35 protein-coding genes and 3 tRNA genes (1 of these 38 running past the window's edge) are annotated in these 45,173 nt (G+C 62.4%); 23 read left to right on the plus strand and 15 right to left on the minus strand.

The window, feature by feature from the left end; all coding sequences use genetic code 11:
• The 3 genes in view from kbl to ACQ4W4_RS21055 are tightly spaced (at most 48 nt apart) and all read left to right on the plus strand, a layout consistent with a single transcriptional unit that may run on beyond the window.
• A protein-coding gene (gene kbl, locus ACQ4W4_RS21045) for a glycine C-acetyltransferase (protein WP_436543611.1) crosses the window boundary here: on the plus strand, window positions 1-299 show its final stretch. Its footprint begins 928 nt before the window's first position; only the last 299 of its 1,227 coding nucleotides appear in the window; its start codon lies off the left edge, out of view; it ends in the stop codon at window positions 297-299.
• 20 nt (window positions 300-319) lie between these two features.
• Window positions 320-1,285: an NAD-dependent epimerase/dehydratase family protein gene (locus ACQ4W4_RS21050; RefSeq protein ID WP_290601745.1), complete on the plus strand. Its 966-nt coding sequence runs from the start codon at window positions 320-322 to the stop codon at window positions 1,283-1,285.
• A gap of 48 nt (window positions 1,286-1,333) precedes the next feature.
• Window positions 1,334-2,746: an L-serine ammonia-lyase gene (locus ACQ4W4_RS21055; RefSeq protein ID WP_436543612.1), complete on the plus strand. Its 1,413-nt coding sequence runs from the start codon at window positions 1,334-1,336 to the stop codon at window positions 2,744-2,746.
• A 158-nt stretch (window positions 2,747-2,904) separates the two neighbouring features.
• Here ACQ4W4_RS21055 and ACQ4W4_RS21060 read toward each other — a convergent pair whose 3' ends face one another.
• On the minus strand, window positions 2,905-3,645 hold the full coding sequence (locus tag ACQ4W4_RS21060) for an AAA family ATPase (protein WP_436543613.1): 741 nt from the start codon (window positions 3,643-3,645) through the stop codon (window positions 2,905-2,907).
• A 298-nt stretch (window positions 3,646-3,943) separates the two neighbouring features.
• On the opposite strand from ACQ4W4_RS21060, the gene thrC reads away from it, so the two are divergent.
• From thrC to ACQ4W4_RS21075, 3 genes are read left to right on the plus strand one after another with little or no spacing between them, the layout of a single operon-like run.
• Window positions 3,944-5,440 carry a threonine synthase gene (gene thrC / locus ACQ4W4_RS21065; protein WP_436543614.1) on the plus strand — a complete coding sequence of 499 codons (1,497 nt, stop codon included), beginning with the start codon at window positions 3,944-3,946 and terminating at the stop codon, window positions 5,438-5,440.
• Window positions 5,441-5,454: 14 nt separating this feature from the next.
• Complete coding sequence (locus ACQ4W4_RS21070) at window positions 5,455-6,681, plus strand: molybdopterin molybdotransferase MoeA (protein WP_436543646.1); 1,227 nt, start codon at window positions 5,455-5,457, stop codon at window positions 6,679-6,681.
• A gap of 10 nt (window positions 6,682-6,691) precedes the next feature.
• Window positions 6,692-6,946 carry a MoaD/ThiS family protein gene (locus ACQ4W4_RS21075; RefSeq protein WP_436543615.1) on the plus strand — a complete coding sequence of 85 codons (255 nt, stop codon included), beginning with the start codon at window positions 6,692-6,694 and terminating at the stop codon, window positions 6,944-6,946.
• 50 nt (window positions 6,947-6,996) lie between these two features.
• Here ACQ4W4_RS21075 and ACQ4W4_RS21080 read toward each other — a convergent pair whose 3' ends face one another.
• Window positions 6,997-7,236: a hypothetical protein gene (locus tag ACQ4W4_RS21080; RefSeq protein ID WP_436543616.1), complete on the minus strand. Its 240-nt coding sequence runs from the start codon at window positions 7,234-7,236 to the stop codon at window positions 6,997-6,999.
• Window positions 7,237-7,390: 154 nt separating this feature from the next.
• Here ACQ4W4_RS21080 and ACQ4W4_RS21085 point away from each other — a divergent pair, with 154 nt between their 5' ends.
• Window positions 7,391-8,632 carry a TIGR03862 family flavoprotein gene (locus tag ACQ4W4_RS21085; protein ID WP_436543617.1) on the plus strand — a complete coding sequence of 414 codons (1,242 nt, stop codon included), beginning with the start codon at window positions 7,391-7,393 and terminating at the stop codon, window positions 8,630-8,632.
• 13 nt (window positions 8,633-8,645) lie between these two features.
• On the opposite strand, the gene ACQ4W4_RS21090 is transcribed toward ACQ4W4_RS21085, so the two are convergent.
• The 6 genes from ACQ4W4_RS21090 to hpnC all read right to left on the minus strand — a co-directional run bounded on the left by ACQ4W4_RS21090 (window position 8,646) and on the right by hpnC (window position 13,688).
• On the minus strand, window positions 8,646-9,452 hold the full coding sequence (locus tag ACQ4W4_RS21090; protein WP_436543618.1) for a head GIN domain-containing protein: 807 nt from the start codon (window positions 9,450-9,452) through the stop codon (window positions 8,646-8,648).
• A 10-nt stretch (window positions 9,453-9,462) separates the two neighbouring features.
• The gene (locus ACQ4W4_RS21095; protein WP_436543619.1) at window positions 9,463-10,251 is read right to left on the minus strand and encodes a DUF1700 domain-containing protein; all 789 of its coding nucleotides are present in this window, start codon (window positions 10,249-10,251) and stop codon (window positions 9,463-9,465) included.
• 28 nt (window positions 10,252-10,279) lie between these two features.
• Window positions 10,280-10,435: a hypothetical protein gene (locus ACQ4W4_RS21100; protein ID WP_436543620.1), complete on the minus strand. Its 156-nt coding sequence runs from the start codon at window positions 10,433-10,435 to the stop codon at window positions 10,280-10,282.
• Window positions 10,436-10,560: 125 nt separating this feature from the next.
• Window positions 10,561-11,934, minus strand: a complete 1,374-nt coding sequence (gene hpnE / locus ACQ4W4_RS21105; RefSeq protein WP_436543621.1) for a hydroxysqualene dehydroxylase HpnE — start codon at window positions 11,932-11,934, stop codon at window positions 10,561-10,563.
• On the minus strand, window positions 11,927-12,760 hold the full coding sequence (gene hpnD, locus ACQ4W4_RS21110) for a presqualene diphosphate synthase HpnD (protein WP_436543647.1): 834 nt from the start codon (window positions 12,758-12,760) through the stop codon (window positions 11,927-11,929). The genes hpnE and hpnD overlap by 8 nt, the downstream gene beginning before the upstream one ends.
• A gap of 46 nt (window positions 12,761-12,806) precedes the next feature.
• Entirely contained in the window at window positions 12,807-13,688 is an 882-nt protein-coding gene (gene hpnC / locus ACQ4W4_RS21115; RefSeq protein WP_436543622.1) for a squalene synthase HpnC, read from the minus strand.
• A 292-nt stretch (window positions 13,689-13,980) separates the two neighbouring features.
• On the opposite strand from hpnC, the gene ACQ4W4_RS21120 reads away from it, so the two are divergent.
• The 3 genes from ACQ4W4_RS21120 to ACQ4W4_RS21130 all read left to right on the plus strand — a co-directional run bounded on the left by ACQ4W4_RS21120 (window position 13,981) and on the right by ACQ4W4_RS21130 (window position 18,882).
• Window positions 13,981-15,144, plus strand: a complete 1,164-nt coding sequence (locus ACQ4W4_RS21120) for an efflux RND transporter periplasmic adaptor subunit (RefSeq protein WP_436496666.1) — start codon at window positions 13,981-13,983, stop codon at window positions 15,142-15,144.
• Window positions 15,141-18,239, plus strand: coding sequence for an efflux RND transporter permease subunit (locus ACQ4W4_RS21125; protein ID WP_436543623.1), 3,099 nt, complete (start codon window positions 15,141-15,143; stop codon window positions 18,237-18,239). The genes ACQ4W4_RS21120 and ACQ4W4_RS21125 overlap by 4 nt, the downstream gene beginning before the upstream one ends.
• Before the next feature lie 560 nt (window positions 18,240-18,799).
• Window positions 18,800-18,882, plus strand: a tRNA-Leu gene (locus ACQ4W4_RS21130).
• A 59-nt stretch (window positions 18,883-18,941) separates the two neighbouring features.
• Here the strand turns inward: ACQ4W4_RS21130 and ACQ4W4_RS21135 are convergent.
• Window positions 18,942-20,513: a hypothetical protein gene (locus tag ACQ4W4_RS21135; RefSeq protein WP_436543624.1), complete on the minus strand. Its 1,572-nt coding sequence runs from the start codon at window positions 20,511-20,513 to the stop codon at window positions 18,942-18,944.
• Window positions 20,476-20,658 carry a hypothetical protein gene (locus ACQ4W4_RS21140; protein ID WP_326456171.1) on the minus strand — a complete coding sequence of 61 codons (183 nt, stop codon included), beginning with the start codon at window positions 20,656-20,658 and terminating at the stop codon, window positions 20,476-20,478. The genes ACQ4W4_RS21135 and ACQ4W4_RS21140 overlap by 38 nt, the downstream gene beginning before the upstream one ends.
• A 599-nt stretch (window positions 20,659-21,257) precedes the next feature.
• Here ACQ4W4_RS21140 and tig point away from each other — a divergent pair.
• From tig to ACQ4W4_RS21180, 8 genes are all read left to right on the plus strand, one after another.
• On the plus strand, window positions 21,258-22,598 hold the full coding sequence (gene tig, locus ACQ4W4_RS21145; protein ID WP_046685568.1) for a trigger factor: 1,341 nt from the start codon (window positions 21,258-21,260) through the stop codon (window positions 22,596-22,598).
• Between the two features lie 84 nt (window positions 22,599-22,682).
• Complete coding sequence (clpP, locus tag ACQ4W4_RS21150) at window positions 22,683-23,300, plus strand: ATP-dependent Clp endopeptidase proteolytic subunit ClpP (RefSeq protein ID WP_369811567.1); 618 nt, start codon at window positions 22,683-22,685, stop codon at window positions 23,298-23,300.
• 200 nt (window positions 23,301-23,500) lie between these two features.
• On the plus strand, window positions 23,501-24,769 hold the full coding sequence (gene clpX, locus ACQ4W4_RS21155; protein ID WP_076568804.1) for an ATP-dependent Clp protease ATP-binding subunit ClpX: 1,269 nt from the start codon (window positions 23,501-23,503) through the stop codon (window positions 24,767-24,769).
• 276 nt (window positions 24,770-25,045) lie between these two features.
• Window positions 25,046-27,457: an endopeptidase La gene (lon, locus tag ACQ4W4_RS21160; protein ID WP_034787304.1), complete on the plus strand. Its 2,412-nt coding sequence runs from the start codon at window positions 25,046-25,048 to the stop codon at window positions 27,455-27,457.
• Between the two features lie 204 nt (window positions 27,458-27,661).
• Entirely contained in the window at window positions 27,662-27,934 is a 273-nt protein-coding gene (locus ACQ4W4_RS21165; RefSeq protein WP_010398442.1) for an HU family DNA-binding protein, read from the plus strand.
• A 125-nt stretch (window positions 27,935-28,059) separates the two neighbouring features.
• A tRNA-Asp gene (locus ACQ4W4_RS21170) sits at window positions 28,060-28,136 on the plus strand.
• Between the two features lie 17 nt (window positions 28,137-28,153).
• Window positions 28,154-28,230, plus strand: a tRNA-Asp gene (locus ACQ4W4_RS21175).
• Window positions 28,231-28,640: 410 nt separating this feature from the next.
• Window positions 28,641-30,566 carry a SurA N-terminal domain-containing protein gene (locus tag ACQ4W4_RS21180; protein ID WP_436543625.1) on the plus strand — a complete coding sequence of 642 codons (1,926 nt, stop codon included), beginning with the start codon at window positions 28,641-28,643 and terminating at the stop codon, window positions 30,564-30,566.
• A 69-nt stretch (window positions 30,567-30,635) separates the two neighbouring features.
• On the opposite strand, the gene ACQ4W4_RS21185 is transcribed toward ACQ4W4_RS21180, so the two are convergent.
• Window positions 30,636-31,325: an arylesterase gene (locus ACQ4W4_RS21185; protein WP_436543626.1), complete on the minus strand. Its 690-nt coding sequence runs from the start codon at window positions 31,323-31,325 to the stop codon at window positions 30,636-30,638.
• Between ACQ4W4_RS21185 and ACQ4W4_RS21190 the strand changes: the two genes are divergently transcribed.
• On the plus strand, window positions 31,324-32,085 hold the full coding sequence (locus ACQ4W4_RS21190; RefSeq protein ID WP_436543627.1) for an ABC transporter ATP-binding protein: 762 nt from the start codon (window positions 31,324-31,326) through the stop codon (window positions 32,083-32,085). The genes ACQ4W4_RS21185 and ACQ4W4_RS21190 overlap by 2 nt on opposite strands.
• 119 nt (window positions 32,086-32,204) lie before the next feature.
• Here the strand turns inward: ACQ4W4_RS21190 and ACQ4W4_RS21195 are convergent, their stop codons facing one another.
• Complete coding sequence (locus ACQ4W4_RS21195; protein WP_436543628.1) at window positions 32,205-33,758, minus strand: NAD(P)H-hydrate dehydratase; 1,554 nt, start codon at window positions 33,756-33,758, stop codon at window positions 32,205-32,207.
• A 141-nt stretch (window positions 33,759-33,899) separates the two neighbouring features.
• Here ACQ4W4_RS21195 and ACQ4W4_RS21200 point away from each other — a divergent pair, with 141 nt between their 5' ends.
• Window positions 33,900-37,472, plus strand: coding sequence for a hydantoinase B/oxoprolinase family protein (locus ACQ4W4_RS21200; RefSeq protein ID WP_436543629.1), 3,573 nt, complete (start codon window positions 33,900-33,902; stop codon window positions 37,470-37,472).
• On the opposite strand, the gene ACQ4W4_RS21205 is transcribed toward ACQ4W4_RS21200, so the two are convergent.
• The gene (locus tag ACQ4W4_RS21205; RefSeq protein WP_436543630.1) at window positions 37,454-38,407 is read right to left on the minus strand and encodes an AraC family transcriptional regulator; all 954 of its coding nucleotides are present in this window, start codon (window positions 38,405-38,407) and stop codon (window positions 37,454-37,456) included. The two genes, ACQ4W4_RS21200 and ACQ4W4_RS21205, sit on opposite strands and share 19 nt — an antisense overlap.
• 178 nt (window positions 38,408-38,585) lie before the next feature.
• Here ACQ4W4_RS21205 and ACQ4W4_RS21210 point away from each other — a divergent pair, with 178 nt between their 5' ends.
• From ACQ4W4_RS21210 to ACQ4W4_RS21220, 3 genes are all read left to right on the plus strand, one after another.
• On the plus strand, window positions 38,586-39,632 hold the full coding sequence (locus ACQ4W4_RS21210) for an NAD(P)-dependent alcohol dehydrogenase (RefSeq protein ID WP_436543631.1): 1,047 nt from the start codon (window positions 38,586-38,588) through the stop codon (window positions 39,630-39,632).
• Between the two features lie 298 nt (window positions 39,633-39,930).
• Complete coding sequence (locus ACQ4W4_RS21215; protein ID WP_436543632.1) at window positions 39,931-42,357, plus strand: membrane-bound PQQ-dependent dehydrogenase, glucose/quinate/shikimate family; 2,427 nt, start codon at window positions 39,931-39,933, stop codon at window positions 42,355-42,357.
• Window positions 42,358-42,368: 11 nt separating this feature from the next.
• Window positions 42,369-43,004 carry a TetR/AcrR family transcriptional regulator gene (locus tag ACQ4W4_RS21220; protein WP_436543633.1) on the plus strand — a complete coding sequence of 212 codons (636 nt, stop codon included), beginning with the start codon at window positions 42,369-42,371 and terminating at the stop codon, window positions 43,002-43,004.
• Window positions 43,005-43,631: 627 nt separating this feature from the next.
• Here ACQ4W4_RS21220 and ACQ4W4_RS21225 read toward each other — a convergent pair.
• Together ACQ4W4_RS21225 and ACQ4W4_RS21230 are read right to left on the minus strand one after the other, a co-directional pair.
• The gene (locus ACQ4W4_RS21225) at window positions 43,632-44,072 is read right to left on the minus strand and encodes a hypothetical protein (RefSeq protein WP_436543634.1); all 441 of its coding nucleotides are present in this window, start codon (window positions 44,070-44,072) and stop codon (window positions 43,632-43,634) included.
• Window positions 44,073-44,440: 368 nt separating this feature from the next.
• Window positions 44,441-44,872, minus strand: coding sequence for a hypothetical protein (locus ACQ4W4_RS21230; protein ID WP_436543635.1), 432 nt, complete (start codon window positions 44,870-44,872; stop codon window positions 44,441-44,443).
• Window positions 44,873-45,173: the final 301 nt, after the last annotated feature.

Raw genomic sequence — 45,173 nt, forward strand, 5'->3', positions numbered from 1 at the left:
CGGCGTTCTTCCGCAGCGAGATCGAGCGCATCGGCTTCACCATCAAGCCGGGCACCCATCCGGTCGTTCCCGTGATGCTGTTCGACGCCCCGGTGGCACAGAAATTCGCCGCCCGCCTGTATGAACTGGGCGTGCTGGTGACGGGCTTCTTCTACCCGGTCGTGCCGATGGGCCAGGCCAGGGTGCGCGTGCAGCTGTCCGCCGCGCACACCCGCGAACAGCTGGTGCAGGTGCTGGCCGCCTTCGAGCAGGCCGGCAAGGAACTGGGTTTGCTGACCACCACTACCACGACCAACTAACAAGAATTCAGGAAAATAGCATGGAACGCATCTTAGTCATCGGCGCAAACGGCCAAATCGGTAGTGAACTGGTGGGCGCACTGGCGCAGCAGCACGGCGCGGACAACGTCATCGCCAGCGACATCGGCACGAACAATCTGTACCAGGCCAAGCGCTACGCGCAATTGAACGTGCTGGACAAGGACGGCCTGGCAAAGCTCATCGCCGACGAGAACATCACCCAGGTCTACCAGCTGGCGGCCATGCTGTCGGCCACGGGCGAGGCGGCGCCATTGAAGGCGTGGAGCTTGAACATGGATGGCTTGCTCAATATCCTGGAACTGGCGCGCGAGCGGGGCGAGGCGGGCAAGCCGCTGCGCATCTTCTGGCCGTCGTCGATCGCCGCCTTCGGCCCGAACACGCCGCAGGTGAACACGCCGCAAATGACGGTGATGGACCCGACCTCGATGTACGGCATCAGCAAGCTGGCCGGCGAGCGCCTGTGCGAATACTATTTCAACAAGTATGGCGTGGACGTGCGCAGCATCCGCTACCCGGGCATCATCAGCTACAAATCGCCTCCGGGCGGCGGCACCACCGACTACGCCATCGCCATCTTCCATGCGGCCTTGCGCGGCGAGCGCTATGACTGCTTCCTCGATGCGAACACCACCTTGCCGATGATCTACATGCCCGACGCCATCCGCGCCACCATCGAACTGATGGACGCGCCGGCGGCATCGATCAAGATCCGCTCCTCGTACAATGTGGCGGGCGTGTCGTTCAACCCCGAGCAGCTGGCCAAGGCCATCGTGCACATGGTGCCGGACTTCAAGATCAGCTACAAGCCGGACAGCCGCCAGGCCATCGCCGACAGCTGGCCGCAAAGCCTGGACGACAGCAAGGCCAGCGCCGATTGGGGCTGGAAGGCGCAGATCGGCGTCGAGCAGATGGTCACCGACATGCTGGCCAATGTCGACGCGGGGCAGGCTGCCAAGGCAGCCTGAGTCCAGCACCGCAATTCATAAAAACATACCAATATAAAGAGACACTACATGGATATGAGCGTATTCGACTTATTTAAGATCGGCATCGGGCCGTCGAGTTCCCACACCGTGGGACCGATGGTGGCGGCGCGGCGTTTTCTGGTCGAATACGGTCCGCTGGACCAGGTGGTGGGCGTCGAGGCGGCCCTGTATGGCTCGCTGGCGCTGACGGGCGTGGGCCATGCCACGGACAAGGCCGTCATTCTGGGCTTGATGGGCGAAACGCCGCAGGACGTGGCGCCCGATGCCGTCGACAGCAAGCTGGCCGCCATCGAGGCGGCAGGCGAGATCGCGCTGCTGGGCACGCGCGTGGTGCCGTTTACGGCCGCCACGGGCCTGGTCTGGCACAAGAGCGAATCGCTGCCAGAGCACCCGAACGGCATGCGCTTCACCCTGAAACTGGCCGACGGCAGCCGCGTCGACAAGGTGTATTACTCGATCGGCGGCGGCTTTATCCGCGAAGCCGGAGAAGCTCAAACCTCGGCGCAGGCCGAAGCGGCGGTGGAGTCGGCGGCAAGCGCCCGCGTCGTCTTCCCCTTCGACACCATGGAACAGTTGCTGGCGCACGGCGTGGAAAGCGGCTTGTCGATTCCGGAAATGCTGCGCGCGAACGAGTGCGTCAAGCGCAGCGAAGATGAATTGAATGCGGGCCTGGACCGTATCTGGCACGTCATGCGCGACTGCATCGCGCACGGCCTGGAAACGACGGGCAATCTGCCGGGCGGCTTGAACGTCAAGCGCCGCGCCGCCAAATTATGGCGATTGGCGCAGGAAGCGAAAGCATCCGACAACCGCGCCAACGACTTGCCGCACGACGCCGTGCACCTGGTCAGCCTGTACGCGATGGCCGTCAACGAGGAAAACGCGGCCGGCGGGCGCGTGGTGACGGCGCCGACCAACGGCGCCGCCGGCATCATCCCGGCCGTGCTGCGCTACTACGCGCAGGATTGCCGCCCCAGCGATCCGGTCGGCGGCGTGCGCCGCTTCATGCTGACGGCCGCCGCCATCGGCATGCTGTGCAAACGCAATGCCTCGATCTCGGGCGCCGAAGTGGGCTGCCAGGGCGAAGTGGGCGTGGCCTGCGCCATGGCGGCGGCCGGACTGGTGGCGGCTTTGGGCGGCACGAATGAGCAGATCGAAAACGCGGCCGAAATCGGCATCGAACACCACTTGGGCATGACGTGCGACCCGATCGGCGGCCTGGTGCAGATCCCCTGCATCGAGCGCAACGGCATGGGCGCCGTAAAAGCCATCACGGCCGCCTCGCTGGCGCTGAAGGGCGACGGCACGCATTTCGTCAGCCTCGACGAAGTCATCGAAACCATGCGCCAGACGGGCGCGGACATGCAGGACAAGTACAAGGAAACGTCTTTGGGCGGCTTGGCCGTGCACGTCATCACCGTCAACCACGCTGCTTGCTGAGGGCGACGCGATAAACCTACTGCGCAGCCCGCTCTCGCGTCGGCGTTGCTCGCCGTACCCTGGTACGGCTGCGCTACTCAACGCGACATTGGGCTTGCTCGCTACGGTTTCTCGCGCCGCCGTGACGTCCCGGGCGCTGATATAAAGACGGAATCGCCTTAATCTTCCTCAAACAACTGCTCCAGCCTCCGCGGGTAGTGATTCAAAAAATCGCGCGTCACGGCGTAGTGTTCCGTGTCTTCATAAGCCACCTCATGGATGCCGCCGCCCGTAAAGCTGAGGATTTTCGCGTTTGGGTAGGCCAGCAGGATGGGCGAGTGGGTGGCGATGATCAGCTGCGAGTCGTCCTGCACCAGCTGGTGGATCACGGACAATGCGGCCATCTGGCGGCTCGGCGACAGGGCTGCCTCGGGTTCGTCCAGCAGGTACAAGCCTTTTCCGCGCAGCTTGTTGATCAGGGTCGCCATGAACGCTTCGCCGTGCGATTGCGCGTGCAGCGACTTGCCGCCATAGCTGGCCAGGTATTCGGGCATGTCGTCCATGTAGGTGGCGACGTTGAAAAAGCTTTCGGCGCGCAGGAAATAGCTGTCCTCGGGTTTTTTATAGCTCTTGCTCAGGCGCAAGTGCGCATGCAAGCCCGATTCCTCGTCCGACGGCAGGGCGATGCGCACGTTGCGCGTGCCGCCATCCTTGCCGAAGCCCAGCCCCACGGCCAGCGCTTCGAGCATGGTCGACTTGCCGCTGCCGTTCTCGCCCACGAAAAACGTCACGTCGGGATGGAAATCCATGTGCACGAAGTCGCGGATGGCGGGGATGGTGAACGGATAGTGATCGAGGTCGACGACGGCGTCAGGGCGCAGCGCGGCGCTTTGCAGATACGGTTTTTTACTCAGCGACATGGCCGGTTCCATGAATGGCCGCAGTTCGGCCGACAAGCGCCAGTGTGGCGCAAATCAGGCACGCACGCCAGCATGCGGGGCCATCTTTATGCAGGGCGTTGATCTCGTCATAAGAAATTTCCAAAATGCAATGCCTTTGCCATGATTCCGGCCCCGCCGGACGCTGCTGTTTGACAACAGGCACGGGGGCCAGGGCGCTTGCGTACGCACGCGATTCGCCTTGGACGGCGGCTGGCACTATAATATCCGCTGCCATTCATGATCAACCGCACTCAGCTCAACTGGACTCTTCAAATCTATGCATTACGTGTCTACCCGCGCTGATAAAGCGCCATCGCAATCGCAACAATCATCTTTGCAGCAATTCTCCGACATCCTCCTGGGCGGCCTGGCCCCCGATGGCGGACTGTATCTCCCAGAACATTACCCGCAAGTCACTGGTGCCGAGCTCAACGCCTGGCGCACATTGTCGTATGCCGACCTGGCCTACGAAATCCTGAAGAAGTTCGCCACCGATATCCCGGCCGCGGACCTGAAGGCGCTGACGGCGAAAACCTATACCAAGGCAGTCTACAAGAACGCCCGCGCCGGCGAAAACGCGGCCGACATCACGCCGCTGCGCGTGCTCGAGGAAAACGTCGTCAAGGGCGGATCGACCACCCTGATGCTGCAGGCGCTGTCGAACGGCCCGACCCTGGCCTTCAAGGACATGGCCATGCAGCTGCTGGGCAACCTTTTCGAATACACGCTGGCCAAGCACGACGCCGAACTCAATATCTTCGGCGCCACCTCGGGCGACACGGGCAGCGCGGCCGAATACGCGATGCGCGGCAAGAAGGGCATCCGCGTCTTCATGCTGTCGCCGCACAAGAAAATGAGCGCCTTCCAGACGGCGCAGATGTTCAGCCTGCAAGACCCGAACATCTACAACATCGCCGTCGAAGGCGTGTTCGACGACTGCCAGGATATGGTAAAAGCCGTGTCGAACGACCTGCCGTTCAAGGCGAAGCAGAAAATTGGCACCGTCAATTCCATCAACTGGGCGCGTGTCGTGGCGCAGGTCGTGTACTACTTCCGCGGCTACCTGGCGGCCACCACCAGCAACGAGCAAAAAGTGTCGTTCACGGTGCCGTCGGGTAACTTCGGCAATATCTGCGCCGGCCATATCGCCCGCATGATGGGGCTGCCGATCTCGAAACTGGTGGCCGCGACGAATGAAAACGACGTGCTCGATGAATTTTTCCGCACGGGCGTCTACCGCGTGCGCAAGTCCGCCGAGACGTACCACACGAGCAGCCCGTCGATGGATATCTCGAAGGCGTCGAACTTCGAGCGCTTCGTCTACGACCTCGTGGGCCGCGACAGCGACCGGGTGCGCGCCCTGTTCACGAAAGTGGAAACGCATGGCGGCTTTGACCTCTCCGGCAAGCCGGGCAGCGATGGCGACGAGTTCAAGCTGGTGGCCAAGTATGGCTTCAAGTCCGGCAAGTCCACGCACCAGGACCGCCTCGACACCATCCGCGACGTGGCCGACGACTACGGCATCACCATCGACACGCACACGGCCGACGGCATCAAGGTGGCGCGCGAGCACCTGGAGCCGAACGTGCCGATGATCGTGCTGGAAACGGCGCTGGCGGCCAAGTTCAACGAAACCATCCTCGAAGCGCTGGGCGTGGACGCGGAGCGGCCGGCCGGCTTCGAGAACATCGAGGACTTGCCGCAGAAGTTTGTCGTGATGGACGCGGACGTCGAGAAAATGAAGGCGTATATCGCCGCCAATACGGGCTTGTGATGAGCGGGCCTGTGATGAACGATCCGGCCGCGCAACGCAAACCGATGCTGTCGGTGGCCGAGGCGCAGGCCTTCATGCTGGGCGCGGCGCGCCCGGTGGCCGAGGTGGAACTGGTCGACACCATGCACGCCAACGGCCGCGTGCTGGCCACGGCGCAGACGTCGACCCTGAACGTGCCCGAGCGCGACAACACGCAGATGGATGGCTACGCCGTGCGCGCGCAGGATTGCGCCAGCGGCGCGGCCAGCCTGCCCGTGTCGCAGCGCATCGCGGCCGGCCACGTGGGCCAGCCTTTGCAGCCGGGGACGGCGGCGCGCATCTTCACGGGCGCCCTGATCCCGGACGGCGCCGATTGCGTCGTAATGCAGGAGCAGTGCACGGCGGCGGACGGCGTGGTGACGGTCAACCACGTGCCGAAAGCCGGGGAATGGGTGCGCCGTCAGGGCGAGGATATCCGCGCAGGCGGCGAGATCCTCGGCGCCGGCCGGCGCCTGCGCAGCCAGGAAATGGGCCTGGCCGCCTCGGTGGGCCTGGCGCAAGTACCCGTGCTGCGCAAGCTGCGCGTGGCCGTGTTTTTCACGGGCGACGAGCTGGCCATGCCCGGCGAACCGCTGGCGCCGGGCGCCGTCTACAATTCGAACCGCTTTACCTTGCGCGGCCTGCTGGAAAATCTGGGTTGCGAGATCACGGACCTGGGCATCGTGCCCGACAGCCTGGAAGCGACGCGCGCCGTGCTGCGCCAGGCGGCCCAGGGCAACGACTTGATCATCACCTCGGGCGGCGTGTCCGTGGGCGAGGAAGATCATATCAAGCCGGCCGTGGAAGCGGAAGGGCGCTTGAACATGTGGCAGATCGCCGTCAAGCCGGGTAAACCCTTGGCGTTCGGCGAAGTGCGGGACGCCTTCTTTGTCGGCTTGCCCGGCAATCCCGTCTCCAGCTTTGTCACGTTTTTGCTGTTCGTGCGCCCGTTCATCCTGCGCCTGCAGGGCGTGGCGGGGAACCTGGCGCCGCGCAGTTACCAGCTGCCGGCCGCGTTCGAGCGCCTGAAGGCGGACAAGCGCAACGAGTTCCTGCGCGCCAGGGTCAATGACGAGGGCGAGCTGGAATTGTTCGCCAACCAGAGTTCGGGCGTGCTGACCTCCACCGTGTGGGGCGACGGCTTGATCGATTGCCCGCCGGGATTGTCGATTGCGCGCGGCGACATGCTGCGTTTTATCCCGTTTAACGAATTGCTGTACTAAGGAAGCATCGATGAAGATCAATCTGCGATTTTTTGCCAGTGTGCGCGAACTGGTGGGCACGGGCCACGAAGTGCTGGAAGTGGCCGGGCCGCTGACGGTGGGCGAGGTGAGAACCCTGCTGATCGCCCGCGGCGGCAACTGGGAATACGCACTGGCCCAGGGCCGCGCGCTGCGCACGGCGCACAAGCAGGTGATGTGCGATGCCGATACCGTGATAGGCGAAGGCGACGAGGTGGCGTTCTTCCCGCCCGTAACGGGCGGCTGATCCCGTTTCTCAGACAAGACGGCCACTTCATCGAAGCGGCCGTTTTTGCGTCAAGCCCGGGTTTTCGGCTTGCTGGCAGTGGTGTCACTGCACGTGGCGCAAGCGACGGCCTTTCGGTAGCGCCAGTACTTCGAACCGATGAAGATGGCCGACGCCACCAGCGACCAGGCCAGCGCGCTGAGAATGTCGGCCTGGCTGGTGGTGCCCTTGCTGTACTCGACCACCGTCAGGATGATGAATAAGATCGAACTGGCCAGCAAATAGCGGGAAATCCAGAATCCTGCGCCCATGTGTTTCTCCTCTTGTCGTCGCGTTGTCGCGTGAAGTCAAGCCGCCGGTCGCTGCGGCATCTCCGCGCAGTATGCATCATTTTTCGGCATTCTTGCCATCCCCGGACCTTATCTCGACTAAAATGCCGGGGTTTTCACCGTCTTCCAGCGTGCCATGACCCATTCCAGCCTTCCTCCCTTCCACATCGCCGTCATCGGCGGCGGCCCTGCCGGCCTGATGGCGGCCCAGGCGGCCACCGACCAGGGAGCCAGGGTGGAACTGTTCGACGCCATGCCGTCCGTCGGCCGCAAATTCCTGCTGGCCGGGCGGGGCGGCATGAACATCACGCACGCGGAAGGCTACCAGGGCTTCGTCTCGCGCTACGGCAGGCGGGCGCACTGTGTGAAACCGGCGCTGGACCAGTTCGGCCCGCAAAAGGTGCGCGACTGGGTGCACGGCCTGGGCGTGGACACCTTCGTCGGCTCGTCGAACCGCGTCTTCCCCACCGACATGAAGGCCGCGCCCTTGCTGCGCGCCTGGCTGCACCGCCTGCGCGAAGCGGGCGCGCAATTTCACATGCGCCACCGCTGGACGGGCTGGCAGAACGGCCAGCTGGCCTTCGCCACGCCGGACGGCGAACGCCTGCGCGCCTTTGACGCCGTGATCCTGGCCCTGGGCGGCGGCAGCTGGGCGCGGCTGGGATCGGACGGCGCCTGGGTGCCGCTGCTGCAAGGGCAGGGCGTGGCCGTGGAAGCGCTGGCGCCGGCCAATTGCGGCTTCGACGTGGACTGGAGCGACCATTTCAGCAGCCGCCATGCGGGCGAGCCGCTGGCGACGGTGGCCATCACGGCGCGCGATATCGACGGCTTGATCATCAAGCGCCAGGGGCAGTTCGTCATCACGGCGGGCGGCGTCGAAGGCAGCCTGATCTACGCGCTGTCGGCCGCGCTGCGCGAGCAGATCGCACGCGACGGCAGCGCCACCATCTGGCTCGACCTGGCGCCCGATCACAGTCATGCACGCGTGTTCGAGGAAGTGACGCGGCCGCGCGGCGCCCGTTCCATGTCCAGCCATCTGCAAAGCCGGCTGGGCATCAAAGGCGTGAAATCGGGCCTGCTGCGCGAATGCCTGAGCGCGGCCGACTTTGCCGACGAGGCCAGGCTGGCGGCCGCCATCAAGCTGCTGCCCGTCACGCTCAAGCGTCCGCGCCCCATCGATGAAGCCATCAGCAGCGCCGGCGGCGTGGACTTCGACGGCATTGACGGCAGCATGCTGCGCGCCATGCCAGGCGTCTTCGTGGCGGGGGAAATGCTGGACTGGGAAGCGCCGACGGGCGGCTACCTGCTGACGGCCTGCCTGGCGCAAGGCAAGGCGGCCGGCGAGCAGGCCGTGGCATGGCTGGAAAAGAGTCGTTAGAGAACCGTCATCATCAGTGCCAGATGATATCGCCTGAACCGCTTTTTTGGGTCTCGCGCTGGCGCGGGTTGCCGTAGACGTGGATGTCGCCGCTGCCGCGCAGGGTCAGGTTGGCGGCGTCGCGCACGAAGACGGTGCTCTGGCCCGAGCCTTGCAGACTGACGCTGGCCTTGTCGGCCGCCATGTGTTCGGCGTCGATGTCGCCTGAGCCGCTCAGGTCGGCACGCAGGAATTTCGTGTTGCCGCTGGCGGAGATGCGCCCGGAGCCTACCATTTCCAGCACTACGCTGTCGCTGTTGCCGGCATTGATGTCGAGGTCGCCACTGCCGTTGACGGTCGCCTGCACCTGCTTGTAGCGGCCCGTGAAGCTGACGTCGCCTGAACCCATGAGTTCCAGGATGAAACTGTCGCCGGAAAATCCCGTGATCCTGCTGTCGCCATTGCCGTGCACTTCCAGTCGCACGAGGGCTGGCAGCACCAGTTCCACCTGCAGCGGCTGGCGATGGTGGAACAGCATGCCTTTCGGGCCGATATGCAGGGTCGTGCCGTCGGCCGTCGTGTCGACATTCGACAGCAGGCGTTGCTCGCCGCTCACTTTCAGCGATGGCGTGGCGCCGCGGCGCAGCACCAGGTCGATGGGGCCGGCCAGATCGATGCTGTTGATATTGGCGGAAATCGGGCGCGTATCGCTGCGCACGGCGCGGCCGGCAGCGCTGCTGGGATTGCTGATCCCCTTGGCGCGCAGCGCCGCATACGACATGGCGATCAGGACCATGGCCAGCAGGAGCATGGACAGGCCGACTTTGAGCAAGCGTTTCATGGCAGCCTTTCTAGTGACCTTTGAGCAGGGAGACATTCATGGCGATATAGCGCTTGATACCGATCAAGGTATAGCGCGTGACCACCAGACTGAGCAGGAAGATGGCGATGCCGCCGAGCAGCATGCCCACGCCGAAGACCGTTTGTGTGGTGCGCGCATCGCGGTCCATGTCGGTGGAGATGCGGACGCCGCCGCCGGCCAGCGCTTCGGCCCGCTCCATCATGCGCGACGAAGCGCCGGGCGCCTCGGCTTCGGCCGGTTCACGCTGCAAGGGGCCGGGCACATGGTCGATTTCGATGCCCTTGTCGCCGATGGTGATGCGCGTTTCGCGCCGCTTGTCGCCTTCGCCGTCGTCGTCATGAATGAAGATGTGGCGCAGCGGCCCCTCGAGCACCAGTTCGTTGGCGCCGGACAAGCCGCTGGCCGTGATGGCGATGCCGGCCAGGTAAAAGCTCAGGCCGACCGCATACAGGGCGGCCAGCAGCGCAGCGTAGACTGCTGCGGGCACGACCATGAACAGGTTGAAGATGGCCAGGCCCACCAGCGAGACGAGCAGGCGCAGCAGGTTGACGGGGGTTTTCTTTTGCTCGAACGCCTGGCGGTGGGTGCTGCTGCGCAAGGTGAGGGCGATCTTTTTCGGGTCGCCCAGGTCGTCGGCGATTTCGTGCTCGCTGCGGCCGGCCGCCGCGCCTTCGATGAAGGTCTGTTCGTAATAATCGAGGGTCTTGGCCACCAGGTCCGGCGGCAAGCCTGCCAGCGCGCGCCGCAGCGCCTCGAGATAGTCTTGCTTGTTCATCATATTCTTCCTGTCACTCCGCTTCGCCGCCTCAGCCCACCGCCGGCAGCAGCATGCTTGCCTGGCTCAGCAGCAATGGCGTTTGTGGCACTTGCTGTACGTGAATGACGATCAGGGTGGCGAGCAGCACACAAGCGAGCAGCGCCACGGCTTTCAAGCTGTTTTTCAAGTGCAAGGTGGTGTGCATGGTAGTCCTCTGTGGCATGGCCGTTGTCGATGATCAGACTGTACCCAAGCGCACGCGAGCGCACCAGTGCGGTGCGACAGAATGCAATTTCGCGGGGGCGAGCGACACCAGGGCAGGATGCACCGTCAAGTCTGTTTTGCCGCTTGGTCCGTCGTGACGGCCCTGGCCGCCGCCACGCCGCTGCGCACGGCCGCTTCGATGGTCGCCGGATAGTCTTGTGTCCGGTCGTCACTGGCCGTGTAGTCGCCGGCCAGCAGCAGGCCAGGCACGCCGCTGGCGTTGCCGGGCCGGGCCAGGTCCGGCGTGCAGGCAAAGGTGGCGCGTTTTTCCGTGATCAGCTGGGTCCACAGGGGCTGCGCCAGGGCAGGGCGCTGCAATACCTGCGCCAGCTGCGCGGCGATCGCTTGCGCCAGCGGGCCATGACCTTGCTCGGCGGCAGGGCCTGACGCGCTGATGACGACGGCCAGCAAGCCCGCCTGGTTACCGTCGAGCTGGCCCCGGTCGAAGACGAACTGGCCCCAGTGCTGTTTCTGCGGCGCATCGACGAGCGCGTAAAACGGCAAGTCCAGGCGCACCGAGGCGTCGTATTGCAGGTAGCAGGTGCTGATGGCTTCCGGCGTGAAGGCCTGCATTTTGGTAATAACGTCATCGAGGCGCGCGTCGTGCAAGCCTTGCAGCAGACTGGAAGCTTGCACGGACGAGGTGGCCACGATGACGCCGTCAAAGACATCCGCATCATCGAGTCGCCAGCGGCCATCGGGCAGCCCGTGCAAGGCGGCAATCTTGGCGCCCGTGCGCACTGCGCCGCCATGCTGTTCCACGTAGCGGGCGGCCGCGTCGGGCAACAGGGCGCTCAGGTCCGCTTTCGGGATCAGCATGTCGGAGGCGCGGCGGCGCGATGCGCCCAGGCTGTCGCGCAGCACATTGATGAAAACGCGGGCCGAGGCGCGCTCGGGTGGGGTATTCAAGGCCGCCAGGCATAGCGGATGCCACATCAGCCGGTTCAAGCGGTCCGTCTGGTCGAAGCGCTGCAGCAGTTCGCCGACCGTGCAGTCGTTGTACAACTGCCAGCCCATCCACCGCATGGCGGTGGAAAAGCGCATCAGGGCCAGTTTGTCGGCGCCTTGTAAACCTTTGGCACGCAGCAGGGCCCACGCCAGGTGCAGCGGCGCGGGCAGCCGCGGCGCGATGAAATCCATGCCGTCGGAACCGGCCGGATAGCGCATCTGCAGGGGTAGCGTGAGGATCAGCTCGCTAGGGTCTCGCCCCGCCAGCTTGATCAGGCGCAATGTTTCCGTGTACGCGCCCAGCAGGATGTGCTGGCCGTTGTCGAGCACAGTGCTTTCGCGTTCGACCCGGCGCGCGCGTCCGCCCAGGGTGCGCGCCGCCTCGTAGACCGTGACGGCATGGCCGGCGCGCGCCAGTTCCATGGCCGCCGCGCAGCCGGCCCAGCCGGCGCCGATGACGGCGTAGCGCTGCTTCACGCTACTGTCAGCCACGAACCCAGGTCTTCCAGGCCAGCCACAGTTTGCGGATCGGCGTGAGCGAGATGCGCTGGTTCAGCACGTGATAGCCGTCGCGCTCGACTTCGTTGAGCAGGGTGCGGTAGATGGCGGCCATGATCAGGCCCGGGCGCTGGGCGCGGCGGTCTTCCGCCGGCAGCAGGGCGAACGCTTCGTCGTAGGCTTTTTGCGCGCGCGCCACCTGGAAGCGCATGAGGTTTTCAAAGTTTTCGCTGTGGCGCGCGTTCAGCAAATCGGCCGCCGTCACATTGAATTGCTGCAATTCGCTGATCGGCAGGTAGATGCGCCCCTTGCGCGCATCTTCGCCCACGTCGCGGATGATGTTGGTCAGCTGGAAGGCATGGCCCAGCTTTTCCGCGTACAGCAGGGTTTCCGGGCGGGTCGCGCCAAAGATGCTGGCCGACAAGATGCCCACCACGCTGGCCACGTGCCAGCAATAGCGGCTCATGGCCTGGTAATCGAGGTAGCGCGTCTGGTTCAAGTCCATTTCCATGCCGTCGATGATGGCCTGCAAATGCTTTTCTTCCAGCTTATAGATGTCCAGGTGCGGCTGCAGCGCGCGCATCACGGGATGCGTGGGGTTGCCCTCGTACATGGCCTTGACTTCCTTGCGCCACCAGACCAGCTTGGTGCGTGCCACGGCTTCGTCCGTGCATTCGTCGACCGTGTCATCAACTTCGCGACAGAAGGCGTACAGGGCCGTGATGGCCTTGCGGCGTTCGGCCGGCAGGAACAGGAAGCTGTAGTAGAAGCTGGAGCCGCTCTGGGCGGCCTTTTGTTGGCAGTATTCGTCGGGAGACATAGTCAAAAGAGCAAGGGTTGCAGATCGAAGCCGCTATTCTATCGTCTTACAGAGTGGGCGACGGGGGAAAAGCCGTTTTTACTTGTGTCTCTTGACGCAGGCTTTTGCGCGACATGCGCAGGGCGCGCCAGAAAATGATCAGCCAGTCGCGTTTCTCCAGCTTGGGACGGCGCCGGAACACGTCGTAATTGACGGCCTCGATGGCTTCCAGGATGCGCAAGCCCCCTTGCACCACCAGGCGCAGTTCCCAGCCGATGCGGCCGCGCAAGCGCAGGGCCAGCGGCGCGCCGGACAGCATCAGGGCGCGCGCGCGGGCCACTTCGAAGCGCATCAGGGCGCTCCACTTGCCGTGCGCCTCGGGCCGCTCGAAGGCGGCGGCGGAGACGGCAAAGCGGCTCAAGTCTTCCATCGGCAGGTAGATGCGCTCTTTTTGCTGGTCGATGGCGACGTCTTGCAGGAAATTAATTAGTTGCAAAGCTGAACATATGGCATCGGAATCGCGTACATTCTGTTCATCGGCCGCACCGTACAGGTGCAGCATCAGCAGTCCCACGGGGTTGGCGGAGCGGGCGCAGTAATCGAGCACGTCGTCATAGCTGGCGTAGCGCGTCGTTTCCACGTCCTGCTTGAAGGCGGACAACAGATCGTAGAACGGCTTGAGCGGCAACTGGTGTTTGGCGATGACGGCGGCCAGGCGTTCGAACATGGCGGCGTTTTCGCCCGCATGGCCCTCTTCGCGGGCGATGCGGCCCAGCGCCTCTTCGTAGGCGTGTAGAAAGGCCAGGCGTTCGGCCGGCGCGGCGTCGCCTTCGTCGGCCAGGTCGTCGGCGCTGCGGGCGAAGGCATAGATGGCTTCGACGGCGGGCACCAGGCGGCGCGGCAGTAAAAATGATGCAACAGGAAAATTTTCGTAATGGTCTACAGGCATGAACACACTTCTCTAGTCTTGCGTTTGTCCGGCACTCCCGCACACGCTGGAATGTGGTCGGACGTTGTACGTCTCAAGATTAATGACGCAAAAGTCACTAAAAACTTTTACGCACGATTATAATTAATAACCAGAAAGTCATTAGCGGAAAATCGTCCCCCCGCCACGACCAAACTGATATTGTCACAAATTTAAGGATATCGCGTGCGAAAAAGTTTGGCTTGGCCCAAAGGACAGGCAAAAAGTTTCTCCGCATAAAAATATTGCAGCCCGCATAGTAAAGGAAAATACCTTGTTTGCCCTGAAAACCCTGCGCCGCGAGACCGGCGCACCCGCACTTCCCGCCCTGCGGCTGATTGCCGCCGCCGCCCTGGCGCTGACCCTGGCGGCCTGTTCCAAGCCTGCCGTCAAGGTGGAAGACGTGCGCCCCGTGCGTGCTATCGTGTTGTCTAGCAGTAATGTTGACGTGAGTGCCGAGCTGTCGGGCGAGGTCGTGCCCCGCGTCGTGTCGCAGCTGGGTTTCCGCGTGGGCGGCAAGATCGTCGCGCGCAAGGTCGACGTGGGCGCCAGCGTGAAGAAGGGGCAAGTGCTGATGCAGCTCGACCCCGCCGACTTGCAGCTGTCGCAGGCGCAGGCCAAGGCCTCGCTGGTGAGCGCGGAAACGAACCGCGACCTGGCGCGCGCGGAATTGAAGCGCTACCAGGACTTGCGCGAGAAAAATTTCGTCAGCCAGGCTGTGCTCGATGGCAAGGACGCCACCTACAAGGCGGCGCAGGCGAACGTGGAAGCGGCGCAAGCCCTGTACCGGGGCCAGGCGAACCAGTCCGGCTATGCCAGCCTGCTGGCCGATGCGGACGGCGTCGTCACGCGCATCGAGGCCGAAGTGGGGCAGGTGGTAGCGCCCGGCGCGCCCGTGGTGCAGGTGGCCAAGAGCGGCGAGAAGGAAGTCGTGATCGGCATTCCTGAAGACAAGGTGGAGACCTTGCGCAAGGTCAAGGATGTCACCGTGCGCCTGTGGGCCGACCCGCAGCAGGGCTTGCCTGGCAAGATACGCGAAGTGTCGCCCGTGGCCGACGCGGCCACGCGCACCTATCTGGCCAAGGTCAGCATCCCGGACGCGCCGCAAGTGCGCCTGGGCATGACGGCCGTGGTGCAGTTCGCTTCGCAAACGGCCACGCCGCAGATCAAGGTGCCGCTGACGGCGCTGTTCAATGAAAAATCGCAAAGCTCCGTGTGGGTGGTGGAAAACGGCGCCGTGAAGCTGGTCCCGGTGACGGTGGGCGGCGTGGCGGGCAATGAATTGCTGCTGACCTCGGGCGTGAAAGCCGGGCAGACGGTGGTCACGGCCGGCGTCAACCTGCTCAAGCCTGGTCAGAAAGTGACCATCCTCGGCGCCGAACTGGCCAGCAAGCCTGAGGTCGCCGCTGCCGCCGTCAGCGTGGGGGCCGCCAAATGAAGGGCGGCTTCAATCTGTCGCGCTGGGCCCTCGAACATATCCCGCTGACGCGCTACCTGATGGCCGTGCTGCTGATCGGCGGCATGCTCAGCTACGCCAGCCTGGGCCAGGATGAAGATCCCCCGTTTACCTTCCGCGCCATGGTCTTGCAGGCGTACTGGCCCGGCGCCACGGCGCTGCAGATGGCCGAGCAGGTCACGGACAAGCTGGAAAAGAAGCTGCAGGAAACGCCCTACATCAATGAAATCACCAGCTACTCGAAGCCGGGCGAAACCCTGATCCTGCTGGAGCTGCGCGAATCGGCGCCGCCCAAGGAAACGGCCGCCGCCTGGTACCAGGTGCGCAAGAAGATCGGCGACATCAAGGGCACCTTGCCGTCCGGCGTCGTGGGTCCGTTCTTCAACGACGAGTTCGGCGACACGTATGGCTCCATCTTCGCCCTGTCCGGCGATGGTTTTACCTACGCGGAAATGAAGGATTACGCGGACAAGGTGCGCCAGGAACTGCTGGCCGTGGGACAGGTGTCGAAGGTGGAACTGTTCGGCGTGCAGGATGAAAAGATCAATATCATCTTTTCGCACAAGAAATTTGCCCAGTTGGGCATTCCTTTCGATGCCATCGTGCAGCAATTATCCGAGCAAAACAGCATCAACGCCACGGGCGTGCTGGTGACGCCGACGGACAATCTGCAAGTGCGCGTGACGGGCGCCATGGTCACCGTCAAGGACCTGGAAAACCTGGAATTGCGCGCCAACGGCACCACCTTCCGCCTCGGCGACTTTGCCACGGTGAAACGTGAATTCGTCGATCCGCCCAAGGACAAGATGCGCTTCAATGGCAAGGAAGTGATCGGCCTGGGCGTGTCGATGGAAAAGGGCGGCAACATCATCGATATGGGCAAGGCCTTGCAGGCGACGGTCACGCGCATGAAGAGCGAATTGCCGGTGGGCATAGAGTTGCAGCGCGTGTCGAACCAGCCGGAAGCCGTGTCCGCTTCCGTCGGCGAATTCGTGCACACCCTGATCGAAGCCATTTTGATCGTGCTGGCCGTCAGCTTTGTCGCGCTGGGCTTGCACACGAAGCCGCTGCGCATCGACGTGCGCCCGGGCCTGGTGGTGGCGCTGACCATTCCGCTGGTGCTGGCCGTCACCTTCCTGTTCATGCGCCTGCTCGACATCGACTTGCACAAGATCTCGCTGGGCGCCCTGATCATTGCGCTGGGCTTGCTGGTCGATGATGCCATCATTGCCGTCGAGATGATGGTGCGCAAGATGGAAGAGGGCATGTCCCGCTTCGACGCGGCCACGTTCGCCTACACGTCGACGGCCATGCCCATGCTGACGGGCACCCTGATCACGGTGGCGGGCTTTTTGCCCATCGGCCTGGCCAAGTCGGCCGCCGGCGAATACACGTTCTCCTTGTTTTCCGTCAATGCGCTGGCCCTGATCATTTCGTGGGTGGTGGCCGTCGTCTTCACGCCCTACATCGGCTACATCTTGCTGAAGGTGAAACCGCACGCGCGTAACGACCATGAATTGTTCGATACGCCGAACTTCCGCCGTTTCCGCCGTGCCGTCACCTGGTGCGTGGAATGGCGCAAGACGACGATCGCCGCCACCCTCGCCATCTTTGCGCTGGGTATTTACGGCTTCAACTTTATCGAAAAGCAATTCTTCCCCGATTCCAGCCGTCCGGAGCTGATGGTGGAATTGTGGTCGCCCGAAGGCACGACGTTTGCCGCGAATGAAAAGCAGGTGAAGAAATTCGAGGCCTTCGTCGGCAAGCTCGACGGCGTGGAAAGCGTCACCAGCTACGTGGGCACGGGCAGCCCCCGTTTCTACCTGCCGCTCGACCAGATCTTCCCGCAGACCAACGTATCGCAAGTGGTGGTCTTGCCGAAGAGCCTGGCCGACCGCGAACGCTTGCGCCAGCAAATCGTCGATGTCTTCAAGAAAGATTTCCCGGAAGTGCGGGGCCGGGTCAAGCTGTTGCCGAATGGACCGCCGGTGCCGTATCCCGTGCAATTTCGCGTCATGGGGCCGGAGGTGGCTGGCGTGCGGGCCATTGCCGACCAGGTCAAGGACATCATGCGCGCCAATCCGAACACCCTGGGCGTGAACGATAACTGGAACGAATCGGTGAAAGTGCTGCGGCTGGACCTGGACCAGGACAAGATGCGTGCGCTGGGCGTCACCTCGAAAACGGTGATGCAGGCGGCCAATACGATTCTGTCGGGCACGGTCATCGGCCAGTTCCGCGAAGACAATAAGCTGATCGATATCCAGGTGCGCCAGCCCCTGGAAGAGCGGGCGACGATTTCCGTGCTGAATGACACGAATATCCCGACTGCAACGGGTAAGTCCGTGCCCATCTCGCAGCTGGCCCGCGCGCATTTCGTGTGGGAACCGGGCGTCGTCTGGCGCGACAAGCGCGAATGGGCCATCACCGTGCAGTCGGACGTGATCGACGGCATCCAGGGCGCCACCGTGTCGACGCAACTGGCGCCGCAACTCGATGCCTTGCGCGCCAAATTGCCGGCCGGTTACCGCATCATCGTGAAAGGCGTGGCGGCCGACAGCGGCGAGGCGGAAGCGTCGATTTCGGCGAACTTGCCGCTGGCCATTTTCATCATCTTCACCTTGCTGATGCTGCAGCTGCACAGTTTCTCGCGGTCCCTGCTGGTCTTCCTGACGGGGCCGCTGGGCGTGGCGGGCGCCGCCTTTGCCTTGCTGGCGCTGGGCCGGCCACTTGGTTTCGTCGCCAACCTGGGCATCATCGCGCTGTTCGGCATGATCATCCGCAACTCGGTGATCCTCGTCGACCAGATCGAGCAAGACATCAATGACGGGTCGACGCCATGGGACGCCATCATCGACTCGGCCGTGCGCCGCTGCCGCCCCATCGTACTGACGGCCGCCGCCGCGGCGCTGGCCATGATTCCCCTGTCGCGTTCCGTGTTCTGGGGCCCGATGGCGGTCGCCATCATGGGCGGCCTGATCCTGGCAACGGCCTTGACTCTGCTGTTCCTGCCGGCCCTGTATGCGGCCTGGTTCCGGGTCAAGAAGCCGGTGGTGCTGGACAAAGGAGGGAACTAAGGAAGCAATTCCTCCGCGCTGACCATGATTCCCCTGTCGCGTTCCGTGTTCAGGGGGGATCACGCTGGGCGGTCGCCATCATGGGCGGCCTGATCCTGGCAACGGCCTTGACCTTTCTGTTCCTGCCGGCCCTGTATGCGGCCTGGTTCCGGGTCAGGAAGCCGGTGGTGCTGGACAAAGGAGGGAACTAAGGAAGCAATTCCTCCGCGCTGACCATGATTCCCCTGTCGCGTTCCGTGTTCTGGGGGGGATCACGCTGGGCGGTCGCCATCATGGGCGGCCTGATCCTGGCAACGGCCTTGACTCTGCTGTTCCTGCCTGCCCTGTATGCGGCCTGGTTCCGGGTCAGGAAGCCGGAGCCGGTGACCGCGAAAGCGGGATAGAAATCGGCATCAAGGTGTCGGCATAAAAAAGGCGGCATTCCTCTGGGAAATCCAGTAGAATGCCGCCTTTGCTTTGCCGAGGGCTTGCTCTATAAGTCCGCGGTAGCCAGATCGCTCCCGAGTTGTTAAAATCAGGGGTGGCAGCAAAGTGGTATGTACAAGCTGCGTACAAAAGATGCGGATGTGGTGGAATTGGTAGACACGCTGGTCTTAGAAGCCAGTGCTTCGGCTTGGGAGTTCGAGTCTCCCCATCCGCACCAATCCGGGTTGTTCCAGCCCGGAAGTGCAGCACCATCAAGATATTCTCCAAAGCAGACAATTAAGCGAGTGCGCCCAGTGCGGCCAGTTGCTGGCTCGACTGTTGCACCATCTGCGCAATCAGTGCCTGCGCCTGCGGGTAGCCGCTTCTCTCCATTAATTTATCATCTTCAGTCAGCGGCCAAAGTGCCTGCAAGACGCGCTGCCGTGCCTGCGGCCAGTTGTACTCCAGCGCATGTGTAGACTGCGGCGCTTCCTTATCCAGCAGGTACAGCGCCTCGTGCGTCATCGCCATCTCTTGCTGCGCCTGGGCGGCCAGCGTGTCGCTGCGGGGTGGCGGCTGCCGCGCGAGGAAAGTATCAAGCTTGCGGCTCTGGCGGTCGTACAGGTCGAGCAGCAAGTGCAGGGTGGCGCCGCTGGGCCGCCGTTGCGTGTCGAGCGTGTCGAGCACGTCGAGCAGCCAGTGCGTCATCTGTCGCCCGGCCAGCCCCAGTTCCTGCCAGCTTGTGCTTTGCAATTGCTCGCCCAGGTAGCGGGCGCGGTCGATGGCGCGCCGGCTGCCGCTCATGTGCTGGCCGATGGGGCCGTACTGGGGCGAAAGCAGCGTTTCCTGCCGCTCGGCTAGCAGGCACAGCAAGGCCAGCTGGACATACACGTGAAAGGCGGCCAAGGTGCGGTGGGCATCCCAATAGTGATTGCCCTCGCTATCGGGGGCATTCCACAACGAACAGACCTTGGCGCCGTCGTCGCGCGCATAGTCGGGCGCCAGCAGGCTGTGGCCGTGGCGGAAGTCGTATAGTTTCTGGTGCAGCGACTCGTGCAGCAAGTGCTCGGCCAGCCACCAGGGGTTGCCAATCAGTTCCTGGTTCAGAAACACGCTGCCATTGACGCGAAATTGCGAGCTGGACGCCTTGCCGCGCCACGTGCCCAGCTTGGGAAACAGGGCGATTAACTGGACATGGGACAGCGCGCTGGCCGTCAGGCGGGGCAGCAGGGTTTTCAGTAAGCCCAGCCCGCGGCGCAGCAGAGCCCGTTCCTGCGGCGTAGGGGTGGCCAGCGGCGCGCCGTAGTTATCCTCCATCACGGCAAGAAAAGCGCGCGCATACGGCGTGCCTTCCTGCCAGGCGTGCCATATGTAGGTGTCACATTCGGTGTTCGCTTCATCCATGGTGCGCGCTTCGTGCAAGCGTGCCATGGGCTGCAGATGCGCCACCAGCGGGCCGCCGGGCAGGCCCGCGTCCAGGTGCTCGCCGGCCGCCTGGAACAGCGCCGCGCATTGCGGCAGGGGCAGTCCGTACTCGTCGCCCAAGTGCAGCTGGCGCATGGCGTGCTGGACGGCGCAGCGCAGCACCGTGTCGCCCAGCAGCTGGCGCTGGCGCGCGGGTGGCGCTCCAGCGAGCAGGCCAGCCAGCCGCGCGGCTTCGGGTAGGGTGGCGCCCAGCTTGTGCAGGCGCCGCCGGTAGGCGACGGCCAGCTGGTCGCGGATATAGCCGCTGTCGCCAAAGGCGCGGTGCGTCGCCAGCGCCGTTTCCACGGCGGTCAGCACATCCGCATCCGGTGGTGCGGCTCGCAGGGTAGGCGCAGCCACTGCCGGGTCAGGCGACGGTGGGGTGGTCGTGGTCGTGGTGGCCATCTCCCTTCATGCGCAATTCCATTTCATCGACTTCCGTCTGGATTTTTTGCAGGTCGTCGTCCGTGACGCCGTCGAGCAGGCGGCTGAGGACCATTTGCAGCTTGGCTTTGGCGTTGCTGGAACTGCCGGGTGCGCTATCGCTCATGATGTTTTCTCCTTTAAATTCACTTGGAGAGGGCGCGCGCGGCTTAGGTTTGCCTGAAAAATGGCCAAATTGAGGTAAATCAAAGGTTTTTTGGCCGAAATCTTCGCCAGGAGCGCATTTCTTTGTTTCGGACGGGGCGCCAGTTCGCATATACTAATGAACGAAGCAGGCTGGAAAGCCTGTCTCTGGCGAAATAAAGAATGCCGGGGCAAGAGTAAAGACAGGGCCATCCAGGCTGTAGCGATTCGTTCGCCGCCGCCGGTATCCTCTGTGGCCGGGCTGCAAAGCCAGCCACTTTCCCGAAGTCCTTTGTTATAATGCCACGCTTTACCGAATGATGGCCGGCCCTGCATTGACTTAGAAGCAGGGCTGGACGCTCGGAGCCCTGTCGCAGTACTGGAAGCGGCGGATTGTTTGGTGCCTGGTGCGGGTTTTCCCTCTGCCGGGTAGACCAGGTCCATCGTCCTGTTTTCAGTGCTTTTACAGATGAATATGCGAGCGAGTGAAGCTGGGCCCATGTCTTGCCGCCAGTGATGGCGCAAGGGGTCGGGTCTTCTTTTCTCGCACCAACAGTGTTTATTTTTTGGACGATTTTTTACATGGCAACTGCAGTCGAAACCTTGGGCAAACTCGAACGTCGTATCACGATCTCCTTCCCGCTGACGGACGTCCGCACGGAAGTTGAGAAGCGCCTGAAAGTGCAAGCCCGTACGGCTAAGGCACCGGGCTTCCGTCCGGGCAAAGTGCCGTTGAAAATGGTCGCAGCACAATACGGCTACCAAATTGAATCCGAAGTGCTGAATGACAAAGTCGGCCGCGCGTTCAACGACGCCGCCAACGAAAACAATCTGCGCGTGGCCGGTTTCCCGAACATCGTGCCGAAAGAAGAAGCAGCCGAAGGCCAGCTGGCTTTCGACGCCACGTTCGAAGTGTATCCGGAAGTCGCCATCGGCGACCTGACGGCCGTTGAAATCGAAACCGTGCAAGCCGACGTGTCGGAAGCCGAAATCGACAAGACCATCGACATCCTGCGCAAGCAGCGCGTGCACTTCCACACCAAGGGTGAAGCTGGCGAACACGGCGACGGCGGTGAGGCTATCGCTGCCAACGGCGACCGCGTGACCGTCGACTTCGTCGGCTCGATCGACGGCGTTGAATTCCCAGGCGGCAAAGCTGAAGGCTACGCTTTCGTGCTGGGCGAAGGCCGCATGCTGCCGGAATTCGAAGCAGCGACGCTGGGCCTGAAAGTGGGCGAGTCCAAGACTTTCCCATTGTCGTTCCCAGAGGACTACCATGGTAAAGACGTTGCCGGCAAAACCGCTTCGTTCACCATCACGCTGCAAAAGCTGGAATGGGCGCACCTGCCGGAAGTCGATGCCGAATTCGCCAAGTCCCTGGGCGTTGCCGACGGCGACCTGGCCAAAATGCGCGAAGACATCAAAGTCAACCTGCAGCGCGAAGTCGCTGGCCGCGTGAAAGCACGCAACAAGGAAGCCGTCATGGACGCGCTGATCAAAGTTGCTGAGCTGGAAGTGCCAAAAACGCTGATCGCTCAGGATTCCGAGCGCCTGGCCGAAATGACCCGCCAGGACATGGCGCAGCGCGGCATGAACGTCAAGGACGTGCCTTTCCCAGCAGAATTGTTCGCTGAAAAAGCCGAGCGTCGCGTACGCCTGGGCCTGATCCTGTCGCAACTGGTGGGCGACAACAACCTGCAGGCGACGCCTGAGCAAGTCAAGGCGCAAATCGAAGATTTCGCCCAAAGCTACGAAGATCCGCGCGAAGTGCTGAAGTACTACTACAGCGACCGTCGTCGTCTGGGTGAGATCGAAGCCCTTGTATTGGAAGAAAACGTCGTCACTTACGTGTTGGGCCTGTCGAAAGTCACGACGAAAGCAGTTGCTTTCGACGAACTGATGGGAAGCAACGCACAAGCGTAAACCAGTTGGTATCCGGATGCCATGATTGCTGAAAAGTACTGATGGCTTCCTCTAACTGCTTCACAAGGAAATGAAATGACAGGTATGAACCGTAATCCGGCGCTGGACACAGAGATGCTCGGCCTGGTGCCGATGGTGGTGGAACAAAGCGGTCGCGGCGAGCGCTCGTATGATATTTACTCGCGCCTGCTGAAGGAACGCTTGATTTTCATGGTCGGCCCGGTCAATGACCAGATGGCCAACCTGGTTGTCGCCCAGCTGCTGTTCCTGGAAAGCGAAAATCCGGAAAAGGAAATCTCGCTCTACATCAACTCGCCAGGTGGTTCGGTTTCGGCCGGCATGGCCATCTACGACACCATGCAGTTCATCAAGCCGGACGTCTCGACCCTGTGCACGGGCATGGCCGCTTCGATGGGCGCTTTCCTGCTGGCCGCTGGCGCCAAGGGCAAGCGTTTCTCGCTGCCGAACTCGCGCATCATGATTCACCAGCCGTCCGGTGGTTCGCAAGGCATGGCGTCCGACATCGAGATCCAGGCGAAGGAAATCCTTTACCTGCGCACCCGCTTGAACGGCATCATGGCCGAGCGCACGGGCCAGACGATCGAACAGATCGCCAAGGACACCGACCGCGACCGTTTCATGTCCGCCGACGAGGCCGTTGAGTATGGCTTGATCGACAAAGTGTTGACCAGCCGCGCTTGATGAGCCCCTACCGGTATTGCTAAGCATGTAAGTAAACGCCCGGGCGATCAAACGTTCGGGCGTTTCGCTTTTATTTCGGGTAGCATGGAGCTTGTGCACGTTGTTGACTTGCGCCATGGGGAGTTGCCTTTGCGGGCAGCCACCATCATCCGGCTTGCGATTTTGCAATATTGTTAATGCAGTTCCAACCAAAATGCCTTATGTCAGACAAAAAATCCTCTAGCGGCGAAAAATTACTGTATTGCTCGTTCTGCGGCAAAAGCCAGCACGAGGTGAAAAAACTCATCGCCGGCCCGTCCGTGTTCATTTGCGACGAGTGCATCGACCTGTGCAACGACATCATCCGTGATGAAACGTCGAGCATCGAGACGGTGACCGGTACCAAATCCGACCTGCCGACGCCGCAAGAAATTGCCGCCTTGCTCGATCAGTACGTGATCGGCCAGCAGACTGCCAAGCGCATCCTGTCGGTGGCGGTGTACAACCATTACAAGCGCCTCAAGCACCTGGGCAAGAAAGACGACATCGAACTGGCCAAGAGCAACATCTTGCTGGTCGGTCCTACCGGCTCGGGCAAGACCCTGCTGGCACAGACCCTGGCGCGCATGCTCAACGTGCCGTTCGTGATCGCTGACGCCACGACCCTGACCGAAGCCGGTTACGTGGGCGAGGACGTGGAAAACATCATCCAGAAGCTGCTGCAAAGCTGCAACTATGACGTCGAGAAAGCCCAGCGCGGCATCGTCTACATCGATGAAATCGACAAGATTTCGCGCAAGTCCGACAATCCGTCCATCACGCGCGACGTGTCGGGCGAGGGCGTGCAGCAAGCCTTGTTGAAACTCATCGAAGGCACGATGGCTTCCGTGCCGCCACAGGGCGGCCGCAAGCATCCGAATCAGGATTTCGTGCAGATCGACACGACCAACATCATGTTCATCTGCGGCGGCGCCTTTGACGGCCTGTCGAAAGTGATCGCCAACCGTTCCGAAAAGAGCGGCATCGGCTTCTCGGCCACGGTGCGCAGCAAGTCGCAAAGCTCGGCCAGCGAACTGATGTTGCAAGCGGAACCGGAAGATCTGGTCAAGTTCGGCCTGATCCCGGAACTGGTCGGCCGTCTGCCCGTCATCGCCACCCTGGCGGAATTGACGGAAGAGGCGCTGATCCAGATCCTCGTCGAGCCGAAGAATGCGCTGATCAAGCAGTATTCGAAGCTGCTCGAGATGGAAGGCGCGGAACTGGAGATTCGTCCGGCCGCCCTGCATGCGATCGCCAGGAAGGCGCTGGCGCGCAAGACCGGCGCCCGTGGCCTGCGTTCCATCCTGGAACATGCTTTGCTGGACGTCATGTACGAACTGCCGAGCGAACAAAATGTGGTGAAGGTCGTCATCGACGAAAATACCATCACCAGCGGCGCCAAACCTTTGTTGATTTATCAAGAGACTGCCAAGGCCTCCGGAGAAAATTGATTACTGCTGAGACAAATGCATAAAAAGGGTTTTGATTCCTTAATGCATGGCAGTACAATTTAAATCAATGAGTGCAGGCTTCAATCGGAAAGCCACTCGCGGCGCTTAGCTGCGCGTGGCTTTTTTACTGTGAAAAGTGCATTTATTACCGTCATGCGGGTGTGTTTTGCGAAATAGACAGAAAAATGTTTGTTTCACAGAATTATTTATTCTCGCCGGTCTTGTGTTTTGGCAGCGAGCGCCAACATCGTAAACACGCTTTCTATAAGGTACGCCATGACAACTTCCAAATTAACTGAGCAAACTCAACTGCCGTTATTGCCGTTGCGGGATGTCGTCGTTTTCCCGCATATGGTGATACCGCTGTTCGTTGGCCGTCCAAAGTCGATCAAGGCGCTGGAAGCTGCGATGGAGCAGGGCAAGAGCATCATGCTTGCCGCTCAAAAAGCAGCCGCGAAGGACGAGCCGTCTCCTTCGGATATCTATGAAATTGGCTGTGTCGCCAATATTCTGCAAATGCTGAAGCTGCCCGATGGCACCGTCAAGGTGCTGGTCGAAGGCGCGCAGCGTGCCCGTATCAACCACATCAGCGATGCGCCGACGCACTTTATCGCCGACCTGACGCCGCTCGAGTCCGAGCCGGGCGACGAGTCGGAAGTCGAAGCCATGCGCCGCGCGATCGTGCAGCAGTTCGACCAGTACGTCAAACTGAACAAAAAGATTCCGCCGGAAATCCTCGCTTCGCTGTCGGGCATCGACGATGCCGGCCGTCTGGCCGACACGGTGGCCGCGCATCTGCCGCTGAAGCTGGAGCAAAAGCAAGTCATCCTGGAAATTTTCAGCGTGGCCAAGCGCCTCGAGCACCTGCTGGGCCAACTCGAAGGCGAGCTCGACATCCTGCAGGTGGAAAAGCGCATCCGTGGCCGCGTCAAGCGCCAGATGGAAAAGTCGCAGCGCGAGTACTACCTGAACGAGCAAGTCAAGGCGATCCAGAAAGAACTGGGCGAGGGCGAAGATGGCGCCGACCTCGACGAGCTGGAGAAAAAAGTCGCTTCGGCCAAGATGCCGAAGGAAGCGCTCGACAAAGCCACCAACGAGCTGAAAAAACTCAAGCTGATGTCGCCGATGTCGGCCGAAGCCACCGTCGTGCGCAACTACATCGACACCCTCGTCAACTTGCCATGGAAAAAGAAATCCAAGGTCAATAACGACCTGGCGAATGCGGAAAAAGTGCTCGAGGGCGACCACTACGGCCTCGACAAGGTCAAGGAACGTATCCTGGAATACCTCGCGGTGCAACAGCGCGTCGACAAGCTCAAGGCGCCTATCCTGTGCTTCGTCGGTCCTCCGGGCGTGGGCAAGACTTCGCTGGGCCAGTCCATCGCCCGCGCGACGAACCGCAAGTTCGTGCGCATGGCCCTGGGCGGCGTGCGTGACGAAGCCGAGATCCGCGGCCACCGCCGTACCTACATCGGCTCGATGCCGGGCAAGATCCTGCAATCGCTGTCGAAAGTCGGCGTGCGCAATCCCCTGTTCCTGCTCGATGAAGTCGACAAGATGGGCGCCGATTTCCGTGGCGATCCTTCGTCGGCCCTGCTGGAAGTGCTCGATCCGGAACAGAACCACACGTTCTCCGACCATTACATCGAAGTCGATTTCGACCTCTCCGACGTGATGTTCGTGGCCACGTCGAACTCGTACAACATTCCGCCAGCGTTGCTCGACCGCATGGAAGTGATCCGTCTGTCCGGTTACACGGAAGATGAAAAGACCAGCATCGCGCAGCGTTATCTGCTGCCGAAGCAGATCAAGAACAATGGCTTGAAGGAAGAGGAAATCTCGGTGGCCGAGTCGGCCTTGCGCGACATCATCCGCTACTACACGCGGGAAGCCGGTGTGCGTTCGCTCGAGCGTGAAGTGTCGAAGATCTGCCGCAAGGTGGTCAAGATGCTGCTGCTGAAGAAATCCGACAAGAAAGTCATCGTCAACTCGAAGAACCTGGATAAATTCCTTGGCGTGCGCCGCTATGATTTCGGCGTCGCGGAGAAAGAAAACCAGGTGGGCCAGGTGGTCGGTCTGGCATGGACGGAAGTGGGCGGCGATCTGCTGACCATCGAAGCCGTGTCGATGCCGGGCAAGGGCGGCATCATCCGCACGGGCACCCTGGGCGACGTCATGAAGGAGTCGATCGAGGCAGCCCGCACGGTGGTGCGCAGCCGGGCACAGCGCCTGGGCATCAAGGCGGACGTGTTCGAGAAGAGCGACATCCACATCCACGTGCCGGAAGGCGCGACACCGAAGGACGGTCCTTCGGCTGGCGCGGCCATGACGGTGGCGATGGTGTCGGTCTTCACGGGCATCCCCGTGCGCGCCGACGTGGCGATGACGGGCGAGATCACCTTGCGCGGCGAAGTATTGCCGATCGGCGGCCTGAAGGAAAAGCTGCTGGCGGCCCATCGCGGCGGCATCAAGACGGTCTTGATTCCAGAGCAAAACGTGAAAGACCTGGCCGACATTCCGGACAACGTCAAGAACAAGCTGGAGATCGTACCGGTGCGCTGGATCGACAAAGTGCTGGAAATCGCCCTCGAACGCATGCCTGAAGCGTTGGCGGACGTCGCTGCGGTGGAGGCTGTCACGGCCGCCGCGGCCAAGCCTGACGCGGCCGGCGAGGTAGTAAAACACTAACGTTTTACCCCTGTTTTCCCCAAACAAGCGCTTTTAGAGCGCTTGTTTTATATTGAAACGTGAATTGCGCCCCCAAAGCGCTTGACACATATACAGTGTGGCTTGTTTAATACGCCTGCACATTTTTTTCGCCGGACAGCTGTGGTGCCAAAAGTGCCGCAACGATACGGTAAACGTTTTATACCTTTGTAATTGGGGATGCTAGTGAACAAGACTGAATTGATCGACCACATTGCTGAAAAAGCTGACATTTCCAAAGCCGCCGCTGCGCGCGCACTCGACGCTGTTATCGGCGGCGTGACGGAAACTTTGAAAAACAACGACAGCGTAACGCTGGTTGGTTTTGGCACTTTCTCGGTCAGCGAACGCGCTGAACGTACCGGCCGCAATCCGCGTACCAAAGAAGCGATCACGATCGAAGCAGCAAAAGTTCCAAAATTTAAAGCTGGTAAAGCTTTGAAGGATGCTGTAAACTAACGGACTTCGGTGAGGTGACAATCACCGGAAACATTTGGCGGCGCCTCCGGGTGCCGCGATTTCAGGGTTGAAGTTCTGCGAATGACGATCCTGAAAACAAATGCCAGCAGTACTGTGTATTTTTCGGAGTGGTAGTTCAGTTGGTTAGAATGCCGGCCTGTCACGTCGGAGGTCGCGGGTTCGAGTCCCGTCCGCTCCGCCAAAAAAATACGCTCTTAAGGAGTGGTAGTTCAGTTGGTTAGAATACCGGCCTGTCACGTCGGGGGTCGCGGGTTCGAGTCCCGTCCGCTCCGCCAGAATATAGAAGCCCGCGCTGCTGAATAAGTAGCGCGGGTTTTTCTTTTTCAGCGCCAGATTATCTCGGTGCGCCTGTTTTTAAAATCCCATCGTGCCGTTTTGAATAAAAACGCCTGCGTTTAAATCCGCTTTAAGCTGCGTCGGGTTAAATGCCCGAGCCTGGCGCCTTGGCGCGCGCGCGGCGCCAGGGCGGGGGGGGCGCCCTGATTTACCCTTGCTATAGCGCTATGGGCATTGTAGAATCAGGAGATAATGGCTTGGGCGTCAGAATCCTGCTTTAGTTCCAGCGCCAAGTTGTTGAATCTAAAGGGGAAGTGGACATCTGTCCCGTCCATTCCGCCGAAGAAATCAAGGCGAACGCATGTTCGCCTTTTTTTATAGTGATCCACTCATCCCGAATTGGCTGACCATGTTTGAATTTATTCGTACCCATCGACGCTTGATGCAGTTTCTTCTGATGCTGGTCATCGTCCCGTCTTTTGCACTGGTCGGTATCAGCGGCTACCAAAGCTTCGGCGATGGCGCGAACACCATCGCCAAGGTCGGCGACCAGGTCGTTACGCAGCAGCAATATGAAGAAGCGCAACGCCAGCAGATCGACCGCTACCGCCAGATGATGGGCGAGCAGTTCGACCAGAAAATGTTTGACACGCCGGAAGCCCGCAAGAGCATCCTCGACAACCTGATCGCCGAGCGCGCCGTGGCCGCCGAAGTGGGCCGTAGCCACCTGGTCATCAGCGATGCCGTGCTGCAAAAGGAAGTACTGGAAATCCCGGGCTTGACCTTGCCGGACGGCAAATTCGACCTGGAACGCTACAAGTCCATGCTGGCTGCCCAAGGCATGACGCCGCAGATGTATGATGCGCGCCGCCGCAGCGACCTGGCCCTGCAGCAACTGGCCGGCGCCGTGCAAGGCACCGCCTTCGCGCCGAACACCGTCTCCAAGCGCCTGTCCGACATCACCTCGGAAGAGCGTGAAGTGCAGGAACTGCTGTTGCCGATCGCCCAGTACGTGCCGGAAGTCAAGGTAACGGACGCCATGATCAAGGCTTTCTATGACAAGAACAGCAAGTTCTTCGAAATCCCGGAACAAGCCAAGGTCGAATACGTCGTGCTCGACGACAGCGCTGCGGGCGAGCAAGTCGACGTCACCGACGCCGACGTGACCGCCTACTATGCGAAGAACCAGAAAGCCTACACGACGCCAGAAGCGCGTCAGGCCAGCCACATCCTGGTCGCCGTCAAGAAAGACGCATCGGCCGCCGACAAGGCAGCCGCCAAGGCCAAGGCCGAAGCCATCCTGGCCGATGTGCGCAAGGCGCCTGCCAGCTTCGCCGCCGTGGCGAAAGCCAAGTCGGAAGACCCGGCGTCGGCGGAGCAGGGCGGCGACCTGGGCGTGATCGGCAAGGATGGTTTGCCAACACCGCTGCTGAACGCCGTATCGAAACTCAAGCAAGGCGAAATCAGCGATGTCGTCGCTTCCGATTTCGGCTACCACATCCTGACCGTTACCTCGCTCAAGCCACAACACGTGCGTGCGCTCGACGAAGTGCGCGGCGAAATCACGGCCGACCTGCGCAAGCAGTTTGCTGCCAAGAAATACTCGGAAATGGCGGAAACGTTCACCAACACGGTCTACGAGCAATCGGACAGCCTGAAGCCGGTGGCCGACAAGCTGAAGCTGAAAGTGGAAACCGTTGCCAACCTGTCGCGCACGCCGTCGCCGGCACTGGGCAAGGCGCCGTTCAACAACGCCAAGTTCCTCACCGCCATCTTCTCGAACGACTCGCTGAAAGACAAGCGCAACACGGAAGCCGTCACCGTCGCGCCGAACGTGCTGATCGCCGGCCGCGTGGTGGAATTCAAGCCCGCCTCGAAGCGTCCGCTGGCCGATGTCGAAGCGATGATCCGTCAGCGCGTGACCATGGAAGAAGCGGAAAAGCTGGCCAAGAAAGCGGGCGAGACCAAGCTGGCCGCCTTGAAGGCGTCGGGTGATGCGACGGGCTTCGGCGCGGCGCAATGGGTGTCGCGCAGCAAGCTCGACGGCATCAACCGTGCCGCCATCGCGCAAGTCATGAAAGCGGACACGAGCAAGCTGCCAGCCTACGTGGGCGTGGACTTGCCAGCCTTGGGCTACGGCATCTACCGCATCGCCAAGGTGCAGCAGCCGGCGCAAGTGGATGCGGCGCGCCATCAGCAAGAGAAAGACCAGATTGGCGGCATCCTGGCACAACAGGAAATGTTCGATTACGTCGAGTACCTGAAAGCCAAGGCCAAGGTGAAGATCGTCAAGCCGGTTGCCGCCCCAGCCGCCGCAGCACCGGAAGCGCCGTAAGATTTAGTTTCCACGCATAAAAATAGCCGCTCTTGAGCGGCTATTTTTTTGTCTGCGGAATCGACGGACTTACTTGGCTTTCAGCAACGGCGCCAGTTGCGGCCAGATGTTTTTCAAAATCGTCGGATGCGCCTGCGCATTCGGATGCATGCGGTCGGCCTGGAACAGCTGCGGCTGGTCGGCGATGCCTTCGAACATGAAGGGGACCAAAGGCGCCTTCCATTCCTTTGCCAGCTTGCCGTACACGCCATAGAACTGCTCGCCGTAGGCGCGGCCATAGTTGGGCGGCATGCGCATGCCCACCAGCACCACTTGCGCGCCCGATTTTTTGGCCGCGTCTCCCATGGCGCGCAGATTCGCTTCGGCGGCCGCCACGGGCAAGCCACGCAAGCCGTCGTTGGCGCCCAGTTCAATCAGCACGACGTCGGGCTGGTGCTTGGCCAGCAGGGCGGGCAGGCGCGCGCGGCCGCCGCTGGTGGTCTCGCCGCTGATGCTGGCGTTGACGATGCGCGTGTCGTTCTTTTGCGCTTGCAGCCGCTGTTCCAGCAGCGCCACCCAGCCAGTACCGCGCGCCAGCCCGTACTCGGCCGACAGGCTGTCGCCAAGCACCAGCAGCGTTTTTGGTGCAGAATAGGCGTTCGTCATACCTGACACCAGGAGCAGGGCTGCCGCAGGAAGCAAGGACAGGGTGCGCCGCCGCAGGCGGTTGCTGCCCTCGACACTTATTTGTTCACGAAATTTTTTAAGATAGATCAGCATGCCCGAATTCCCTAAAGCGACTTCCACCAGTTTTCTCCCTTCAGAAGCAGCAGCCCGGCGGCCCGCCGCACTTAACAGTCAAAACAGCCAAAATGCCCGGCCGGCCATCGAAGTGGTCCAGCTGGCCAAGCGCGTACCCGATGCCGATGGCGAGCTGACCATCCTGCATCAAGTCGATTTTACCGTGCAAACGGCCGAGACGCTGGCCATCGTCGGCGCCTCCGGTTCCGGCAAGTCCACCTTGCTCGGTTTGCTGGCCGGCCTGGACACGCCCAGCGAGGGCAAGGTCATGCTGGACGGTACCGATATCTTTGCCCTGGACGAAGACGGCCGCGCCGGTTTTCGCAAGGAAAAGCTCGGTTTTGTGTTCCAGTCCTTCCAGCTGCTGGCCCATCTGACGGCGCTGGAAAACGTCATGCTGCCGCTGGAATTGCGCGGCGACCCGGACGCGAAAGAGAAGGCGCAAGCGATGCTGGGCAGGGTGAACCTGGGCAGCCGCCTGAAACACTATCCGAAATACCTGTCCGGCGGCGAGCAGCAGCGCGTGGCGCTGGCCCGTGCCTTCGTCACGGAACCGCCGCTGCTGTTCGCCGACGAACCGACGGGCAGCCTGGACGCGGCCACGGGCGAAGCCGTGATCCAGCTGATGTTCGAGCTGAACCGCGAACGGGGTTCGACCCTGGTGCTCGTCACCCATGACAGTTCCATTGCGGCGCGTTGCGGCCGCACCATCACGATTGCGGCGGGCAGGCTGGTGTGATTGGTGCTGCTGATTGTCGGATTACGCGCTGCGCGCTAATCCGACCTACTTGCTGGTTTAATGGGGTCCGCCGTAGGTTGGATTAGCGCAGCGTAATCCAACACCACCGCACCGCATACCTATGCCGACAAGGCATTGATCAACTTGCGTATCGCCGGGATCAATTCCCCCGCCGTCAAGCCGATCGGGCCGCTGCCTGCCGTTGCCAGCGCATCCGCCGCCGCGCCGTGCAGCCAGACGGCGCCAAGCGCCGCTTCCCATTCAGGCCAGCCCTGGGCCAGCAGGCTGCCGCACAGGCCGGACAATACATCGCCCGTGCCGGCCGTCGCCAGCGCGGGGCCGCCCGTGTTGTTGACGACCACTTGGCCATCGGGCGCGGCGATCACCGTGCCCGACCCTTTCAATACGACGATGACGCCCAGTTGCGCCGCCAGCTGGCGCGCCGCCCCCAGGCGGTCGGCCTGTACTTCGGCCACCGTCATGTCGAGCAGCCGCGCCGCTTCCAGCGGATGCGGCGTCAAGATCGTCGCCCCCGCGCCCGTGCGCACGGCCAGCGCCGATTGCAGTTCCGGCTCGGCCGCCATCAGGTTCAGGGCGTCCGCGTCCAGCAGCAGCGGGCTGTCGCTGTCAATGGCACGCTGCAGCAGTTCCACCGTATCGGCGTCGTCGCCCAGGCCGGGGCCGGCCACCAGCGCGGCAAAGTGCAGGCCCGAAAAATCCACGTCCTGGGCGCGGCGGCACATCAGCTCAGGCTGGCCGCTGTCGAAGGCGGGCGGCGCATCGGGAAACGCGACATACACTCTTCCCGCGCCCGCATGCAGGGCCGTGCGGGCCGCCAGGATGGGCGCGCCGGCCATGCCTTGCGCGCCGCCGATGACGGCCACGCTGCCGTAGCTGCCCTTGTGCGTATTCTGCCGGCGCGGCTGCAACTGGCGCGCGAACAGGTGCAGGCCGCCCAGCTGGGCCCTGGCAGGCGGCAGCAGGGAAGGGTCGATGGCCAGGCTTGCCACTTCCACCTCGCCCGCGTAGTCGCGGCCGTTCGCCGTGTGCAGGCCCGGCTTGTCGCCGATGAAGGTGAGCGTATGCGTGGCGCGGATGGCGACGCCGTCGACGGCGCCCGTGTCCGCATGCAGGCCGCTGGGCACGTCGAGGGCCAGCACGGGGCAATCGAGCTTGTTGACCAGCTGCGCCATGTCGCGGCATTCGCCGTCCAGAGGGCGCGACGCGCCGATGCCGAACAGGCCATCGATGACCAGGTGCCATGGCGCCGCGCCCACGGCGGCCGAGGCCATGGACGTCGCCGCATCCATGCAGCGCGCGGCGCTGTTGCGCGCGCGGCTCAGCGCCTGTTCGCGTTCGGGCGACGTGGCCGATGCTTCGGGCGCCAGCCAGACGAGCACTTCAAGGCCGCTGGCGGCCAGGTGCGCGGCCGCTTCCAGCGCATCGCCGCCATTGTCGCCGGGGCCGGCCAGCACCAGCACGCGCCGGTGGCCCGGGCTGTCGCCATCTTCCTGGGCGTGCAGCAGCTTCAGGGCGGCACTGGCGGCGGCCTGGCCCGCGCGCTGCATCAGCAGCCCTTGCGGCAGGTCGCGCATGGCCGCTTGTTCGATGGCGCGCAGTTCGGCGATGGAGTACAGCGCGAGGGTGTTACCGGCAGAGTCGATCAGGGTCATGGAGTGTTCCGTTAGTCAGCATGTCTTCAACATAAGGCCGAAGCGGGCGAAAGGCAAGGCGCGCACGCCTGAAACGCGTCCCTGTTTGGCGGCTACAATAGCCATCTCAATAGGATCACACTCAGGCACGGGGGCAGGGCGATGGACTGGCAATTCTGGATCGACCGGGGCGGCACCTTTACGGACATCGTGGCGCGCCGTCCTGACGGCAGCCTGGCCACGCATAAACTGCTGTCGGAGAACCCGGGCCAGTACCGCGACGCGGCGCTGGCCGGCATGCGCCAGCTGATGGGCCTTGCGCCCGGCGCGCCCCTGCCCGTGGAGCAGGTGGGCGCCATCAAGATGGGCACGACGGTGGCGACCAACGCGCTGCTCGAACGCAAGGGCGAGCCCACCGTGCTGGCCATCACGCGCGGTTTTCGCGACGCCTTGCGCATCGCCTACCAGAACCGCCCGCAGCTGTTTGCGCGCCGGATCATCCTGCCCGAACTGCTGTACGGCGACGTGATCGAGATCGATGAACGCCTGGGCGCCCATGGCGACGTGGTGACGCCGCTCGACGAGTCGGCCGCGCGTACGGCGCTGGCACACGCGCATGCGCGCGGCGCGCGCGCCATCGCCATCGTGCTGATGCACGGCTACCGCCATCACGCGCACGAGGCGCGGGTGGCGCAGCTGGCGCGCGAGGCCGGTTTTACGCAAGTGTCCGTGTCGCATGAGGTCAGCCCCATGATGAAGCTGGTGGCGCGCGGCGACACCACGGTGGTTGACGCCTACCTGTCGCCGATCCTGCGCCGCTATGTCGACCAGCTGGCGATGGAGCTGCCCGGCGTGCACCTGCAATTCATGCAGTCGAACGGCGGCTTGACGGATGCGCGCGCCTTCCAGGGCAAGGACAGCATCTTGTCCGGTCCCGCCGGCGGCATCGTCGGCATGGTGCGGGCCAGCGCGTTGGCCGGCTTCGACAAGGTCATCGGCTTCGACATGGGCGGCACGTCCACCGACGTGTCGCATTATGCGGGCGAGTTCGAGCGCGTGTTCGAGACGCAGATCGCCGGCGTGCGCATGCGCGCGCCCATGATGAGCATCCACACGGTGGCGGCGGGCGGCGGTTCCATCCTGCATTTCGACGGCGCCCGCTACAAGGTGGGGCCGGACAGCGCGGGCGCCAATCCCGGCCCTGCCAGCTACCGGCGCGGCGGTCCGCTGGCCGTCACCGACTGCAACGTCATGCTGGGCAAGCTGCAGCCCGATTTCTTTCCCCGCGTCTTCGGCCCCGACGCCAATGAGGCGCTGGATGCGGCCACGGTGCGCGCCCAGTTCGAAGCGCTGGCGCGCACGGTCAATTCGACGCCGGAGCAGGTGGCCGAAGGCTATGTCGCCATCGCCGTGGGTAATATGGCCAACGCCATCAAGCAGATTTCCGTGCAGCGCGGCCACGACGTCACGGAATACACCCTGACCAGCTTTGGCGGCGCGGGCGGCCAGCACGCCTGCCTGGTGGCCGACGCGCTGGGCATGCGCACGGTCTTCATCCATACCCTGGCGGGCGTGATGTCGGCCTACGGCATGGGCCTGGCCGACCAGAGCGCCATGCGCGAACAGGCCGTCGAGGCGGCCTTGGGCGCGGACCTGGCCGCCGATTTCGCGGCGCTGGGCGACCTGGCGCGGGGCGACTTGCTGCGCCAGGGCGTGGCAGGGGAGCGCATCGCGCTGGTGTCGCGCGTGCACCTGCGCTACGAAGGCACGGATACGGCCCTCGTCGTGCTGTTCGATGCGGCCGCCGGCATGCAGGCGCAGTTCGAAGCGGCGTACAAGAAACGCTTTTCCTTCCTGATGCCGGCGCGCGCGCTGATCGTCGAAGCCATTTCCGTGGAAGCCATCGGCGCGTCCGATGCGCCGCAGCCAGCCGCGCCGGTCCACGCGGCGCGCGCGGGCGCGCTGGCGCCGCTGCGCACGGTGCAGATCTACTGCGCCGGGGCGTGGCGCGACAGCGCCCTGTATGGAGCGGACAGCCTGCGTCCCGGCGACGCCATCGATGGCCCGGCCATCGTCAGCGACGCCAACGCCACCACCGTCATCGAACCGGGCTGGCGCGCCGACGTCACGGCGCATGGCCATTTGATCTTGCGCAGGACCGTCGCCTTGCCCGGGCGTGTCACGATCGGAACGCAGGCCGATCCCGTGATGCTGGAAATGTTCAACAACCTGTTCATGTCGATTGCCGAGCAGATGGGCTTGCGCCTGCAAAATACGGCCCATTCCGTCAACATCAAGGAGCGGCTGGACTTCAGCTGCGCCATCTTCGATGCGCAAGGCCAGCTGATCGCCAATGCGCCGCACATGCCCGTGCACCTGGGGTCCATGGGCGAGAGCATCCGCACCGTCATGACGCGCAATGCGGGCGCCATGCGGCCCGGCGACGTCTTCATGCTGAACGACCCGTATCACGGCGGCACGCACCTGCCCGACGTGACGGTCATTTCGCCCGTGTTCGACGAGGAGAGCGAGGCCATCCTGTTCTACGTGGGCTCGCGCGGCCACCATGCGGACATCGGCGGCACCACGCCCGGCTCCATGCCGCCCGACTCCACGCGCATCGAGGAAGAGGGCGTGTTGATCGACAATTTCAAGCTGGTCGACGGTGCCACCGGGCTGATGCGCGAAGCGGAAACCCTGGCCCTGCTGGCGGGGGCCGGCTGGCCCGCCCGCAATCCCCGGCAAAACCTGGCCGACCTGCGCGCCCAGGTGGCGGCCAACCGGAAGGGGGCCGAGGAACTGCATAACATGGTCGCGCATTTCGGTTTGCCGGTCGTGCAAGCCTACATGGGCCACGTGCAGGACAACGCCGAGGAAGCCGTGCGCCGGGTCATCACAACCCTGAAGGATGGCGGCTATGCGCTGGAGCTGGACAACGGCGCGCGCATCCAGGTGGCGATCAAGGTCGACGTGGCCGGGCGCAGCGCGACCATCGACTTCACCGGCACGTCCGCCCAGTTGCCAAACAACTTCAACGCGCCGTCTGCCGTCTGCATGGCGGCCGTGCTGTACGTGTTCCGCACCCTGGTCGACGACGAGATTCCGCTCAATGCGGGCTGCCTGAAACCCTTGACCGTGATCATCCCGCCTGGTTCCATGCTCAACCCGCAGTATCCGGCCTCCGTCGTCTCGGGCAACGTGGAAACCTCGACCTGCATCACCAACGCCTTGTATGGCGCGCTGGGGGCGATGGCTGCCTCGCAGGGGACGATGAACAATTTCACGTTCGGCAGCGAGAAATACCAGTATTACGAGACGATATCGGGCGGCTCGGGCGCCGGTCCCGGCTTCGACGGCACGGACGTGGTGCAGACGAACATGACCAATTCGCGCCTGACGGATCCGGAAATCCTCGAGTGGCGCTTCCCCGTGCGTCTCGACAGCTACGGCATCCGCGCCGGTTCCGGCGGCGCGGGGCGCTGGCACGGCGGCAATGGCGGCGTGCGCCGGGTGCGCTTCCTGGAGCCGATGACGGCGGCCATCCTGTCGAACAACCGGATCATTCCGCCGTTCGGCATGAATGGCGGCGCGCCGGGCGCGCTGGGGCGCAACTACGTGGAACGGGCCGATGGCAGCGTCGAACACCTGGCGCATATCGGCAAGACCGCCATGCAGCCAGACGACGTGTTCGTGATCGAGACGCCGGGCGGCGGCGGTTACGGCAAGACGGAATAGGCCATGTCAGTACTGGCGCCGGCGCCGCTCAGCTGCGCGCGCACCTGGCCCACGTCGCGCATGGGCGCGCGGCCGAACTGGCGGCTGTATTCGCGGCTGAACTGCGATTCGCTGGCGTAGCCGACCCGGTAGCCGGCCGTGCCAGCGTCGATTTGCTCGACCAGCATCAGGCGCCGCGCTTCCTGCAGCCGCAGCAGCTTCTGGTACTGCATCGGCGTCATGGCGGTAATCGCCTTGAAGTGGTGGTGCAGCGAGGACATGCTCATGTTCGCCATGCCGGCCAGGTGCGCGATGCGCAGCGGCTGCGCGTAGTGGTGCTTGATCCAGTCGATGGCTTGCGCCACCTGGTGCGACTGGCTGCTGGCCAGCGCCATGTGGCGCAGGCGCGCGCCGACGGGACCGTTCAGCAGGCGGTAGGTCAGTTCGCGGCGGATCAAGGGCGCCAGCGCGGCGATTTCCCCCGGCTTGTCGAGCAGGCGCACGAGGCGCAGCATGGCGTCGAGCAGCTCGGGCGAGACGTCGCTGACGGAAATGCCGCGCGTGGCGGGCAGGATTTTCTGCTGTGCGGTGCCAGTTGCGCCGCTTTCGCTGTCGAGCAGCGCCGCCACGTCGGCGATGTCGATGCCCAGCACCACGCACAGGTGCGGCTGGTCCTCGCTCGCTTCCACCACGCGCACCTGTACCGGCAGGTCGACGGACGTCAGCAGGTACTGCATGCGGCTGTAGTGGAAGGTTTCACTGCCCAATGTGACGTCCTTCGCCCCTTGCGCGATGATGGCCACGCTGGGGCGCGCCGCATGGAACAGCGATTCGGTGACGGACGACTGGCGGTGAAACGTCAGGTGGCCGATGGCCGTCGTGAAGTCGCCCGTGCGCGGCGCATGGCGGCTGATCAGGACGGCGATTTCATCTTGCGGAGTGATTGGCGTGGGCATGGAGGTCAGTATGCGTGAGGCGAGGGAGGGCAGGGGATGATCTTACGCAGATTTGGAGGATCGTGCAAAGGTCTTGCAGGATCGCGGTAACGGCGGGCCGGCATCTCGGGCACACTTGTGCAATCGCATGCTTGGCACGCGCCCCCCTCGTCACACACATACAGATACAGGAGTTTTCATGACCACCATCGCCAAAGGCTACGCCGCACTGGGCCCGACCTCCGCACTGCAACCGTTCACGTTCGAGCGCCGCGCCCCGCGCGCAGACGACGTGGCCATCTCGATCAAATACTGCGGCGTGTGCCATTCCGACATCCACCAGGCGCGCGACGAATGGGGCGGCGCCGCCTTCCCCATGGTGCCCGGCCATGAAATCGCCGGCGTTGTCACGGCCGTCGGCGCCAATGTGAGCAAGTTCAAGGTGGGCGACCACGTGGGCGTGGGCTGCTTCGTCGACTCGTGCACCACCTGCAAGACGCGCAACGTGGACCTGGAACAGTACATGCCTGGCCTGATCCAGACCTACAACGGCGTCGAAGCGGATGGCAAGACGGCCACGCAGGGCGGCTACTCGGACAGCATCGTCGTCAAGGAAGGCTATGTGCTGTCGATTCCCGACAACCTGCCGCTGGACGCGGCCGCGCCGCTGCTGTGCGCCGGCATCACGCTGTACTCGCCGCTGAACCACTGGAAGGCCGGTCCCGGCAAGCAGGTCGCGATCCTGGGCATGGGAGGCCTGGGCCACATGGGCGTGAAGATCGCCCACGCCATGGGCGCCGAAGTGACGGTGCTGAGCCAGACCCTGTCGAAGCGCGAAGACGGCCTGCGCCTGGGCGCCGACCACTACTACGCCACCAACGACGCGGAAACGTTCAGCAAACTGGCCGGCACGTTTGATTTGATCATCTGCACCGTGGGCGCGGCCATCGACTGGAACCAGTACATCAACCTGCTGAAAGTCGATGGCAACATGGTCATCGTCGGCATCCCGGACGGCGCCGTGCCGCCGATCAGCGCCTTCGGCCTGGTGGGCGCGCGCCGCAGCCTGTCGGGCTCCATGATCGGCTCGATCAAGGAAACCCAGGAAATGCTGGATTTCTGCGGCAAGCACAATATCGTGTCGGACATCGAGATCATCCGCATCCAGGATATCAATGAGGCGTTCGAGCGCGTCGTGAAAAGCGATGTCAGATATCGTTTTGTGATTGATATGTCATCGCTGTAACACCCGGTGCACCTGTGTTTGTTGGATTACGCGCTTTGCGCTAATCCAACCTACGCATTAAACCCGGCCAAGTCCGGTAGGTCGGGTAGGTCGGATTAGCGCGCAAGCGCGTAATCCGACAATCCCACCAAATCATCGCATCCCCGCCAAAAATCAAGCTCCCGCGTCAATTTTTCTTTCCTTGTATCAAAAATCGGCATAAAATGAAACCGTACAGTACAGTTTCACTACGTAGATTTAAAAAAAACAGCCATCCCCGGCGTGCTTGCCTGGGCAGGGGAGGCGTCATGGATAAAAAATGGACACTTCAGTAAATAAAGGCGCGCCGGCGATCCCGGCGGTCTTCAGGGGCAAGCGGCTTGCCCTGACGGTTTTTGGCGTTTTTCTCGGCTTTTCCGGCCTGGCCCTGGCGGCCGGTGGCATCGAACTCATCACCCTTGGCGGTTCCTGGTACTACCTGCTGGCCGGCCTGGGCCTCATCCTCGCCGGCGTGCTATATCTGCGCCGCAAACCGCTGGCCAGTGCCGTCATCGCCGTGCTGCTCGGCGCGACACTGATCTGGGCCGTATGGGAAATCGGCTTTGCCTTCTGGCCCATGGTGCCGCGCCTGGCGCCGCTCCTCGTCATCGGCCTGGCGGCCGCCTTGCTGCATCCGTGGCTGGCCGGGCGTGCTCACGGTGGCCAGTCGCGCGGTTTCGCCGCGCTGTTCGCCGTCGTGCTGGCGGCCGGTTTCGCTGCCATGTTCAAGCCGCATGGCGTGACGGATGCCACCGTGCAGCCGCGGCAGGATGCCGTGGCGGCCGTCAACGACGGCAGCGCCAACTGGACGCATTACGGCTATGGACCGTCGGGCACGCGCTTCGCACCGTACACGCAGATCGACAGGCAGAACGTCGACAAGCTGCAAGTGGCGTGGACCTACCGCTCGGGCGAGCTGGCCGAAGGCGCATCCGAATCGCAGAACACGCCGCTGCAGATCGGCGACACCATCTACACGTGCACGCCGACGAGCAAGGTCATCGCGCTCGACGCGGACACGGGCAAGGAGCGCTGGACCTTCGACCCGAAGCCGGCCAACACCAAGACGTGGAACCGCTGCCGCGGCGTCGGCTACTACGAGCCGGCCAAGGTGACAAAACCATTTCATTTCGACGGCATGCAGGCGGCCAGCGCATCTGCGGCGGGCGCCTGCGCCAAGCGCATCGTGCAGGTGACCATGGATGCGCGCCTGATCGAGATCGACGCGCAGACGGGCAAGCAGTGCGAGGGCTTCGGCGACAAGGGCTCCGTCGACCTCACCGTCGGTCTGGGCAGGGTGAAGATGAACGTGCCGTATTACGCCTACACGTCCGCGCCCACGGTGGCGCGCAACCTGATCATCCTTGGCGGCTGGGTCTTCGACGGCCGCTCCACCGATGAACCGTCGGGCGTCGTGCGCGCCTACAGCGCCGACACGGGGGAACTGGTGTGGGCCTGGGACCTGGGCAATCCGGCCATCACCAAGCTGCCGCCGGAAGGGCAGAACTACACGCGCAGCACGCCGAACATGTGGTCGGCGCCCGCGTTCGACGATGCGCTGGGCCTGGTCTACCTGCCGACGGGGAACGAGCAGCCCGATTTCTGGGGCGGCAAGCGCCCGCCGCTGACAGAGAAGTATTCGTCGGCCATCGTCGCCCTCGACATGGCCACGGGCCGCGAACGCTGGACGTATCAAACCGTTCACCATGATATCTGGGATTACGACGTGGCCGCGCAGCCAGCCCTGTACGACGTCCCGGACGGCAAAGGTGGAAAAATACCCGCGCTGGTACAGCTGACCAAGCGGGGCCAGATCTTCATGCTGGACCGCCGCACGGGCAAACCGTTAGCGGACGTGGTGGAAAAAGCCGTGCCGCAGGAGCACGCGGCCGGCGACTGGGTGGCAAAAACGCAGCCATATTCCACCGGCATGCCGGCCCTCGGTGCGGAAACGCTGACGGAGCGCGACATGTGGGGCGCCACCTTCTTCGACCAGCTGGCTTGCCGCATCAGCTTCCGCAAGCTCAATTACAAAGGGGAGTTCACGGCGCCGAGCACGAAAGAGACCTTGATCTACCCGGGCTACTACGGTGGCTTCAACTGGGGCGGCGCGGCCGTCGATGAAAGCAATGGCTATCTGTTCGTCAACGATATCCGCATGCCGCAAGTGGTGAAACTGGTGCCGCGCGAGACGGTGGACGTGGCCAAGCTGACGTCGGGCCATGGCGTGGGCAGCACCTATCCGATGGATGGCACGCCCTTCGTCATCGATCACAAGGCCTTCAATTCGCCGCTGGGCATCCCTTGCCAAAGCCCGCCATGGGGCGTGTTCGCCGCCATCGATCTGAAAACGCGCACGAAAGTGTGGGAGCGTCCGGCCGGCACGGTGCAGGACGCCGTCATCAACGGCGTGCGTGCGCGCCTGCCCATCCCGCTGGGCATGCCCACGCTGGGCGGCGGCTTGAGCACGGCGTCGGGCCTCGTGTTCTATGCGGGCACGCAGGATTACTGTCTGCGCGCCATGGATATCGCCACGGGACGTGAAGTGTGGAAGGCGCGCATGCCCGTCGGCTCGCAAGGCACGCCGATGACGTATGTGTCGCCCAGGTCGGGCCGCCAGTACGTGGTCGTGGTCGCGGGCGGCGCCCGCCAGAGCCCGGACCGGGGAGATTACGTGATAGCATACGCGCTTCCCAAGACACAGTAAGAGTTTGCTTCATGCCCCAGTTGCGCACCGTTCCAGCTTCCCCCGGTACCCGAAGCGAGGAGCGGCGGCGCAAGCTGCTGGTGGCGGCGGCGGACCTGTTCCTCGCCTCCGGCTACGACGGCGTCAGCATGGACGCCATCGTGGCTGCGGCGGGCGGCTCGAAAGCCACCGCCTACCGCTATTTCGGCAGCAAGCAGGAGCTGCTGGTGGCGGTGGTCGAGTACCTGTGCGCCGACTTCATCATCGCGCTGCGCCGGCTCGATACGTCGCAAGCGGGCCTGGAGCAGGGCTTACAGCTGATCCTCGATGAGCTGGTGGCCGTCGTCACTAGCCCCCGCCACGTAGACTTTTATCGCCTCGTCGTCACGGGCGCGGCCGCCGTGCCGGCCGTGGGCCAGACGTGGTACGAGCACGGCCCGCAAGTGTGGCACGCACTGATCTTGCGCCTGCTGGAACAGCAGCGCGCCCAGGGCCGCATCGCGCCCGACGCCTCGCTGTCCAACCTGCCGCAGATCCTGTTCGACGCCGTCTTCTCGCACCTGACCACGCGCACCGTCATGCTGGGGCAGGGCGGCAATGCGGCCACGTTCCGGCCCTTGATTGCGGAGTTGATCGAGCTGGTGGTGGCGCGGGTGGAGCGCAGGTAAGCGGCGAAAAGAGACTTGAGTCCATCGGGCAGCATGCTGCTGTAGCCATAGCATCACGCCTGCCAGGAACCCGCCGGTCATCCTGTCGTTGACTGCCGTGTACGTCAGCTATCGCCCCGGAGCGGTTCTTCAACTGCTGAGTAAAGACGTGATTTCTCGCCACCTGATACTGTGCGGGAGCTCATTACCGTGCAAGAACGCGATGAAATATTGAGTAACCAGCGGAGCTGATAGCCATTCGTCGGCTCGAAGCCTTACCTGGCCGCCGCTGAAGGCGAGGATAGTACCATCTGGATGTATGCCGCTCGGCGTCTCAAGATACGCGCGGAAGTGCTTTCCATCAACTACAGTCCGTTTTTCAAGTAGGCAGGTTAGGCCACCTCCTGCCACTTGAAGATAATTCCCAAGCTCATCTGTCAACGACGCAAAAGATGATGGGCCATATGAGCGCAACTTCGCAATCTGTGAACTTACTTGAGCAGCTGTTGGGTCTTGTTTCGGCTGCTTTTTCTCGACTTCGAATAACACATCATGTCCTTGGAAAACTAGCGGATGAAAATGACTGCTCCTGGCCGGAGGCTGCCTAAAAGGCATCACCTAAGCATAGCGGAAGAGCAGCGTCTCACTTTACAAGCGCCCGTCGTTAGTATCATGGATCGACGTACTCGGAAGCAGAAGCCTTGCCCCCCTCATTGGCGCACCAAACCGTAACACGGCGCCTGACGTTGACAGCACCACAACCCAGCCGCCCTTGATTGTTATTTGATCAAATGGATTGGATTGATCCGAAACAAACGTCCAAACAGGTTCATGATTTTGCAGCGATTCCAAAACGACTACGCCGATTGAGCCGTGTTCCATAGCCTCTCCGCATTTAACTATGTACTGTCCACCATACAGCTCTTCTTGCGCCAGAATCGCGACATTGAGCCAACCGCCAGGCTCCTGTTTTTCATGTACTCTGGCCATCCAGGTTTCGTGCACTTCGTAGATGTCACCGTTGCTGCACATGAGACCATTGTAGCTTCGCACCTCCTGGTTCCTCCACTTTATTGCCATCACTGTCATTGATTCCATATTTAGAAACGGGCGACTGCACGCCCTGAATTAAACAACATCTACTCTATCGAACGGCTGCTCTTGCAGTAGTTAGCCTCGCTGAAAGTATCCCAGAAAAATTCGACGCAAAATCGACTTGAGTTCAGAATCGTTGAAGACGATTGTGTTCTTGCCCGTAAAGGCAGACAAGAAGCAGCGCATGCCTATTCAACGTCCGCTCCTGGCCTATTGTGTTGAAAAACGCGGGTACGTTGACGTTAAGATAGAAATTCTGCCAGCCTAGACTGGCCAGAACTGCCGCTGTTGAACGATTACGTTTGACACTTCCCGAAATTCTTGCCGCTCGACTTCTTCAACACAATAGGCCGGAACCGGCATCACAGTTTCTGATACAGAAATGTTGGACACGTTCCCGCCCCATCTTTGCTAAATTTAATCACCTGAGTCAGCACCGCGGCGACCTCATGATACTCGGTCAGCGGCAATACCTTGTCTTGGTCGGTATCACGCTCACAAGACAAGACAGCGTTGGATTCGTAGCGCAGAACATGCAATAACGCTTGCAAAAACATATCTGGGTTTGGCCAAAGATATGCGCGATTACGGTCAAGTGTAGGCAATAGAGCAATCACTTTTCCCTCACCGTCGCCACACTTTACAAGTGTGCCAAGCAAAGTCTCGCCCACATAGCAAAGCAATTCGTCAGTCTCTCCGAAGGACGTGACAAACGGTTTTATCGAAATAGTTTCTACTTGCGCCGGAATGCGTAGCCAAAATGAATCCGGTGAGAATGCGAACGTTGAGGTCATTACAAATCTGGTGAGGTTGACGTAAGGTACTGGCTTTCTGCTTCTGGCCGATTGTGACCATCAAATAATGGATCTTTCCCACAAACTTACGCGCGTCCAGACGTTTCTAGGGAGCCAGCGAGTTTGTAGTAGGTAAGTCCATAAAGTTTCTTTAGTAATGCATCGATCACTTGAAATAGCATGTTGTAGTGGTCAACCCATCCCGGACACTACGTTAAGTTTTTCTTCGGCGACGGCCGGTGCCAGTCCCTGGTTGAACTGATGTGGCCGTATCCAGTTATACCGGTGCATCAGGTAGTGG

It is taken from the genome of Janthinobacterium glycogeni (assembly GCF_051380725.1).
Lineage (GTDB): Bacteria > Pseudomonadota > Gammaproteobacteria > Burkholderiales > Burkholderiaceae_D > Janthinobacterium.

What these genes read in the sequence shown, in the direction of transcription:
- ACQ4W4_RS21050 (WP_290601745.1), top strand. Translation starts at nt 320, where the DNA reads ATGGAACGCATCTTAGTCATCGGCGCAAACGGCCAAATCGGTAGTGAA.
- ACQ4W4_RS21055 (WP_436543612.1), top strand. Translation starts at nt 1,334, where the DNA reads ATGGATATGAGCGTATTCGACTTATTTAAGATCGGCATCGGGCCGTCG.
- ACQ4W4_RS21060 (WP_436543613.1), bottom strand. Translation starts at nt 3,645, where the DNA reads ATGTCGCTGAGTAAAAAACCGTATCTGCAAAGCGCCGCGCTGCGCCCT.
- thrC (WP_436543614.1), top strand. Translation starts at nt 3,944, where the DNA reads ATGCATTACGTGTCTACCCGCGCTGATAAAGCGCCATCGCAATCGCAA.
- ACQ4W4_RS21070 (WP_436543646.1), top strand. Translation starts at nt 5,455, where the DNA reads ATGAACGATCCGGCCGCGCAACGCAAACCGATGCTGTCGGTGGCCGAG.
- ACQ4W4_RS21075 (WP_436543615.1), top strand. Translation starts at nt 6,692, where the DNA reads ATGAAGATCAATCTGCGATTTTTTGCCAGTGTGCGCGAACTGGTGGGC.
- ACQ4W4_RS21080 (WP_436543616.1), bottom strand. Translation starts at nt 7,236, where the DNA reads ATGGGCGCAGGATTCTGGATTTCCCGCTATTTGCTGGCCAGTTCGATC.
- ACQ4W4_RS21085 (WP_436543617.1), top strand. Translation starts at nt 7,391, where the DNA reads ATGACCCATTCCAGCCTTCCTCCCTTCCACATCGCCGTCATCGGCGGC.
- ACQ4W4_RS21090 (WP_436543618.1), bottom strand. Translation starts at nt 9,452, where the DNA reads ATGAAACGCTTGCTCAAAGTCGGCCTGTCCATGCTCCTGCTGGCCATG.
- ACQ4W4_RS21095 (WP_436543619.1), bottom strand. Translation starts at nt 10,251, where the DNA reads ATGATGAACAAGCAAGACTATCTCGAGGCGCTGCGGCGCGCGCTGGCA.
- ACQ4W4_RS21100 (WP_436543620.1), bottom strand. Translation starts at nt 10,435, where the DNA reads ATGCACACCACCTTGCACTTGAAAAACAGCTTGAAAGCCGTGGCGCTG.
- hpnD (WP_436543647.1), bottom strand. Translation starts at nt 12,760, where the DNA reads ATGTCTCCCGACGAATACTGCCAACAAAAGGCCGCCCAGAGCGGCTCC.
- hpnC (WP_436543622.1), bottom strand. Translation starts at nt 13,688, where the DNA reads ATGCCTGTAGACCATTACGAAAATTTTCCTGTTGCATCATTTTTACTG.
- ACQ4W4_RS21125 (WP_436543623.1), top strand. Translation starts at nt 15,141, where the DNA reads ATGAAGGGCGGCTTCAATCTGTCGCGCTGGGCCCTCGAACATATCCCG.
- ACQ4W4_RS21135 (WP_436543624.1), bottom strand. Translation starts at nt 20,513, where the DNA reads ATGGCCACCACGACCACGACCACCCCACCGTCGCCTGACCCGGCAGTG.
- ACQ4W4_RS21140 (WP_326456171.1), bottom strand. Translation starts at nt 20,658, where the DNA reads ATGAGCGATAGCGCACCCGGCAGTTCCAGCAACGCCAAAGCCAAGCTG.
- tig (WP_046685568.1), top strand. Translation starts at nt 21,258, where the DNA reads ATGGCAACTGCAGTCGAAACCTTGGGCAAACTCGAACGTCGTATCACG.
- clpP (WP_369811567.1), top strand. Translation starts at nt 22,683, where the DNA reads ATGAACCGTAATCCGGCGCTGGACACAGAGATGCTCGGCCTGGTGCCG.
- clpX (WP_076568804.1), top strand. Translation starts at nt 23,501, where the DNA reads ATGTCAGACAAAAAATCCTCTAGCGGCGAAAAATTACTGTATTGCTCG.
- lon (WP_034787304.1), top strand. Translation starts at nt 25,046, where the DNA reads ATGACAACTTCCAAATTAACTGAGCAAACTCAACTGCCGTTATTGCCG.
- ACQ4W4_RS21180 (WP_436543625.1), top strand. Translation starts at nt 28,641, where the DNA reads ATGTTTGAATTTATTCGTACCCATCGACGCTTGATGCAGTTTCTTCTG.
- ACQ4W4_RS21190 (WP_436543627.1), top strand. Translation starts at nt 31,324, where the DNA reads ATGCCCGAATTCCCTAAAGCGACTTCCACCAGTTTTCTCCCTTCAGAA.
- ACQ4W4_RS21185 (WP_436543626.1), bottom strand. Translation starts at nt 31,325, where the DNA reads ATGCTGATCTATCTTAAAAAATTTCGTGAACAAATAAGTGTCGAGGGC.
- ACQ4W4_RS21195 (WP_436543628.1), bottom strand. Translation starts at nt 33,758, where the DNA reads ATGACCCTGATCGACTCTGCCGGTAACACCCTCGCGCTGTACTCCATC.
- ACQ4W4_RS21200 (WP_436543629.1), top strand. Translation starts at nt 33,900, where the DNA reads ATGGACTGGCAATTCTGGATCGACCGGGGCGGCACCTTTACGGACATC.
- ACQ4W4_RS21205 (WP_436543630.1), bottom strand. Translation starts at nt 38,407, where the DNA reads ATGCCCACGCCAATCACTCCGCAAGATGAAATCGCCGTCCTGATCAGC.
- ACQ4W4_RS21210 (WP_436543631.1), top strand. Translation starts at nt 38,586, where the DNA reads ATGACCACCATCGCCAAAGGCTACGCCGCACTGGGCCCGACCTCCGCA.
- ACQ4W4_RS21215 (WP_436543632.1), top strand. Translation starts at nt 39,931, where the DNA reads ATGGACACTTCAGTAAATAAAGGCGCGCCGGCGATCCCGGCGGTCTTC.
- ACQ4W4_RS21220 (WP_436543633.1), top strand. Translation starts at nt 42,369, where the DNA reads ATGCCCCAGTTGCGCACCGTTCCAGCTTCCCCCGGTACCCGAAGCGAG.
- ACQ4W4_RS21225 (WP_436543634.1), bottom strand. Translation starts at nt 44,072, where the DNA reads ATGACAGTGATGGCAATAAAGTGGAGGAACCAGGAGGTGCGAAGCTAC.
- ACQ4W4_RS21230 (WP_436543635.1), bottom strand. Translation starts at nt 44,872, where the DNA reads ATGACCTCAACGTTCGCATTCTCACCGGATTCATTTTGGCTACGCATT.